The following is a 57,671-nucleotide window of genomic DNA, read 5'->3' as shown; positions in this document are numbered from 1 at the left end:
CAAATCCTGAAGACTTAGGTAATATCATTAATAAAATAGACGCGCAAATTAACGGATTATTTTAGATTTTTTTTGGCGTTACCCTAAAGGGTCAGGCTTTACGTTACAAATCCTCGCTCATGCTTCGCTGTGGGTTTTTCACTTCAATCCTTAACGCGGGTTTACTTAATAATACCTAAACCTTTAGCATGCGCAATAGCTTCTTTGCTGTTGTCAACTAACATAACAGGAATACTGTAATCTGCCAATAGCTTTTTAACACGCTGCATTTTCTGTTTATGTAATACACTACGTAAATAAACAACTTTAATACGGTTAGGAAAACTATTGACTAACTCTAAATAAATATCTGGATCATGCTCACTACTATCTCCAATTAATACAAAAGGTAGATTAGGATAGGTATTTAAAATATTAGTAATTTCTAGTTGTTTTTGAGGCTTGCAAGTAGATGTTTTCTTTTTAAAAATAGTTCTAAAACTACGAAGCAATATTGGTCCTTTAGGAAAGTTGTTAGTTTTTAAAAAAAACTCTAAATACCTGTATAAATTCCATGGACTATGACTTACATAAAATATAGGATTAGCCTTTTTACCAGTTGTACCACGATGTAAAAGATGATAAAACTCTGCTGCGCCTTCTAAAGGCATCCTACTTTGTACATGTTTTAAAAAGGTATTAAAAATAACACGCCATTTTAAAAATGAAGCTACTCCGGTATGAATAATCGTATCATCAATGTCGCTTATTACACCAAAATCTGCATCTTTAGCAGGTATTAGCATTTCACCTTTAAAACGGTTTTCTTTTTGAATGGTACGCTTTATGTTAGGTTCATCGTAAGAAAGCTCAAAATTTAACCAACCTTCTTCATTAACTAGATGTTTTAAATCTTCATTACTAACATCTATTTTATAGTATCCATCTTTATCGGTTTTTGTATAATAAACCCTGTTGTCTGGTAAGGTTATCTTTAGTTTGGTATTTTTAATTTCGTCGGTTTCAAAACGCTTCCAAGTATTAAGGATAAGATTCCACAAGCTTTTTTCTTCTAAATTAATAGTTTCGTCTTCTAAAGCGCGACCACGTATATAGAAATGGTTTTGTGTACCATAACTTAAAAATGAAATTATTTGTAACGGATCTTTTTTAAACCAGCTCATATTAGATTCAAATATAACACAAAAAAAACCTGCTAAAAACAATAGCAGGTCTTTAATTTTATAATACTTAAAGTATTAAGCTTGAGGTAAGTTTTTAATCTCTTCTTTTGTAACTTCTATTTGCTTATTCACTTTTTTGTTATTGCTGTCTTTAGCATTTTCTAAAGCATTAATTTTTGCATTAACTTCTTCTTCTGTTCCTGTAAAAACGTGCTTTTTCACAAAAGATTCTCCGTTACTAACTGTTGTTGATGTTACGTTTGCAGTTACAGTTCCGTCATTATTTTTTTCCATAATAACTTTTACTTTAACTTCTTTTTTATTACTATTATTTACTGTAACCTCAACATCTTTATTCATTGCCATACCTTCTTCCGCATCGTGATTCCCTAGGATTGGAGCTATTACTAATCCTACTAGACAGGTTAACTTAATTAAAATATTCATAGATGGTCCTGATGTATCTTTAAATGGGTCTCCGACAGTATCTCCGGTAACTGCTGCTTTATACGCTTCACTACCTTTATACTCCATTTTTCCATCTATTTCAACACCAGCTTCAAAAGATTTTTTAGCATTATCCCATGCGCCACCAGCATTGTTTTGAAAAATTGCCCACATAACACCAGACACACATACACCAGCCATATAACCTCCTAAAGGTTCTGCTCCAAAAATTAACCCTATAATTATCGGAGTGATAATTGTGATTAATCCTGGTAAAATCATTTCTTTTAATGCTGCTTTAGTAGAAATATCTACACATTTTGCATATTCTGGCGTACCAGTTCCTTCCATAATTCCAGGAATTTCTTTAAACTGACGACGTACTTCTTGCACCATTTCCATTGCTGCTTTACCTACAGATTGCATAGCTAATGCAGAGAAAATGACAGGAATCATACCTCCAACAAATAACATTGCTAACACATCTGCCTTAAAAATGTTAATACCATCAATACCTGTAAAAGTTACATAAGCAGCAAATAATGCTAACGCTGTTAAGGCTGCAGATGCTATTGCAAACCCTTTACCTACTGCTGCAGTTGTATTACCAACTGAATCTAAAATATCTGTACGTTCTCTTACGTGTGGCTCTAGTTCGCTCATTTCTGCTACTCCACCAGCGTTATCTGCAATTGGTCCAAACGCATCTATTGCTAATTGCATTGCTGTTGTTGCCATCATTGCAGAAGCTGCTAATGCAACACCATAAAATCCTGCTAATGCATACGACCCATAAATTGCTGCTGCAAATAAAATTACAGATAAGAAAGTAGATTTCATTCCTACCGCTAAACCTGCAATAATATTTGTTGCCGCTCCTGTAGAACTATTTTTTACGATATCTAAAACTGGTTTTTTACCTAAACTTGTGTAATGTGCTGTTACCATAGAGATTAATGCGCCTACTGCTAATCCAATCATAGCTGCATAAAAGACATGTCTTGACGGAATAGCTTTTACACCTTCCCCAAAGAAGCTCATTTGTATTGTTTCTGGTAACATCCAACGAATTAAGAACCAACTTGCAGCAAGTGTAATACCTATCGATACCCAGTTTCCTACATCTAGTGCTTTTTGAACTTGAGACTCTTTAGCTTCATTTGAAGAAATTCTAACTAAAAACGTCCCTATTATTGAAGCTAAAATACCAACACCAGCTATGACTATTGGTAGTAAGATTGGTCCCATACCATTAAAAGATTCTAATACTGTACCAGCATCTGCCATATCTTTTATGATATAGTTACCTAATACCATTGCAGCTAATACTGTTGCGACGTAGCTACCGAATAAATCTGCTCCCATACCGGCAACATCACCAACATTATCTCCTACGTTATCTGCAATTGTTGCTGGATTACGCGGATCGTCTTCTGGTATACCTGCTTCTACTTTTCCAACTAAATCGGCACCAACATCTGCAGCTTTAGTATAGATACCACCACCAACACGAGCAAAAAGTGCGATAGATTCTGCTCCTAAAGAAAAACCAGCTAAGGTTTCTAAAACGATAGTCATATTTTTATAAAAAGAACCTTCATTACCCATAAATTGTCCTAAGAACAATAAGAATAACAAACTAAGCCCTAAAACTGCTAAACTAGCAACTCCTAATCCCATTACTGTTCCACCACCAAAAGACACTTTTAACGCTTGTGGTAAACTTGTTTTTGCAGCTTCGGCAGTACGTGCGTTAGCGTCTGTAGCAATTCTCATTCCTATATTTCCTGCTAAAGCAGAAAAAACAGCTCCGATAATAAATGCAGGAATAATCATCCAACTAGTTGTTGATACAACTTGAGATATTCCAAATAATGCAATTGAAGCAATGACTACAAATATTGCTAATAATCTGTATTCTGCATTTAGAAATGCTAAAGCTCCTTCTTTTATAGCTTTAGAGATACCTTGCATTTTCTCGTTTCCAGCAGCTTGTTTTTTTACCCAAGCCATTTTAACGAACATAAAAACAAGTCCGAGAATTGCCAATGCTATTGGCAAATAAATCATGTTTGATTCCATATTTATTTTGATTTGTTAGTGTTAATTATCGTAAATGTAACAAAATGGAATCTAATACAAAAACCCTTACAATCAATATGTAAGGGTTTTGAATATTTAAAATGTTTATAAAATCTCCGTTTTAAGCGGGTATAATTTTCTTAGCTTAGATTAAGAAATCGCCGTTTGCTTTATGCTCGCTGTTTTCGTATCTATCTACGCATTTGCTTACAATTTCGTAAGCTTCTTTTGCATCTCCCCAACTTCCTACATCTACTTTCTTTTTTTCTAAATCTTTGTATACTTGGAAAAAGTGAGTAATTTCATCTAAGCGGTGAGGATTAATATCTGATATATCATTTTTAGAATTCCAAATTGGATCAGATACTGGTACACAAACTATTTTTTCGTCTGGACCTTTTTCATCTGCCATATGGAATACTCCGATTGGTTTTACCTCTACAACACACATTGGAAACGTAGGCTCATGACCTAAAATTAATACGTCTAATGGGTCACCATCTAAAGCTAATGTTTGTGGTATAAATCCGTAATCTCCTGGATACATCATCGAAGAGAATAGCATACGGTCAAAACGTATTTTTTTTAAATCAAAGTCATATTCATACTTGTTTCTGCTTCCTTTAGGAATTTCTACTAAAGCATCAAATGTTGTTTCTCCTTTTGGGCTCATCTTAATTATTTTATACGCTAATAGCGTTATTTATTTATTAACTATCTAAAAATAAGGGATGCAAAAGTAAGTGATTATTTAGGTTTAGGCAAGAGAAAATAGTTTGACTTTGGAAAATTGATATAGTAACTTACCTATAGCGCATTCTTTTTTAAAAATAAAAACCAAAACTACCGGTTACGCCAAACTTTCTAGCATCTGGGTATAAAACAGGATCTGTATAATTACCTCTAAAATTAAAATCTATTCTAAAGACTTTAAAAATGTTTCCTACACCAAAACTATACTCATAGTAAGGTTCTTTGTTTGGAGCTTCATAAATTAATCCTGAAGCGTTAATATTTCTGTTGTCTTGAGATATATTACCTATAACACCTCTTGCTCCTAAAATAGCTCTTAAATTGTATTTTTTTAAGAATGGGATACGCGAAAATAATCTTCCGTTAAAGTTATGTTCTATATGAAGTGTTGCATATTCATCGGTAACAAACTCATAAAAATCAAGGTTTGAAAAAGTATTATATATTGAAAAATAACTTTGGTTACCTGGCACAACACTTAACAAACCTAAAGGAACTTCTCCAAAAGTCTTACCTGCTTCTACGGTTGTGTACAGTCTACCAAAACCACCAATAGCCCAAGGTTGTGTATATGAAAATTGAACTTTAGTATAATCAAAATCACTATTTAAAATACTTTGATCGCCTATAGAAATCTGCGCAAAAAGCCTTGCAAAATCATCGTTTTTTGTTCTTCGTTCTACACCAAAACCTGTCATTTCTCTTTTTGGAAAATAAGATAAAGAGATTGCGGTTTCATATTGTTTTACTTCAGATTTTGTCGTTGTTTGAGTTGCGTCTGTATAATAATCTAAACTAAAGGTTTTTGAAGCAGACTCTAAGGTTCGGTAACTTCCGCTTAAACGAGTTACAAAGTTTCTTAATGGCTCTGCTTCTATTGCTAAAGTACTTAGGTTAATATTGGTTAATTTATCGTTTATTCCTGTTCCTACTACTGATGAGCTTGCTAAACTTCGTCCTAAGACATCTGTGCTATTAGTTAGACTTGCACCTATTTGTTCTACATCACGACGGTTTCCTCCAGAAATTATCAATCTGCTTTTTTTATCTAATAGCCATTTTCCTGAAATACCATATTTAAACTTATTATCTCTAAAACCGTACGCCGTAAATCCTTCTATACGCCATAAATCATTTTGCCCAAAATAAGTACGTCCGCCAGCTCTTAATCTAACACCTTCAACTTCATTATAACCAAAGGTTGAAAATATAGGTCCGTAGTCTAAATTTAAATCATCAAACTCTATATAACCAGATGCCAAAATGCTTCCTAAGTTGTAAAGTCTTTTAAATTTTTTAGTCTTTTTTAAAGAATCTAACATGACGTAAACACCTTTTTCATCTTTACTTAAAGACTCCATTCGGTTTTTATCCCAAAAACTATCATCTTGATTATAGATATCTTCATCAAAGCTGTAAACTTTTTGCTTGTAAAACTTAGGATCTTTTTCTTTATCAAACTTGTAATTATCGTAAAGTGTGGTACGTTTTCCGTAAATCCCTCTAGATTTTTCCTTCTTATTAAAGGCAAAATCTGACATAAAATAATCTCGTTTTATTAAAAAGACTGAATCGTTTAACACTTCAAAATCTTGCTCTATATAAATTTCTTTTACCCAATTTATATTAGCGCTTTTAGAGGCTTGCATATTGATGTTTTTTAATGCAAATGTGGTATCTGCTACCCAAAAATCACCTTTAAAGGTTAATTCATTTTTACGTCTTGGGTAATAAATAATATTGTAACACCATTTATTATCTATATAAGTACTATCTGAAAGTACGTAATTATACGTTTGTATTCCGGTACGAGAGATTGGACTAACAAAGCTTTTATCAAAAAACTTTAAATAGTTATCGTACACATCATAGTCTGAATACAAATCGTCTACAAAGTCAATAATTACCTGGTTATTACTAAATCCTGAGTTTTTATTTCCTTTTAAAATTTCTCGTTTTTCATTAATTACATTATCACCGTAAACCTCACTAGCAGCTTCGTTAATAAACATTGGTAAATACGTTTTACCTGTAACTTTAGAAGTATCTACTTGATCAAATACAAACTCCATACCTTTAAACAACTTACTATCTATTAGCGAACTATCTATGGTGTTAAGGTCAAATTCTACCTTTTCGTATTTATCATATTGGTATTGTTTGTACTGTTTAAGTCCATTACTACGTTTATTTGCCCAAATTTTTCTTAGAATATCAATCGCAGGATTATTTTTTTTAGGTTGTTTTCCTGAGACAATAACAACTTCATCTAATGCAGCTGCTTCTTCTTTAAGCGTCACCTTTAACTTATAAGTTACTCTTTTTTCAAGTTGAATTTCTTGAGTTTCAAAACCAATAAAAGATATTTTTAATACGTCCCAATTGTTTTCATCTTCAATATAAAATGTTCCTTCTTCATTAGTTATTACTCCTATTGAAGAACCTTTAAAAATTACATTTGCAAAAGGTACCGGATTATTTGATGCGTCAAAAACTTGACCACTAACTTTGGTTTGTGCTAACGCAGAAATGATGCTAAAAAGAAAAAAAAGGGCAGAAAAAAGTTTATTCATTAATTTTGATTTATAAACAAAAAAACTTCATCAACAATCGTGCTAATGAAGTTTAGATATAACGAAAATAATAATTTTTTATTTGTACATCACTTTTTTAACAGCCTTTATCACATCGTTATGGTTTGGTAACCACTCTTCTAACAATACTGGACTATATGGTGCAGGCGTATCTGCTGTGTTTATTTTTACAATTGGAGCATCTAAGTAATCAAATGCTTCACTTTGTACAAGGTAAGTAATTTCAGTCGCTACGTTACCAAATGGCCAAGCTTCTTCTAAAACTACCAAACGATTAGTCTTCTTTACAGACTCTAAAATAGCTTTTCTATCCATTGGTCTAACTGTACGAAGATCTATAATTTCAACAGAGATTCCTTCTTTTTCAAGTTCGTCTGCAGCTTTATAAGCTTCTTTTATAATTTTTCCAAAAGAAACGATGGTTACATCTGTTCCTTCACGCTTAATATCTGCAACACCTAATGGTATAGTGTATTCTCCTTCTGGCACTTCACCTTTATCACCATACATTTGCTCAGACTCCATAAAAATAACTGGATCGTCATCACGTATTGCAGATTTTAATAAACCTTTTGCATCATATGGGTTAGAAGGCACTACCACTTTTAAACCTGGTGTATTAGCAAACCAGCTTTCAAAAGCTTGACTATGTGTAGCTGCTAATTGTCCTGCAGAAGCTGTTGGACCTCTAAAAACAATTGGACATTTAAATTGTCCACCGGACATTTGTCTAATTTTTGCAGCGTTATTTATAATTTGGTCAATACCAACTAAAGAGAAGTTAAAGGTCATATATTCTACTATCGGTCTATTACCAGTCATGGTAGATCCAATAGCCACACCTGCAAAACCAAGCTCTGCAATTGGTGTATCAATAACACGTTTTGGACCAAACTCATCCAACATACCTTTAGATGCTTTATAAGCACCATTATATTCTGCTACTTCTTCACCCATAAGGTAGATGCTTTCGTCACGACGCATTTCTTCGCTCATGGCTTCAGCAATAGCTTCTCTAAACTGTATTGTTTTCATTAAAATATCTATTTGAATTGCAAAAATAAGAATTAATAAAAAACTTACAGTAAAAGAATTCTTTAAAATTTATTATGCACGCATAGTAAATTTTAAAAATAATTCCATATCTTCGTAACCACAACATTTTAGAGCGTTTTTTGCTTTAAAATTTTATAAAAAATTGCTGATTAACCCATGTTACTATAACGATTTAGTAGGTCTAAAGGCATAAATTTAAAAACTAAATAAATTAAAAAATATGAAAATTTTAGTGTGTATTAGTCACGTACCAGACACTACTTCAAAAATTAATTTTACAGATGGTGATACAAAATTTGACACAAATGGTGTACAATTTGTAATTAATCCAAATGACGAATTTGGTTTAACAAGAGCAATGTGGTTTAAAGAAAAACAAGGTGCTTCTGTAGACGTTGTTAACGTTGGTGGTCCAGAAACAGAACCTACACTAAGAAAAGCATTAGCTATAGGTGCAGATACTGCTATTAGAGTAAATGCAGAAGCTAAAGACGGCTATCAAGTTGCTAAAGAGTTAGCAAAAGTTGTAAAAGATGGCGGTTATGATTTAGTAATTGCAGGTAGAGAGTCTATTGATTATAACGGTGCAATGGTACCTGGTATGTTAGCAGAAATGGTTGACGCTAACTTTGTTACTAACTGCATTAGTCTTGAGGTAGATGGCACAAACGCTAAAGCTGTTAGAGAGATTGATGGTGGTAAAGAAAGTGTTTCTACTACATTGCCTTTAGTAATCGGAGGACAAAAAGGTTTGGTTGAAGAGAGCGACTTACGTATACCAAATATGAGAGGTATTATGATGGCTAGAAAAAAACCTTTAAATGTAGTTGAGCCTAACGGCGCAAATACAGAAACTGGAACTGTAAAATTTGAAAAACCAGCTCCAAAAGGTGATGTGACTTTAGTTGCTCCTGATAACTTAGACGAATTAGTTAACCTTTTACACAACGAAGCTAAAGTAATCTAATCGTTAGATTACGAAAATTAGTTTCAGAATTTAAAAAATTATAAACATGTCAATTTTAGTATATACAGAATCAGAAAACGGAACTTTTAAAAAAGCTGCTTTTGAGGTTGCATCTTACGCTAAAGCGGTTGCAGACCAAATGGGCACAAGCGTTACTGCGGTTGCAGTTAATGTAAATGACACTTCAGAATTAGGTAAATACGGTGTAGACAAAGTACTTAATGTATCTAACGATGGTTTAGCAAAGTTTAACGCAAAATCTTATGCTTCAGTTTTATCTCAAGCAGCAAAGCAAGAAGGATCTAAAGTAGTTGTACTTAGTCAAAGCGCAGACAGCAAATATTTAGCTCCATTATTATCTGTAGGATTAGACGCAGGATATGCATCTAATGTAGTAGCTATTCCTACATCTACTTCTCCTTTTACAGTAAAACGTACAGCTTTTACTAACAAAGCATTTAACTTTACAACTATAGATACAGATGTAAAGATTGTTGGTGTATCAAACAACTCTTTTGGCTTAGTTGAAAACAGTGCAAGTGCTTCTTCTGAAGATTTTTCTCCTGAAATTGCTTCGTCAGGAGTTACTGTAGAGTCTGTAGATAAAGTAACAGACAAAGTAACTATTGCAGATGCAGAAATTGTAGTATCTGCTGGTCGTGGCTTAAAAGGTCCAGAAAACTGGGGAATGGTTGAAGAATTAGCAGACGTTTTAGGCGCAGCAACAGCATGCTCTAAACCAGTTTCTGACTTAGGCTGGAGACCACATAGCGAACACGTTGGACAAACAGGAAAACCTGTAGCTTCTAACCTTTACATTGCTATTGGTATTAGTGGTGCCATCCAACACTTAGCTGGTATTAACGCCTCTAAAGTAAAAGTAGTAATCAACACAGATCCAGAAGCACCTTTCTTTAAAGCTGCAGATTATGGAGTTGTTGGTGACGCTTTTGAAGTCGTACCTCAACTTATAGAAAAATTAAAAGCTTTTAAATCAGCAAACGCTTAATTTTTTTTTTAACTTTAAGTCTGATATAATAAGGACTGTTTAAATTTTGCACAAAAATCTAACCCTTACGGTTTGGTAAAGTCCTAATTTAAACAGTTCTTTGTGTTTTTGATTGCATGAGTTTAGTAAGACTAAATATTAAAGGAATTTCGTACAGCCAAACCCAAAATGGCGCCTATGCGCTTATCTTAAATGAGGTTGACGGAGACCGTAAATTACCTATCGTTATTGGTGCTTTTGAAGCACAATCTATAGCTATTGCTTTAGAAAAAGAAATTAAACCACCAAGACCACTTACCCACGATTTATTTAAAAATTTTGCAGACCGTTTTGATATTGTGGTCAAACAAGTCATTATACATAAGTTAGTAGATGGTGTTTTCTACTCTTCATTAATCTGCGAGCGTGATAAAATTGAAGAAATTATTGACGCAAGAACCAGTGATGCTATTGCACTAGCACTCCGTTTTCAAGCACCTATTTTTACTTACAAAAATATTCTAGACAAAGCTGGTATCTACTTAAAAGTAGACCCAAAAGATGAAGACAACGAAGACGAAGATGACGTATTAGTTAATGAAATAATTAACGAAGAATTAGAATTAGAAACCTCTTCTTCTAAAGACGAATTACAGTCTAAAAGCATAGAAGAACTTCATAAACTTTTAGATGAAGCTGTTAACAACGAAGACTACGAAAAAGCAGCTAAAATTAGAGACGAAATATCTAAAAGATAACTTACACTTTTTACAAATGAAAAATTTTTTAATTGTTACAGTAACCTTCTTACTTGCATTTACCTCTACTTTAGCGCAAGATATTAGTAAAGATTGGTTGTTAGACACTAGTAACATTAATATCAATTCTACAGACACCAAACCGCTAATTATTCAAAAAAACACAGAGCTTAAATTAAATCAAGGTTCTTTTAAGCTAAAAGATGCTAGCGGAGATTATATTTTTCAAAATAAAGTTTTAGTTTTTTATTATGATACACCTTTTGAAATGACAAAAAGGTTTAAAATTAAAAACTTAACAGATTCAACTTTAGTATTATCCCAAAAAGAAAACATCTATAAGTTTGTTGTAAAACCACAATCCAAAAAAGAAACAACCGTTGCAGAAGCAAATCAAATAATCCCAAATCAAGGGTTTTCATTTAATAGTTTATGGCGTGGTGCGCTAGGTATGGTTTCTTTAATAGTAATAGCTTTTCTATTTAGTAGTAATCGTAGAGCTATTGATTGGAAAATTGTTGGAATAGGTCTAGCTTTTCAATTATTAATTGCAATAGGCGTTTTAAAAGTAGACTTTATAAAAAATGGTTTTGAATTTGTTGGTGGACTTTTTGTAAGTGTCTTAGATTTTACAAGAGCAGGAAGCAAATTTTTATTTGAAGGTTTAGTAGTAGATATGGATACTTTCGGTTTTATCTTTGCCTTTCAAGTGTTACCAACTATTATTTTCTTTTCAGCATTAACATCTGTTCTTTTTTACCTAGGAATTATTCAAAAGGTAGTTAAAGGAATGGCTTGGTTATTATCAAAAGCCTTAAAAATTTCTGGAGCAGAAAGTCTATCTGTTGCTGGTAACATCTTTTTAGGACAAACCGAAGCACCTCTATTAATTAAGGCATACTTAGAAAAAATGAATAAGTCTGAGATGCTTCTTGTTATGATTGGTGGTATGGCTACTGTTGCTGGCGCTGTACTTGCCGCTTATATTGGTTTTTTAGGAGGTGAAGATGAAGCTTTACGCCTTTTCTATGCTAAACACTTATTAGCAGCATCCGTTATGGCTGCACCAGGTGCTATTGTTATTTCAAAAATACTATATCCTCAAACCGAAAAAGTAAATACAGACGTTGAAGTGTCGCAAGAAAAAATTGGATCTAATATTTTAGATGCTATTGCCAACGGTACTACAGAAGGTTTAAGACTTGCTGTTAATGTTGGTGCTATGCTTTTAGTTTTTGTTGCTTTTATTGCAATGATTAATGGTATTTTAGGCTGGGTTGGAGATGTTACTACTTTTAACTCTTGGATTGCAGATAATACACCGTATCAAAATTTATCATTAGAACTTATTCTCGGTTATATCTTCTCTCCTCTTATGTGGTTAATTGGTGTTGCTAAAGAAGATATGGCTTTAATGGGACAACTTTTAGGAATTAAATTAGCTGCATCAGAATTTATTGGATACATTCAATTAGCAGACTTAAAAAACATAGCAAATCCAACACATTTAAAGTATGAAAAGTCAATTATTATGGCTACATATATGCTTTGTGGTTTTGCAAATTTTGCTTCTATCGGAATTCAAATTGGTGGTATTGGTTCTTTAGCACCTGGACAACGTAAAACATTATCGCAATTTGGTATAAAAGCTTTAATTGGAGGTACAATTGCTTCTCTAATATCAGCTACAATTGCAGGAATGATTATTGGTTAAAACAATTTCTGCGAAAGCAGAAATTTTTAAATCCAAGACGTAACTTTTTCATTTAAAATAGTAGTTAATAACTTTTAATATCTTAAAATCAATTAACTAATTAACTACATTGAATTTTGTTTATTTTCGTTTTTAGCTATTCCTTTTTTCAAAATAACTAGCTATTTTTATAACTAAAAATGAGATTTCTGCTTTCGCAGAAATAATATTATGAAGCAATATCACGACCTTGTAAAACACGTTTTAGAACACGGAAACGCTAAAGAAGACCGAACAGGAACAGGCACCAAAAGTGTTTTTGGTTACCAAATGAGATTTGATTTAAGTGAAGGTTTTCCTATGGTAACCACAAAAAAACTACACTTAAAATCTATTATACATGAGTTACTTTGGTTTTTAAAAGGCGACACCAACATTAACTATTTACAAGAAAACGGTGTAAGAATATGGAACGAATGGGCTGACGAAAACGGAGATCTTGGTCCTGTGTATGGTCACCAATGGAGAAACTGGAATAGTGACGAGATTGACCAAATTAAAGAAGTGATAAACACACTAAAAAACAATCCAGATAGTAGACGTATGCTAGTATCTGCTTGGAATCCTTCTGTAATGCCAGACACTTCTAAAAGCTTTAGTGAAAATGTTGCTAATGGTAAAGCGGCTTTACCACCGTGCCATGCGTTTTTTCAGTTTTATGTGGCTAATGGTAAATTATCTTGTCAACTATACCAACGTAGTGCAGATATCTTTTTAGGTGTACCGTTTAACATTGCATCTTATGCTTTATTCACAATGATGATGGCGCAAGTTTGCGGTTACGAAGCTGGAGAATTCATTCATACTTTCGGAGATGCACATATTTACAATAACCATTTAGAGCAATTAGAATTGCAATTATCTAGAGACTGCAGACCATTACCAACAATGAAGTTAAATCCTGAAGTAAAAGATATTTTCGATTTTAAATTTGAAGACTTTACATTAGAAAATTATAATCCGCATCCACACATTAAAGGTGCAGTTGCTGTTTAATAACAATTATATGTTCGGCAAAAAAAAGGAAAAACCGCAGATAGATAAAGAGCAATTAGAATTAATAAAAAATGCTCAACAACGTGTTAAACAAAAAAAACGCCTATACTATCATTTTGTTATATTTTTAATTGGCGCTTTATTTTTAATCTTAGCAAATACCGTTTTAGGTATTGGTCAAGATCTAAAAATTTTTGGTCAAGATTGGTTTGTAATTGCTATTATTGTTTGGTTATTCTTATTTGTTTTTCATTTATTTAATGTATTTGTTACTCATAAATTTATGGGTAAAGAATGGGAAGAAAAACAATTGACTAAGCTAGTAAACAAACAAAAAGTACGCATAGAAAAATTAAAAGCACAACTGGAAAAAGAAGATTTAACTATTGCAGAAAGTCAAGTATTTAATCAAAAAAACAACAAAATAGTTGACAACTTAACTATGATTGTTGCTGCTGGGGAAAATAACGAAATAGGAAAAGATAACGATCTTATTTGGCATCTTCGTGATGACCTTAAACGCTTTAAATCACTAACTTCTGGACATCATATAATTATGGGTCGAAAGACTTTTGAAAGTTTTCCAAAACCATTACCAAATCGCACACACATTGTAATTACAAGACAATCAAATTATAAAGCGCCAGATGGTGTTATAATTGTTAATAGCATAGAAGACGCAATAAACATAGCTAAAAAAGACTCGCAACCTTTTATTATTGGTGGCGGAGAAATTTACAAACAGGCTATGCCATACGCTAGCAAAATAGAAATTACGCGTGTACATGCAACATTTCCGGAAGCTGATACTTTTTTCCCGAAAATAGATACTTCAATATTTGAAGAAACCTCAAATGTTTTTCATAAAAAAGATGATAATCATCAATATGAGTTTTCGTTTTTAACTTTTGAGAGAATTTAATTTATTACTAAGTTTCATTCAAAATTTACCTAATTTCGCATTATGGTAAAAGACATTCAACTTCGTGTTTCTCTTAAAGAAGAAGAAATCCCAGATATATTATTAATTAAATCTGCGGAATGGTTGTCTATACCGCGTGAAGATATTTCGGGCATTAAAATCCTACGTAAATCTATCGATGCACGTAAGCCAAAAATTATCTTCAACTATAAAGTATCGGTCTTTATAAAAGAACCTGTTCCAGAAACTTCCGACTATCATTTTGAATACAAAGACGTATCTAACGCTAAACCTATTCATATTATTGGTTTTGGTCCTGCTGGTATGTATGCAGCATTGCGCTGTGTAGAACTTGGTTACAAACCCATCGTTTTAGAACGTGGTGCTAATGTGCAAGACAGACGTCGTGATCTTAAAGCCATAAATCAAGATCATTTTGTAAACGAAGATTCTAATTACTGTTTTGGCGAAGGTGGTGCAGGTACATATTCTGACGGAAAACTATACACACGTAGTTTAAAACGTGGTGATGTACGTCGTATTTTTGAAAATCTTGTCTTTCATGGCGCAACAGATCAAATTCTGGTCGATGCGCATCCGCATATTGGTACTAACAAACTACCTAAGGTCGTTCAAAATATTAGACAAACTATTTTAGATTTTGGTGGCGAAATTCATTTTAATACACGCGTTACCGATTTCATTATAAAAAATGAAAAAATAGTTGCGCTTCAACTTAATAATGGTGAGGAATTAACTACCGAAAAAGTAATTCTTGCAACAGGTCATTCTGCAAGAGATATTTTCTATTTATTAAATAAAAAACAAATAGCAATTGAGGCTAAAAGTTTTGCAATGGGCGTACGTGCAGAGCATCCACAACAGATTATTGACAACATTCAATATCATTGTTCTGGCGAAAGACATCCGTTATTACCAGCTGCTTCATACAGTTTAGTACAGCAAGTAAACGGACGTGGCGTATACAGCTTTTGTATGTGTCCTGGCGGATTTATTGTTCCTGCAGCAACTGCAAATGGCGAAGTTGTAGTTAATGGTATGTCGCCTTCTAGACGAAACAATAAATTTGCTAATTCTGGTATTGTTGTTGAAATTAATGCGGACAAAGATTTACATAAATACGAACAATTTGGCGCTTTAAAAGCATTAGAATTTCAAAAAGATTTTGAAAAATTAGCCTTTACCTCTGGTAATCGTGATCAAACTGCGCCAGCACAACGTATGACCGATTTTGTAGAAGGTAAATTATCTTCAACTTTAAACGAAACGTCCTACCAGCCAGGTATAAAAAGTGCGCCTTTACACAGCTTATTTCCTAAAATTATTGGTAGTGCTTTACGTAAAGGTTTTAAAGCTTTTGGTGATAAAATGAATGGCTATTACACCGAAGAAGCCAATATTATTGGTGTAGAATCTCGTACCTCATCACCAGTTAGTATACCAAGAACAGACCAATTACATCATCCAGAAATCACCAATTTATATCCTTGTGGTGAAGGCGCAGGTTATGCTGGCGGAATTATTAGCGCAGCTATGGATGGCGAACGCTGTGCAGAAGCTGCTACTGGGAATTTGTAATTTATAGATCCAAGAATATAGAGACAAGAACCTAGATTTTTTCTACTATTTTTAATCAATTTAACATAGTTCTCGATACAACGCTTCTATCGTCGCGTCACTCGAACCGACGTCATGTAATTATTAATTTTAGTCACTTCGAGTGATTTGTGAAGTATAAACAAATTGTATCGAGAAGCTTTAAAATCAATAGTTTTCTTTAATATTTTATTCCTATTTTTGCTCAATAATTAAGAAACTAAATTTAATGAAAGCATATATTTTTCCTGGTCAAGGTGCTCAGTTTACTGGTATGGGACTTGATTTATACGAAAACTCTCCAGAAGCTCAACATTTATTTGAAGATGCCAACTCAATTTTAGGGTTTAACATTACAGATATTATGTTTGAAGGTACTGCAGACCAATTAAAAGAAACTAAAGTAACGCAACCAGCTATCTTTTTACATTCGGTAATTTTAGCAAAAACTTTAGGTGATAGCTTTAAACCAGATATGGTTGCAGGTCACTCTTTAGGTGAATTTTCTGCATTAGTAGCAAACGGAGCATTAAGCTTTGAAGATGGTTTAAAATTAGTATCGCAACGTGCTATGGCTATGCAAAAAGCTTGCGAAATCCAACCAAGTACTATGGCGGCTGTTTTAGGTTTAGAAGACAAATTAGTTGAAGATATTTGTGCAAAAACCGAAGGTGTTGTTGTTGCTGCAAACTACAACTGTCCAGGTCAATTAGTAATCTCTGGAGAAGTAGAAGCAATCAATCGAGCTTGTGAAGCTATGAAAGAAGCTGGCGCAAGACGTGCTTTAGTACTTCCTGTTGGTGGCGCATTTCACTCGCCAATGATGGAACCAGCTAGAGAAGAATTAGCTACAGCTATAGAAAACACAATGTTTAGCAAACCTAATTGCCCAATATACCAAAACGTAACAGCTAGCGCTATTATAGATGAAACTGAAATCAAAGCTAATTTAATTTCGCAATTAACAGCGCCTGTACGTTGGACACAATCTGTACAACAAATGATTACTGATGGTGCTACACTTTTTACTGAAGTTGGTCCTGGAAAAGTTTTACAAGGCTTAGTAAAAAAGATTGATAGATCTGCTGAAACCGAATCTGCAACTTTAAGCACTAATAATTAATGAGTTCTAGAAACATATTAATTACCGGATTAATTATCCTTAACATAGCTTTAGATCAAATTTCTAAATTTATTGTAAGAGCAGAAGTTGCTAAAGGAAGCGTTAGTGAAATTATAGGAGATGTTTTTACGCTTCATAATGTAGAAAACGAAGGCGCATTTTTAGGAATGGGAAGCGATTTTAGTCCTGGATTAAGAATCGCATTGCTACTAATTTTACCAATATTAGTTTTAGCTTTTGTGTTAAGACATATTATAAAAGAAAAAACAATGGACAATATGACCTTAGTTGGGTTTTGTTGTATCATTGGTGGCGGAATAGCAAATGTTTACGATCGTATTGTTTATGGATCTGTTACCGACTTTTTGCATTTAGATTTTGGTGGTTTTTTAAGAACCGGAATTTTTAACATCGCAGATGTTTCTGTAATGGTTGGAATGGGTTGTTTAATTGTAGGTAGCTTTAAAAAGAAAAAAGACGCCAAATAAACTTACTAATATCATATAAAAAAAGCCTCGAAAATTTCGAAGCTTTTTTTATGTTATCTAGCTAAGTTGCAATCTATACAATCTTTAACTTCGCCGTAATACGTTTCGCGATATTTGTGTAATGTTTTAAAAGGAATACCTAATAAGTGCTTCTTTATGTAGGTGACTTTTGCAGTTAATTTACCCATTTTTGGTGTAAACCTGTCTTCGTGTTTTGTTTGTCTTTTGACGGTAATCAATTTCATTGTTTTATCATTTGCATTAGTTACAAAATAAACAAGAATATTAACCAATCACGAATTTAAAACATTAAAATATTGTTAATCAGAATATTAATAACATATACTTAACGATTTATCAGATTACTTACGTATTTGACAATTTAAAACCGAATAATTTATAATATACTAATTAGAATTTAAGCGTTTTTGCCACTTCCAAGCAGATGTCATAGCCTCGTCTAGTGAAGATTCTGCTTTCCAACCCAAAACTTGATTAGCTTTTGTCGTGTCTGCATATGCAGAAATGACATCGCCTTCTCTTCTATTGGCAATCTTGTAATTAAGCTTTTCACCTGAAACACGCTCAAAAGAATTTATGACTTCTAACACGCTACTACCTGTTCCTGTTCCTAAATTAAAATACTCGTAATTACTTGTATTATTAGATTCTAACAAGCGTTGTAAAGCGACAACGTGTGCTTTTGCTACATCTACTACATGAATGTAATCTCTTATACACGTCCCATCTGGTGTTGGATAGTCGTCACCAAAAACAGATAGTTGCTCGCGTATTCCAACACCTGTTTGTGTGATAAATGGCACTAAGTTTTGTGGTACTCCAATTGGTAATTCGCCAATTTTTGCTGTTGGATGTGCTCCAATTGGATTAAAATATCGCAAAGCAATTGCATTTAATTTTGGTGTGACTTTACAGGTGTCTTTAATAATTTCCTCACCTATTTGTTTGGTATTACCATAAGGTGATTCGGCTGGTTTTATTGGTGCGTTTTCTGAAATTGGTAATTCATCTGCTTGCCCATAGACAGTACAAGATGAACTAAAGATGAAATTAGATTGCTTTAATTTTGTTAATTCTTGCAACACATAAACTAAAGTGTTTATATTATTTTCATAATACATTAACGGTTGTTCTACACTTTCTCCAACTGCTTTACTTGCTGCAAAATGTATAACACCAACTATATCTTGATGGTTTAAAAAGAATTCTTGGACTTTAGATTTTTCTTTTAAATCTAGATTTTCAAATTGTGGCGCTTTACCTGTAATACTTACAATACCGTCTAATACTTTTATTGATGAATTTGATAAATTATCAATTATAACGACTTCAAAACCTTTGTTTTGAAGCTCGACTACAGTATGAGATCCGATAAATCCTAATCCTCCTGTTACTAGTACCTTCATTGGCTGGAATGTGCGTTAGGGATTGAGCAATTGTTGGAGCACATCTTTGATTGCGACTTGCGAAAGCCCGACCCTTTATGGGTAACGCCCTAATTATTTGCTATAAATTCTTTAATCTTTGTTGTAATAAATTCAATTTGATCGTCTTCTAATTCGGTATGCATTGGTAAAGAAATAACTTGTTTTACCAACTGGTTAGTGACTGTAAAATCTGCTTCGTTGTACCTGCTATCTTGATACGCTTTTTGTTTGTGTAAAGGTATTGGATAGTAGACACCGCAAGGGATATCGTGACTATTTAGATATTTTACCAACGCATCTCTATCTACATTTTCTAATTTTAATGTGTATTGATGAAACACGTGACAATCGCAAGTATCACAAATACCTTCGCAATTATTTACGGTTTTAGGCAATGTAATTTGTGGTACGTCTTTTAAGGCTGCATTGTACTTTCTTGCTGCGTCACGACGTGCTTGATTATAATTATCTAAATGTGGTAATTTGGCATCTAAAACTGCTGCTTGGATAGAGTCTAAACGTGAATTTACACCGACTACATCATGGCGATAACGCTCGTACATTCCGTGATTTACAATACCTCTAATGGTATGTGCTAAATCGTCATCGTTTGTAAAAATAGCGCCACCATCACCATAACATCCTAAGTTTTTTGAAGGAAAAAATGATGTTGAAGCTACATGACCTATTGTTCCTGCTTTTGCTTTTGTACCATCTTGGTATGTGTAGTTAGCTCCTATAGCTTGCGCATTATCTTCTATAACATAAAGGTTATGCTCTTTAGCTATTTGCATTATCGCTTCCATGTTAGCACATTGACCAAACAAATGTACTGGCACAATTGCTTTTGTTTTAGGCGTAATTGCCTTTTTTATAGCATCTATATCGATATTAAAATTATCTGGATCTACATCTACTAAAACTGGTGTTAATTTTAGAAGCGCAATAACTTCTACAGTTGCAGCAAAAGTGAAATCGGCTGTAATGACCTCATCACCTTGCTCTAAACCTAATCCCATCATTGCTATTTGTAAAGCATCTGTACCATTTGCACATGGTATAACATGCTTTACACCTAAATAATTTTCTAAGTTTTTTTGAAATTGATGCACTTTAGGACCATTAATAAAAGCTGTATTATCAATAATCTCTTGTATTGAAGTATCTACTTCTTGTTTTATATCAGCGTATTGACCTTTAAGGTCAACCATTTGTATTTTTTTCACTCGATTTTAATTTATAATCGTTTATGTAACGAATTTACAAAATTAGCCAACGCTAACCAATGAATTACGTATTTTAGCACAAACAAATTAATTTGAATATTATCTATAACATCCTTATTTATTTGACTTCCTTTGTTTTAAAAGGTATTGCGCTTTTTAACCATAAAATTAAATTAGGTGTAAAAGGACGCGCAAATACGTTTGATATTCTTAAAAATGAAATTAAAAAAGGAGATAAAACACTTTGGTTTCATTGTGCGTCTTTGGGTGAATACGAACAGGGTTTGCCTATTTTTGACATACTAAGAAAGGATTACCCTAAGCACAAAATTATTTTAACTTTTTTCTCTCCTTCTGGTTTTGAGATTAGAAAAAATGCCCCTTTTGCAGATGTTGTTGTGTATTTACCATTAGACACAAAATCTAATGCTAAACAATTTATTAAACTTATAAATCCTGAGTTAACGGTTTTTGTGAAGTACGAAATTTGGCCAAATTATTTAAATGAAATTAAAAAGAAGGGTTTGCGCGCCGTATTAATTTCGGCTGTATTTAGAAAAGATCAATCCTTTTTTAAATGGTATGGTACACAAACTAAAGAAGCACTTTTTGCTTTTGAACATATTTTTACGCAAAACGAAGACTCTAAAAATCTACTTGAAAATATAGGCTATAAAAATGCTACTGTTTCTGGCGACACAAGGTTTGATCGTGTTTTAAATCAGTTGCAAATTGATAATACTCTTGATTTTATTGAAACTTTTAAACAAGATAAATTATGCATTGTTATTGGTAGTTCTTGGCCAGAAGATGAAGCTATTTTAGTACCATACATTAATCAATGCAAACATGATGTAAAGTTTATCATTGCGCCTCATAATATAAAAGCTAAGCAAATTGAAGGCTTAAAAAATTCAATAAAAAAGGACACTGTTTTATTCTCAAATAAAGATAATACAGATCTTAGTAATTCAAGCGTCTTCATTATTGACACTATCGGCATTTTAAGTAAAATATATAGCTATGCAGATATAGCTTATGTTGGTGGCGCAATGGGAAAAACAGGTTTGCATAATATACTAGAACCAGCTGTTTTTGGAGTACCAATTATAATTGGTGCTAACTACAAAAAATTTCCTGAAGCGCAAGAAATGATTGATAATGGCAATGTCTTTTCTGTTAATGATTATTCTTCACTTAAAAACAAATTAGACTTACTTATTGAAAATAAGATATTTAGAAAAGAAACTAGTAAAAAAAGTTTCAACTTTGTAAAAGAAAAAGAAGGTACTATCATCCAAATAATAGGTTTTCTTCGTAAATAGTATATGTAACAAGGTTATAAATTAAAAAAGTAAGAGAAATATTCATTTCTTTTAAAATTCATTCATAACTTTAAAGAATTACTAATCAAAAACAATTAAAAATGAAAAAACTATTATTAAGTGCTGTTTTAGTATCTGCAATAGCCTTTACATCTTGTAGAGACGAAAAAAAAGCAGAAGAAGTTGAAGATACCATTGAAAATGCTGCAGAAGCAACAGGTGATGCTGTAGAGAATGCTGCAGAAGAAACTGAAGAGGCTGCAAAAGATGGTTTTGAAGCTACAGGAAAAGCAATTGATGAAGCTGTTGAAGAGACTAAAGAAGCAGGAGAATCTGTTAAGGATGCAGTAAAAGAAGCTACTGATGACGATAATTAAGAGAATTACTCTTTAAATTGAAAAGCTCACTTAAATTTAAGTGAGCTTTTTTATGTCTATAACTTATTGTAAATAAAAAAAGCCTTATCATTTGATAAGGCTTTTGTACTGAAGGCGGGACTTGAACCCGCACGACCAAAACGGTCATTGGATTTTAAGTCCAACGTGTCTACCAATTCCACCACTTCAGCATCTTGGTATATTTTTAAGAAAGTATCAGAGCGAAAGACGGGATTTGAACCCGCGACCCTCACCTTGGCAAGGTGATGCTCTACCCCTGAGCTACTTTCGCAGTCTTTTTTAATGAACGAGCAATATTGCTATTGCGGATGCAAATTTAAAATATATTTACGATTTACAAAGCCTTTTTTTAAAAAAAATAAAAATAATTTTTACTTACTTCTTTTTCAACAACATACGTTTAATCTCATTTAGCTTCATTAAGGCTTCCACTGGTGTTAAGGTATCAATATCTGTTTCTAAAATTTCTTCTTTAATATTTTCTAGCAGTGGATCGTCTAGGTTAAAAAAGCTTAATTGCATTTCATCTTGCATAGATTTAACCTTGTCTGTTAGCTCTTCGCTAGAATGACTTTTCTCTAATTTCTTTAATATTTTATTAGCTCTGTGTAATACTTGTTGTGGCATTCCTGCCATCTTTGCAACATGTATCCCAAAACTATGTTCGCTACCTCCTTCTACTAATTTACGTAAGAATAATACATTATCTTTAAGCTCTTTAACCGAAACATTAAAGTTTTTAATACGGCTAAATGTTTCTGACATTTCATTTAACTCGTGATAATGCGTTGCAAAAAGAGTTTTAGGTTTTGCTGGATGTTCATGTAAATATTCGCTAATTGCCCAAGCTATTGAAATACCATCATAAGTACTTGTACCGCGACCAATTTCGTCTAACAAGACTAAACTTCTATTTGAAATATTGTTAAGAATAGACGCTGTTTCATTCATTTCTACCATAAACGTAGATTCTCCCATAGAAATGTTATCACTGGCTCCAACACGTGTAAAAATCTTGTCTACGACACCAATTCTAGCTTCTTTTGCTGGCACAAAACTTCCTATTTGCGCTAGTAAAACAATTAAGGCAGTTTGACGTAATATTGCCGATTTACCAGACATATTTGGTCCAGTAATCATAATAATTTGTTGTGTTTCTCTATCTAAAAATACTGAATTTGCAATATACGGTTCATCAATTGGTAGTTGTTTTTCTATTACTGGATGACGACCATCTTTAATCTCTAAGTCAAAAGAATCATCTAATTGTGGATACACATAATTATTTTGTGTCGCCAATTGTGAAAAACCGCACAAACAGTCTAACTGCCCAATTAAATAAGCATTTTGTTGTACTGGTTTTATGTATTGGTTCATCCATTGTACCAAATCTGCAAATAACTTCTGTTCGATTGTAAGAATACGCTCTTCTGCTCCTAAAATTTTAGCTTCGTATTCTTTTAATTCTTCAGTAATATAACGCTCTGCACTTACTAAGGTTTGCTTACGTATCCATTCTTCTGGCACTTTATCCTTATGTGTGTTTCTTACTTCAATATAGTAACCAAATACGTTGTTAGATGCTATTTTTAGAGAAGTAATACCTGTACGTTCACTCTCTCGCTCTAACATCTTGTCTAAATAATCTTTCCCGGATGTAGATAGTGCTCTAAGTTCATCTAATTCAGAAGAAAATCCGTTTGCAATTGTATTTCCTTTTAAAACATTAACCGGCGCGTCTTCGTTTAAAGTTTCTTTTATCTTTTCGCGAAGCACATTACAGCTTTGTAAATTATCACCGATAATCTTTAAAGATTCGTTATCACAATTGGTTGCCAATGATTTTATTGGAACAATTGCTTCTAATGAGTTTTTTAGTTGAATAACTTCACGAGGACTTACCTTTTGCGTAGCAATTTTAGAAATTAAACGTTCTAAATCGCCTATGTTTTTTATATAATTTTGAATTTTATGTAAAACCGTATCATTGTCTTTTAAATAAGAAACTACCTCATGACGTTGCTTAATTTTATCTGCATGTTTTAACGGTAATGCTAACCAACGTTTAAGCATACGTCCGCCCATAGCAGATATGGTTTTATCGATAACATTTAAAAGTGTAACTGCATTATTGTTTGTAGAGTTATACAGCTCTAAGTTTCTAATGGTAAACTTATCCATCCAGACATAATCGTCTTCGGCAATTCTTGCTATTGAAGTAATATGTTCTAGCTTATGATGTTGCGTTTCGGCTAAATAATGTAAGATAGAACCTGCTGCAATAATACCTTCTTTTAAATCTTCTACACCAAAACCTTTTAATGATTTTGTATCAAAATGTTTAAGTAAAGTTTCATTAGCAAAATCGGTTTGATATACCCAATCTTCAAGATTAAAGGTATGAAAATCACCTCCAAATACTTCTGTAAATTTGTTGCGTTTTGGTTTAGAAACTAGGACTTCACTTGGGCTAAAATTTTGAAGTAACTTATCTATGTATTCTGCATTACCTTGCGCGGTTAAAAACTCACCCGTAGAGATGTCTAAAAATGAAATTCCTATGGATAATTTTCCAAAATAAACCGAACATAAAAAGTTGTTTGTTTTAGATTGAAGCACCTCATCATTTAAAGCTACACCAGGAGTTACCAACTCGGTCACACCACGTTTAACAATGGTTTTTGTTTGTTTAGGATCTTCTAACTGGTCGCAAATTGCAACACGCTCGCCAGCCTTTACCAGCTTAGGTAAATAGGTGTTTAATGAGTGATGCGGAAAACCTGCTAATTCTGTTTCGCTATCACTTCCTGCGCCTCTTTTGGTTAAAATGATACCTAAAATTTCGGCAGTTTTTACAGCATCTTCTCCAAAAGTTTCATAAAAATCTCCAACTCTAAACAGTAATAAAGCATCAGGGTATTTCGCTTTTATAGCGTTGTACTGCTTCATTAATGGTGTTACTTTTTTGGTTTTAGATTTTGCTGCCAAAGGGAATATATTTTGATTTTGGTTTGATTGCGAATTTAATCAATTTACCAGATGCTATAAAACGATGTTTAAATTATTATTTAATTAACCAAAGAAGTATATCTATTTTTCTAAATTTGTCCAATAATCCTATAAATATTTACCATGAAAAAATTAATATTGTTAAGCTTTGCTTTAATCGGAATGATTACATTTAGCGTTGCTCAAACAGCAGAAAAAACTGAAACTGCTAAAGAAATAACTAATACTAAAGGCGCAAAAATTGAATTTGAATCTAAAACAATAGACTATGGTACAATTGAAAATGGTGCAGATGGAAATAGAGAATTTAAATTTACAAATACAGGTGACGCTCCATTAGTAATCACAAACGCCAAAGGATCTTGTGGTTGTACAGTACCAACTTGGCCAAGAACACCAATTGCGCCAGGAGCATCTGATGTTATTAAAGTACGTTACGCAACAAACAGAACTGGTGGTTTTTCTAAAACAATTACATTAACTACAAATGCTATTAACTCGGCTACTGTTAGATTAAGAATTAAAGGAACTGTTAAGCCAAAAGTTGAAGAAGCAAAAGAAACAGAAACTAAAGAAGAGGTACATTAAACCTTATTTAAATACTTTTTATTAAAACTTCCTTTGAAAAAAGGAAGTTTTTTTTTGAATATTTGCAATATGAGAAAACTAAAAAACAGCGAACTAGACCGACTAAGTGTTGAAGATTTTAAACACTCTAAAAAAACACCTATTATTATTGTGTTAGACAACATTAGAAGTTTAAATAATATTGGTAGTGTATTTAGAACAAGTGATGCGTTTTTAGTTGAAAAAATTTATCTCTGCGGAATTACAGCTACGCCACCACATAAAGACATACATAAAACTGCATTGGGAAGTACAGAAACTGTTGATTGGGAATATGTAGAAAACACTATTGAATTAGTTGAAAAACTTAAAGCTGAAAATTGCAAAGTTTTAAGTATAGAACAAGCCGAAAATGCGGTTATGTTAGACCAATTTACACCAGAAGCAAACACTAAATACGCATTAGTTTTTGGCAACGAAGTAAAAGGTGTCTCTCAAAAAGTAGTTAATGCTAGCGATAATGTTATTGAAATACCGCAATATGGCACTAAACACTCTTTAAATATTAGCGTAAGTTGTGGCGTTGTAGTTTGGGATGTATTTAGTAAGATTAAGGCGCTAAACAGTTAAAGTTACTTTATAGGAATCCAGATTTCTTCCTTATTTACAGCTTGATTTGGGTTATAGTCTAGACCTAGTCTTTCAAAATGTGGTCTATTATCTATTTCAAATTCTGAATTTGGTAGCCAATTAAAATGAAGGTCTTGCCAAAAGCTTACAAATGCTGCTATAGTTCCTTCAAAATTTACTACTAAATATCTGCCAGGATCTATAGTTAAAGTTTCCATATGTTCTGGTACAGATTGCAAGTTATCTACCTCTACACCTATCCATTTTTGAAACGTTTGATTAGGATTAAATTCTGAAATATTAAAACTTGAGTATTTATGAAGTGACAATTTAAAGTTGTCTTTTCTATGTGTTACTTCTTCAACTCTTGGCATAAATTGTCTTGCTAACTGACCAGTTATTTGATTAGTATTTAAAAAATTAGCAGTTGCACTTAAACCTACAATTAAAATTTTATCGGTCTTGACTATCTTGTACTCCATTATTTATTTCGTTTAAAAGCCATAAATAGTCTGCTCTATTTTTCACAAAATCTTTATCAGAAATATCAATAATTTTCACATTAAAATCTGACTGACTTTTTAAGAAATCTAAATAACCTGCATTAATTTTTTCTAAATAATCGTCTGCTATTTCGCTTTCGTATTTTCTACCTCTTTTCTTAATGTTAGCTTGTAAACGCTCAGTATTTTGATATAAATACACATACAAATCAGGCTTTGCAATATCTTTATACATCAAATAAAATAACTTTCGGTATAATTTAAACTCGTCTGGTTGTAGCGTAATTTTTGAGAAAATTAAAGATTTAAACACGTCGTAATCGCTAACAATAAAATCTTTAAACAAATCTAGTTGACTTAAATCATCACTAATTTGCTGGTAGCGATCTGCCAAAAAAGACATCTCTAAAGTAAACGCGTAGCGATTTGGCTCTTTATAAAACTTTGGTAAAAACGGATTGTCTGCAAAACGCTCTAAAATTAATTTTGCATTAAAATCTGACGCAATTTGTGTTGATAAACTTGTCTTACCAGCTCCAATATTACCTTCAATAGCTATATAGTTATTTTTAGATAATTTATACTGCTTAATTGGGTTTTTTAGCCAGATATTATAAGGTTCTAAAGCCGTTTGATCTTCGCAAGCTTCATAAAGTTGCTCAACTGTTTTTTCTAAAACTGGATGTTCTGTTTTAGCTGCAATTAGTTTTAAGGGTTCTAAAACAAATTTACGTTTATGAGCTTCTGGATGAGGAATTACTAAGTTACTTTCATCTAAAATTTCATCTTCAAAAAAAATGATATCTAGATCAATTTCTCTAGACTCGTAACCTTCACTTTTTTTAGGTTTTCTACCTAATTTCACTTCAATGTCTTGAAGTGTTTTAAGTACTTTTTTAGGTGTTAGTTTTGTCTTTACAGCTATACATGTATTTAAAAAATCATCGCCTTCAAAGCCCATTGCTTGACTTTGATAGACTTTTGAAATACTAATTATTGTGCCAATTTTTTCAAAAATAGCATCTACAGCAAGTTGTAAGTTTTTAAACTTATCGCCTTTATTACTACCTAATGCTATGTATACGGTTTTAGAATCCTTCATAAATCTTTGACAAAATAACTAAAAGAAATTCACTTAGTCCTTATCTTTACACAAACTGTTAATAAGTTTTTATGACCTTAAAAGACAAACTAGCTGCTCAAAAAATCTACCTTTTTTTAGGTGCCTTATTTATAACCTCTTTGGTGGTTTCTAACCTAATTTTTCAGAAGTTTTTTTATTGGCATCCTTTTGATATTGAAATTTTTGGCGCTAAGTTATTTGAGATTTCTGTTGGTATTCTTCCTTACCCGATTACCTTTTTAATCACCGATTTAATAAGTGAGATTTATGGTAAAAAACGTGCAAACCAAATTGTAATTGCAGGTATTTTTGCTTCTATTTTTTCTTTATTAATAGTTTACACCGCCAATCTTGTTCCTGCTACAAGTTGGTCGCCTGTTAACAATTCTCTTTTTACCACAGTATTTGGCAACACTATTATTGCTGTATTTGCCAGTATGATGGCCTATTTATTAGCGCAACTTGTAGATATTCAGATTTATCACTTTTGGAAACGATTAACCAATGGAAAAATGCTTTGGCTGCGTAATAATTGCTCTACTTTTTTATCTCAGTTTGTAGACACCTTTTCAGTTTTATTTTTACTGTGTTCTTTTGGTGAAATTGGTTGGGATAAATTTGCTGGATTATTGATTAGCGGTTTTTTATTTAAGGTTTTTATAGCCATCATCGACACACCATTTTTGTACTTAGGTGTATATCTTTTTAGAAAGCGTTTTAAGCTTAAAGTTAACGAAGAGATAAATCTACTTTAAAAATGCTAAACTTATATTAAATCTAAGCTTATCAAGATCTTTTTACCTATTTTAATACGTAAATTCGTATGAAAATTCAACTTAAAAAGTTCTCATGAAGAAAAAGCTTAAAATTATCGGAATTTCATTTTTAATTCTACTTCTACTTTTAATAGCTAGTCCGTTTATTTTTCAAAGTCAAATAAAGGATATGGTTAAAAATTTCATTAACAACAATGTAAATGCAAAAGTTGAATTTAATGATGTAGACTTAAGTTTTATTAGAAGCTTCCCACAAGCTAATGTTACCTTAGACAATTTGGTAATTACCAATTTTGAGCCTTTTAAAAATGATACTTTAGCCAGCGTAAAACAGTTATCTTTAGATATGTCTGTAAAAGAACTTTTTAAGACCGCTAGTGAAGATCCAATTATTGTAAACAGCATAAATGTTGATGACGCCTTAATTAATTTAAAAACAAACAAAGACGGACAAATAAATTGGGACATTGCAAAAGAAAACACCAACAATACATCATCTGACACTTCAAATAATGATGGTTTTGCTTTTGATATTGAAAATTACAGCATAAATAATAGTGCTTTTAATTATATAGATGAAAGCGCTAATACACTAATAAAAGTTACCAACATTAATCATACAGGTAACGGAATTTTTTCTGGAGGCACTTCCCAATTAGACACAAAAACAGAAGCTAACGTAACTTTCAGCCTTGATAGCACAGAATATTTAAGTAATAATCTAATCAAACTTGACGCTTTAATAGATTTAGACATACCTAATCAAACTTACACATTTAAAGACAATAAAGGTTTTGTAAATGATTTACCGTTGCAATTTAAAGGTTACGTAAAACAACTTGAAGACGGACAAGAGATTGACATTTCTTTTGAAAATCCTGGTTCTTCATTTAAAGAGTTTTTAGCAGTTATCCCAAAGACCTATGCTAAAAACTTAGACAACGTAAATACGACTGGAAACTTTAAAGTAAACGGAATTATTAAAGGAAAAGTAACTGAAGAAACCATACCTACTCTAGATATTAATATTCTATCTGATAATGCGTCTTTTAAATTTGCAGATCTACCAAAACGTGTAGAAAACATCAATATTAACGCACAAATAAAAAACGAAACTGGTTTAGTAGACGATACTTACGTTAACTTAAATGCGCTTAATTTTAAAATAGACCAAGATGTTTTTAAGAGTTCGGCTACTATAAAAAATCTAACGACTAACATGTTAGTAAACGCTAATATTGATGGTGTTTTAAATTTAGCTAATATTACAAAAGCGTACCCAATTGAACTTGAGAATGAATTAAAAGGTATTTTAAAGGCTAAATTAAATACTAGTTTTGATATGAATGCTATCGAAACTAATGCATACGAACGCATTAAAAACAACGGTATGGTTAGCGTTAGTGGATTTGAGTTTTCTTCAGCAGATATAGTAAACCCAATTAATATAAGTAATGCAGAAGTTAACTTTAATCCAGGCACTATAAAACTTGATAAGTTTAATGCAACAACAGGACAGTCTGATTTAAACGCAACTGGTACAATAAATAATTTACTTGGTTTTTTATTAAGCAATAAAAAGCTAAAAGGAAATTTTAATGTCAACTCAAACAAATTTGTGGTTAGTGACTTTATGATAGAAGGCGGTAGTGAAGCACCAGTAAACCAAAGTACAGAACCAGATACGGCTTTAAAAATACCAGAATTTTTAGATTGTAATGTAACAGCAAATGCAACTACCGTAGTTTACGACAATCTTACTTTAAAAGATGTAAAAGGTAGCTTAAATATAACTGATGGTAAAGCGCAGTTAAACAATATGACTTCAAGTATTTTTGATGGTAATTTAAGCTTAAACGGTTTAGTGGACACCACGAAAGAGCAGTCTACATTTAAGATGCAACTTGGTGCTTCTAACTTTAATATTTCAGAATCATTTAATGGCTTGGATATGTTACAAGCGTTAGCGCCTATCGCTAAAGCTTTAGAAGGAAAACTTAACAGCTCTATTGATATTTCTGGTACATTAGGTCAAGATTTTACACCTATTTTAAATACAATTTCGGGTGACGCTTTCGCGGAATTATTAACTGGAGAATTTAAGCCTAAAAACGAACAGCTATTTACAGCTTTAGAAAACAAATTAAGCTTTTTAGACTTTAGTAAGCTTAATCTAAAAGACCTTACCGCAAAATTATCTTTTAATAATGGTCAAGTCAATGTACAACCGTTTGATATAAAATATAAGGACATAAAAATGACAATTGGCGGATCGCATTCTTTTAGCAACACAATGAACTATCAAGTAGTTATTGATGTACCTGCAAAGTATTTAGGAAGCGATGTAAACGCACTAATAAATAAAATTAACGATCCTGCAGTAAACAATATTACAATACCTGTAACCGCATCTGTTTCTGGTAACACAACAAAACCGCAAGTGTCTACAGACTTAACTAGCGGTGTAAAAACATTAACACAGCAGTTAGTCGAAATTCAAAAACAAAAATTAATAAACCAAGGTAAAGGCAAGCTTAATGATGCTATAGGTAACATTTTAAACAACAACAATCAAAGCAGTGACAGTACATCAACCACTACTAATAATCCAGTAAAAGATGTTATTGGCGGACTTCTAGGCGGAAACAAACCAAAAGACTCTACAAAAACAGATTCTACAAAAACTAAAAATAATGTAAAAGACGTGTTAGGAGGACTTTTTGGAAAAAAGAAGAAATCTGATTAATTCTTTTAAAAACTTCACAACAAAACACCTAAAAAACTGTTAAATATTAGGAATTGTCGAATATTCTGTTAGATTGAAAATGTTAAACATTAAACTACATTGAATGCGACAATTAAAAATTACGAAACAAGTTACCAATCGCGAATCTAAATCACTTGACAAATACCTACAAGACATAAGTAAACTTCCTATGGTTACTGCTGAAGAAGAAGTAGAATTAGCCAAGAAAATTAGAGAAGGATGTCAAAAATCTTTAGATAAATTAACCACTGCTAACTTACGTTTTGTTGTTTCTGTTGCCAAACAATACCAAAATCAAGGCTTAAAACTTCCAGATCTAATTAACGAAGGAAATGCAGGTTTAGTAAAAGCAGCTAAACGTTTTGACGAAACTAGAGGTTTTAAATTTATTTCTTATGCTGTTTGGTGGATTAGACAAGCTATTCTTTCTGCTTTAGCAGAACAATCAAGAATTGTTAGATTACCACTTAACAAAATTGGAAGCATTAATAAAATAAGAAAAGTTACATCTCATTTAGAGCAAGCTAATCAAAGACCGCCAAGCGCAGCAGAAATTGCTAAAGAGTTAGACCTAACCATAAGTGATGTAAAACAATCTATGCGTATCTCTAGCAGACACGTATCTATGGATGCACCGCTAAAAGAAGGCGAAGATTATAGCCTTTATGATCTAGTAAAATCTGGAGAATCTCCAAACCCTGATAATCAACTAATGCATGAGTCTTTAAATATTGAAATTGAACGTGCATTAGAAACTTTAACACCAAGAGAAAGTGATGTAATTAGATTAAATTTTGGTTTAGGTAATCAACCAGCAATGACATTAGATGAGATTGGAAGAACCTTTGATCTTACAAGAGAACGCGTTAGGCAAATTAGAGAAAAAGGTATAAGACGGTTACGTCAAACATCAAAAAGTAAGATTTTAAAGACCTATTTAGGTTAAAAAAATAAAATAAAACATTAATAATTTGAATAATCCTAATATTTGAGGGATATTCGCAAAAGATTTAAAATACTGATATGTTAAGAATAGAAATTAAAGAAGGCGAAAACATAGAACGCGCCTTAAAACGTTACAAGCGTAAACACAGAAATATTAAAGTAATGCAAAACTTAAGAGACAAGCAATACTTTACAAAACCTTCTGTAACAAGAAGAAAACAAGTTCAAAAAGCAGCTTACATTCAAAGCTTAAGAGATGCTGAAGAAGTATAGAACTGAACATATATAATAAAAAAGCCAAGTGTAACACTTGGCTTTTTTTTATGACTAAAAATCTTTTTGATTTACCTCAAAGTTATTATTTAAAAGTTGAGACATCACTTTTGGATTAGAATTGATATAAAATTTTAAATCTGGTTTAACATCCGCTATATTAAGCAAGTTTAACTGTTTTAAAATAGCTTTTGTCTGTCTAGCAACAGCTTCACCAGAGTCTATTATTTTTATATGCTTAGGAAGCATTTTTAAAAGTTGTGGTATTAAATACGGATAATGTGTACAACCTAACACCAAATAATCGATATTAGCATTTAGCATTGGCTTTAAATAAATTTCTAAAAGCGCTCTCATCTCTTCCGAATTAATATTACCACTTTCGATTAATTGTACAATACCTTCTCCTTCTTGTTCTATTATTTCTATTCCATTAGAGTATAATTGTGAGGTGTTAAAAAAAAGCTCACTACTTAAAGTGCCTTTTGTTGCTAAAATACCAATAGCTTTTGTTTGCGTTTGTAATGCTGCAGGTTTTATTGCTGGCTCTATACCTATAAAAGGCACATCATATTTTTTTCTTAAATGTTTAATGGCATTTGTTGTTGCTGTATTACATGCTACAACAATTATTTTGGAATTTTGATTTAATAAATACTCGGTGTTTTTTTCTGATAATGCTATAATAGCATCTTTTCCTTTAGGCCCATAAGGTGCATTTGCACTATCTGCAAGGTAAATAGTGTTTTCGTAGGGTAATAAAGCGTGTATTTCTTTCCAAATAGAAGTACCTCCAACTCCAGAATCAAAAATACCAATAGGCTGTTTATTCATAAAAAATTATAGTATAAAAAAAGCTGTCTAAATTTAGACAGCTTTATTGTATTTTAAAAGAGATTTTAATTAAAATCCTAATTCTTTTTGAACGTCTTGTAATAAGTTTTTACCTTCTGCCATGATTACTCCAGAACCTTGAGAAGAATCTAATACATAATCAAAACCTTGTGCTTTTGCTACTTTTAAAATAGCTGCTTTAGCCTTTTTTGTAATTGGCTCTAAAAGATCTAATTCTTTTTGTTGTAATTGTTGTTGTGCATTAGCTTGAAATTGTCTAATGTTTTGTTGCATACCTGCTAACTCTTCACCTCTTTTTTGGTTATCTTCATTAGTTTTTGTTGCAGCTTCTGCTTCGTATTGTTGAGCTTTTGTTTTATACTCATTCATCATTTCTTGAATGTCAGTTTCAAACGTTTTACCCATTTGTTCCATTTCTGCTTGTGCAGTTTTCATCTCTGGCATTGAAGTTACAAGCTCTCCAACATTAATATGCGCTACTTTTGATTGAGCATTAGTAAAACTTGTTGCTCCTATAAATAATGCTGCAGCGAATAAAAGTGATTTAATTTGTTTCATTTTAAATAGTATTTGTGTTATAAATTATTAGTGTTTATCTAAGAACTTTTTAAGGTTTAGCTCTTATTATTTTTAATATGTTTTATCTTCTTTATTATTTTCGTCTCCATCAAAAGATGGGTTTTCTTCGTCTTTAGTTTCTTGTCTAGCTTTTAATTTTTCTTCTCTTGCTTTTGCACGTTCTTCTATAAGTTTTTGTCTCTTCTCTTGTGCTGCTTTTTTCTTTGCTTCTCTTGCTTCTAATATTTCTTGTCTACGTTTTTCTGCAGCAGCTTCTCTTGCTGCTCTTTTTTCGTCTAACGCTTTTTGTCTAGCTTCTTGAGAGTCATTAATCTCTTCTACAACTTCTTCTTCTTTTGCTTCTTTACGCTCTTTTCTGTTTGTTGCTTGTTTACGTTTTGATGCTCTAGTTATTGTTCTTATTACTAAGTCGCTAATATCAAATCGTTCTGCTGAATATAGCATAACAACATCTGCAGATTTATCAAAAACAAAATCGTATTTTTTGTTTGCTGCTATGTCTTGTACTGCTTGAAAAATTTGGTCTTGTACTGGTTGCATTAACTGCTTTTTTTGAATCATCAAATCACCATTAGGACCAAAGCGTTTTTGTTGGTAATCTAATATTTCTTTTTCTTCAAATAAAATATCTTCTTCACGCTCTTCTATTAACTCTTTTGTTAACAATGCTTTTTCGTTATTAAGTGCCTCGCGTTTTTGCTTTACAGTATTTAATCGACCTTCAATTTCAGTTTTCCATTTTTGTACTTTAGACTCTAATTGCTTAGTAGCTTCGGTATATTCTGGAACATTTTCTAAAATATATTCAGTATCTATATAACCTATTCTTACGCCACGTTGTGCATTTGCTTGATAGGACACACTTAATATGAACAATACTAAAAGAACTTTAAATTTCATGTTGGATTTATTTAGTTTTTAATTTAAACTTAGCCGCCAAATTATTTGTGTTTAAGCTGCTATTTTCAAAATAACGAATTTTAATTATAAAAATTTTAATTCTTTTATTAAATCCTCAACTTGTTATTAGAAAATATCGTGCCAAAAATAAAAAAATTAGTAAACTATCAAGCTTATTAACCTATTTTATTGGGTTTTAGCATTGTTTTTTTTAAAACTGTTGTCCTATGATAAAGTGAGTTTCCCAACCATGTTTTGAAGTTTCGCCTGGTTGTGGATCAAATCCATGTCCAAAGTCTATACCTAATAATCCAAATGCTGGCATAAAAATTCTTACACCAAATCCTGCAGATCTTTTTAACTCAAAAGGATCATAGCTCCTAAAATCATTATAAGAATTACCTGCTTCTAAGAATGTTAACGCATAGATTTTTGCAGATTGTTTTAAGGTTATTGGATAACGTAATTCTAAAGAAAACTTATTATAAATTGTTCCTCCATCTTGAGTTGATAAGGATTGGTTTTGGTAACCTCTTAAGGCTATCGCTTCCCTTCCGTCTAAGCTATAATTTCCTAAACCATCACCACCAACAAAGAAACGTTCAAAAGGTATAATTCCTCTATCTTGATTATAAGCTCCTAAGAAACCAAATTCTACACTTGGACGTAATACTAACTTATCTACTAATCTAGTGTACCAATCTCCTTTAAACTTAACCTTGTAAAACTCTAACCACTTAAAACGTTCTTGGTCAATTTCGCTAACTCTACTTGATGCTGCGTTAGACTCGCTTACTGTGCTGTTAGAGTCGTTAATTATAGCTATATTATCTTCTCTTTCTTGCTTTAATGCTTCATAATCTACATTATTAAACACAGAGTACGGTAATGACATTTTTGCTGTAATAGAGAAGTTAGATCCTCCCATTGGGAAAATAGGATCATTAAAAGTGTTGTTTCTTGTTAAACCTATCGTATAAGATAAGTTGTTTGAGTAACCATCACCAAATGTAAATAATCCTGTGTTATAATTTTTTAAGTTATAATGCTGAAAACTTACTGCTTGAGATAAGGTAAAATAGTCATCTGGGACTGATAAACGTTTAGCTAAACCGAAAGTAATACCTGTTATGTTAAAACGTCTATCCTTATCTGCGTTTTGTGTTAACGGATTATATAAAAACTGTTTTGTTTGTGATATAGAGGTAGAGAATTGTACTGGCTTTTTACCTCCTAACCAAGGTTCTGAAAATTGGAAACTATAGGTTTGAAAAAATCTACTAGCTTGTAATCTTAAAGCTAATCTTTGTCCATCACCCATTGGAATTGGCGTATAAGCATCTTTTTTGAATATATCTTTTAAAGAAAAGTTATTGAAAGATAAACCTAAGGTCCCAATAAATCCTCCTCCACCGTAACCACCTTGCAATTCTATTTGGCTAGATCCAGATTCTACTACAGAGTATTCCATATCTACAGTTCCTTCATCTGGATTTACATTTTTAAAATTTGGTGTTAATTGTTCTGCGTCAAAGAAACCTAGTTGACTTAACTCTCTTATTGTTCTTACTACATTTTCTTTACTGTATAATTCTCCTGGACGTGTTCTTATTTCTCTATAAATAACATGGTCATTTGTTTTGTTGTTACCAACAACTGTTACTTTGTTAAAATAAGCAGGTTTACCTTCGCTTATTCTAATTTCCATATCGATAACGTTACCATCTGCATTAACCTCTACTGGGTTTATTGTTGAGAATAAGTATCCATTATTTTGATATAAGTTTGTAAGGTCATCTGCATCTGGACTAGATGCATCTGCTATTCTTTTTTGTAGTTCTATACCATTATATGTGTCTCCTTTTTCAATTCTTAGCTTTCTTTTTAAGAACTCATCAGAATATACTGTATTACCTATAAATGTAATGTCTCCAAAAGTATACTTTTCTCCTTCTTCTACTTTTATGTCTAAAGACACGGTTTCTTCTCCATTGTATGTTAAAGTGTCTGAAATAATACGTGCATCTCTATAACCTATCTCTTTATATTTGTCTACAATCGAAGATAAATCTTCTTTGTAGTCTGCTTCAATAAACTTTGATCGTTTAAAAATACGAATTGGATTTTTCTGCTTCGTATTTTTCATTGCTTTTCTTAGCTTTTTGTCCGATAAGACTTCGTTACCTTCAAAGTTGATCTTTTTAACTTTAACTTTTTCTCCTTTATCTACAGCAACAAACATATTTACTTGTGGCTTAAATGTAGAGTCACTAACAACTTCTGTAGTATTTACTTTTACATCTGCATTTAAAAAACCATCTTTTCTATACTTATTTTCAAGGTAGTTTCTTGTCGTTGTTACTAGGTTTTCTGTAACCTTTGTCCCTTTAAGTAACTTATTTTCTTTGATTATAGTTTCTTTCTTATTCTTTTTAACACCTGTGATGTTAATTTCATTTAATTCTGGAAGATCTGATAATCTTATTTCTAAAAAGGCATCTTTACCTTCTGTTTTGACTAAGTAAACTTCTATATCACTAAATAAATTAGAACTCCAAAGCTTTTTTATAGCATTACTTATTTGTTCTCCTGGTATTTGTATTTCGGTATCTTTTCTTAATCCCGAGTAGGTTATTATGGTTTGTTCACTAAAGGTTGTGTTTCCTTTTACTGATATACCGGCAAGTTTATATTTTTCTCCGCCTTCGTAGTCTAATTCTTGCGCGTTACCTAATGCTGAAATGGCAAATATGAAGGTAATTAAAACGTATTGTAATGCTGTTTTCAATGGTAATTGTTTAGCTAATTTGTTCACTTGTTTTCCCAAATCGTCGTTCTCTTTTTTGATATTCTATAATAGCTTCACTTAAGTGTTGCTCTGTAAAGTCTGGCCAAAGTACTGGAGTAAAATACAACTCTGCATAGGCTATTTGCCATAACAAAAAGTTACTTATACGTTGTTCTCCACTTGTTCGTATAAGCAAGTCTACATCTGGTAAATTGTTCGTGTAAAGATGCTTATTTATAACTGACTGGTCAATACTTTCTTCAGAAATTATATTATTTTTAACTTTATTACTGATTTCTTTAACAGCTGTAACTAACTCTTCTCTAGACCCATAACTAAGTGCTAAAGTAAGATTCATATGCGTGTTTTTGCTAGTTAAATTAATAACTTCTTGTAATTCTTTGGACACTTTTTTTGGTAATAATGATAAGTTACCAATAGCGTTTAGCTTAATATTATTATCTAAAAGTGTGTTAATTTCTTTTTTTAGTGAAGACACTAAAAGCTTCATTAGTGTATCTACTTCTAATTTTGGTCTGTTCCAGTTTTCTGTAGAAAACGCATAAAGTGTTAAGTTTTCTACACCTAATTTTGCACAAGACTCAACCGTTGTTCTAACTGCTTTTGTTCCGTTTTCATGACCAATAGCACGTAACATGCCTTTTTGTTTTGCCCAACGCCCATTTCCATCCATTATAATAGCTAGATGTTTGGGTAAATAGTCTTTATTTATTTTATCAATACTCACTTAAAATGCGCAATAACAAGGGTTTTTACCAAATGTATAGGTTAGTGTTACACCTGTAAAGGTATACCAATCATTATTATTTAAATTACCAAAGCTTCTACTTTGAAGTTCTTCTGCATCTGGCACACTTCCATCAATTTCATCTGAAAATGTATAACGTGCACCGATTTCAAAAGCAAGCACAAAATGTTGTGCAATTGCTGCTTTATAACCAACTACCATTGGTATACCGTAAGCAAAACTCTCGGTTCCTTCTGGTTCTAATTGTCCTGAATTTGCTAAGAAGAAGTTATCGTGTTTTGTTACTGTAACACCTGTATATAAATATGGTGCTGAAACAAAACCTCCTTTGTGAAGATTAAAATCTAAAAAGGTAAACTCCATTCCAGCAGATAATTCTATTATTTGACTATTAAATTCTAATCCTCTGATTTGACGACTTGGGTCATCAGAGTTTTTATCAATTCCTTCTAGCTCGCTAAACAGTAATGAAATTCTGTACGAATGTCTTGGACTTCTATTCCATTTATAAATTCCACCTATAGTTAGGTTTTTTGGCGCAATATAATCTGTTGCTCCAACATCTCCTATAAAATTAGAACCGCCTAAATACAAGCCAAATTCATGTATTTGAGCAGCGCTAAACTGTATACTAAATAGTGTTATTATGATTACTGTTAATTGCCTCATAAACCTTCAAAGTTTGCAAATATAATAAATAAGATTAGCCTATAACAATTCTATTGAAATAGTTACTCATTTAAACAGATTTAGGCAAATTTTATTGTTTAATTACGCTTATCTTCTCCCCAAAGTAATTTTTTACGTAAGGTATCTAGGAAGGTTTCGTTATGAAGCGCTATCATTTTAATTGAAAATGGAGCTTTTTTTATGGTAATTTCTGTTTTATTCGAAAGTGTTGCTATACGAGAGTCTAAAGATACTAGATGTTGCTTCTCTCTACCATCTACTTTAAGTTTAATCGTAATAGAGTCTTCTATTACTAAAGGTCTTGCACTTAAATTATGTGGTGCAATTGGTGTTAACACAAAGCTCGCAGCTTTTGGCGTAATTACTGGTCCGCCGCAACTTAAAGAATATCCTGTTGATCCTGTTGGTGTAGATATAATTAACCCATCACTCCAATAAGAAGTTAAATATTCACCATCTAATTCGGTTTCAACCGTAATCATAGATGTGGTGTTTTTACGACTAACAGCTATTTCGTTTAATGCGAAATTACAAGATTCAATTTCTTCATTAGGTTCAGACACTGAAATACTTAATAATGTACGTTCTGAGATTTTATAGTCATTTTCTATGATAGATTTAATAGCGTCTTCAATTTCGTCATGTTGAATAGTTGCTAAAAACCCTAATCTACCAGTATTAATTCCAACCATTGGTATATCTAAATCTCTTACCAAAGTAACAGCTCGTAAAATTGTACCGTCACCACCAATGCTTATTAAAAAATCGTAAGAACTATCTAAACTAGAAAAAGTGTTTAATGTCTTTTTTATTTTGGATGAAATATTTTTAAAAAAGGTTTCTTCAATAAAAACATCAAAATTCTCTTTCTCTAAAACCTCTAGTAATACTTCTAAAGATGCTAAAGGTTTTTTCTTTTGAAATTGACTGTAAATAGCAACCTTCATCTTAAATATCTAGATATTTTTTTAAATAATCAGATCGTTCTTTCAAGCCTTCTAAATAGGTATCTTCTTCATGACCTGAAACTATATTATAGCTATATCTCCTAAAGCTTTGCATAATATCATTTAAGCCTGTATTACCTATTTTTAAAGTAATTTGCGCTAAATCATTTTCATGTTTAGAGACAAAAGCACCTAATAACCTTCCGTTATTACTCTCTACAATTTGACTAATTTCACTAAAAGAATAATCCTGAATACCTTTTTCTACAATTAAAACTCCTCCGTTTGCCGAGAAAAATGGAGTTTCATTAAACAATCCAATGACATCATTAAGCTCATAATACCCTAAGTATTTATTATTTTTATTTAAAACAGGCATTATGTTAGTGTGGTTTTGAGCAAAAGCCTCTAAAACATCTAACCAGTTAGTTTCTTCTCTTACAAAAAAACCTTCTACAGAATACGCTATATCGCTTATCACTTCAGAGCCTTTAAAACAATGTGCATCATTTTCAGAAACACAACCTATATAAACATCATTTTGATCCTTAATTGGTATATGCGAGAAGGTTAACTGATTAAACAGCAATTGTAAATCGCTTATTTTATCAGTACTTGATAAAGGTTTTATATCGTTTAAAATGTATTCTGAAAGATTCATTTAGTTTAACTTTTTGTTTATGCAAATTAATTAAATTTTAGCACAAAAAGCCTTTAAGAGTTCGTATTTTTGTGTTAAAATAAACTTTAAGTTAATGACAAAATTAAGCGTTAATATTAATAAAATTGCCACTTTACGTAATTCTCGTGGTGGCGATGTACCAAATGTTGTTCAATTTGCAAAAGATGTACAGCGTTTTGGCGCAGAAGGTGTAACCATACATCCTAGACCTGACGAAAGACATATTAGATATCAAGATGCTCACGATTTAAAACCTGTTGTTTATACAGAGTATAATATAGAAGGTAATCCCATACCTAAATTTATAGATTTAGTATTAGCAACAAAACCAACACAAGTTACTTTAGTACCTGATAGCATAGACGCAATTACTAGTAATGCAGGTTGGGACACTATTAAAAACAAAGATTTTTTAGTTGAAGTTATTAAGGAATTTAAAAATAACGGAATTAGAACATCTATTTTTGTTGATCCTGTTTTAAAACAAATTGAAGGCGCTAAAGAAACCGGAACGGATAGAATTGAATTATACACCGAAGCTTTTGCACACCAATACAGCTTAGGCAACAAAGATGCTGTAATACCTTATGTAGATTGCGCAAAACTTGCAGATAGTTTAGATTTAGGTGTTAATGCTGGTCATGATTTATCATTAGATAATATAGAATTTTTCAAACAAAGCATCCCTAATTTATTAGAAGTATCTATTGGTCATGCTTTAATTACAGAAAGCCTATACTTAGGTGTAGAAAATGTAATAAACATGTATAAAAACAAGTTAAAATAAATGGTTTTACACTCTCAAATACTTGGTCAAGGCAAACCATTTGTGATCCTTCATGGCTTTTTGGGTATGAGTGACAACTGGAAAACTTTAGGGAATCAATTTGCAGAAAACTTTGAAGTCCATTTAATAGACCAACGTAATCACGGTAGAAGTTTTCATGATTCAGACCATCATTACGAAGCATTATCTGAAGATTTAAAGCAGTATTTTGATCATCACAATATTAAAGAAGCTATTGTTTTAGGACATTCTATGGGCGGAAAAACCGCTATGTTTTTTGCTAGCAAATATCCAGAACTAGTTAGCCACTTGATAGTCGCAGATATTTCGCCTAGGTTTTATCCAATTCATCATGATACTATCCTAGCAGGATTAAATAGTTTTGATTTTAAAGAAATTAAAAGTCGTGGCGCTGCAGATAAGCAATTAGCAAATTATATCCCACAAGTTGGCGTTAGACAATTTTTACTTAAAAATTTATATTGGAAAGAAAAAGGAACGCTTGCCTTTAGGATGAATCTTGAAGCACTTACTGAAAATGTTAGTGAAGTTGGCGAGGCGCTTCCACTTCATTTTAAATTTGACAAAAACACCTTATTCTTAAAAGGAGATAAAAGCGAATATATTGGCGCACAAGATGAAGCTATTATAAAAAGACAATTCCCTAAAGCCAATATAATAACAATTACAAACGCTGGGCATTGGCTACATGCAGAAAACCCAGAACAATTCTACGAAGCTGTAATTAATTTTGTAAATTAGAACAACTCTTAATACTTAATTTATGAATCAAATTCTTAGACTTTTACTTAACGCTGTTGCTGTTTTTGTCCTAGCACACATCTTAAATGGCGTAAGTGTAGACAGTTATATTACAGCTATTATTGTAGCATTGGTATTAGCTGTTTTAAATCTATTAGTAAAACCCATCTTAGTTTTATTAACATTACCTGCTACTATTTTAACGTTAGGATTATTCCTTTTTGTAATAAATGGGCTTATAATTTTATTGGCAGATAAATTTATAGATGGTTTTGCTGTATCAAGCATTTGGACAGCCATCTTATTTAGTGTTTTACTATCAATTTTACAGTGGTTTTTACAATCTTTATTAAAAACAGACAAGAAATCTGAGTAAACACAAAAAACTCTGAAATACAACAGCTTAAAAAATTGGTTGGAGTGTAAAAAAGTAGTACTTTTGCACTCCTTTTTAAATTAAAACAAGTGTTAAATGCCTTTAAAAAGGCTTTATACCATTTATAATGAATATTACAAGAGAAAACATTGATGCATTAAATGCTGTAGTAAAAGTAAATATCGCTAAAGAAGACTATAGTGATAAAGTAGAAAAAATCTTATCAGATTACCGTAAAACAGCTAACATTCCTGGATTTAGAAAAGGTCATGTACCAATGGGAATGGTAAAAAAACAATATGGTAAAGCTGTATTAGTAGACGAAGTAAATAAATTACTTCAAGATGCATTAAATAAATATTTAACAGAAGAAAAACTTGATGTTTTAGGACAACCTTTACCAAAACAACAAGATGATATTGATTGGGATGGAGATAATTTTTCTTTTGAATTTGAATTAGGTTTAGCTCCAGAATTTTCCGTAGATATTAAAAGCAAAAAAGCAATTACGCACTACAATATCGTTGCAGATGATAAAATGATAGAAGAGCAAATTGAGCGTATCCAAAAACAATACGGTAAAATAGTATCTCAAGACACTGTAGAAAAAGACAGCGAAATTACCGGTACTTTCAAAAACGAAGACAAAGACATTGACAACACAGTAACTTTAACTTTAGACAAGTTTAAAGGAAAAACTACCGAGAAGAAATTTATCGGCGCTAAAGTTGGTGATGTAATCACTTTAAAGACTAAAGGTCTTTACGAAGATGATCACGAGTTAATGCATGCTTTAAAAGTATCTCATGATGATGCTCATGGTTTAGACATTGAAGTAACATTTACAATTACTGAAATTAACAAACGTGAATTAGCAGATTTAGATCAAGAGTTATTTGATAAATTATTTGGAAAAGACACCGTAAAATCTGTAACCGAATTAAAAGAAAAGATTAAAGAAGATGCAGAAAAGCAATTCGTACAACAATCTGATCAAAAATTATTAAACGACGTTACTGAGTATTTAGTAGACAATACAAAATTTGATTTACCAGCAGAATTCTTAACAAAATGGATGCAAGTTTCTGGTGAAAAAGAAATGGATGAAGCTACTGCTAAAGAAGAGTACGAAAAGTCAGAAAAAAGCCTACGTTACCAATTAATCGAAGCAAAAATCATGGAAAAACATGGTTTAAAAGTAGATTTTGAAGACGTAAAAAGCAACGCCAAAAACATGATTAAAATGCAAATGGCACAGTTTGGACAATTAAACCCTTCAGAAAAAGAATTAGATGATATTGCAGCACGCGTATTATCTAATCAAGATGAAGTAAGACGAATTTCTGAACAAGTTGTTAGCCAAAAACTTTTAGAGTTATATAAAGAAGAAGCCAACATCAAAACTAAAGAATTATCTTACGATAAGTTTGTAAAAGAAGTTTACGGAGATAAGTAAACCTCTTTTTAAACCTTAAAAAGCAATAGTTTCTTTAGTATAGGTTTAACAAAATAATCATTATCTTTAGGCGTTGTTTAATCACTATAAACAACGCCTAATTTTATTTAAAAAATATTATTTACAACTATGGATTTCGGAAAAGAATTTGAAAAGTTTGCAATAAAAGACCAAGGGATAAACAGTAATTACTACAACAAAATTGTTAGTAGTATGTATCCAACTAATTTAACACCTAATATTATTGAAGAGCGCCAGATGAACATTGCTATCTTCGATGTGTTTTCTCGTTTAATGATGGATCGTATTATCTTTTTAGGAACAGGCATAAATGACCAAGTTGCAAACATTATACAAGCACAATTATTATTCTTAGAAAGCACAGACGCTAATAAAGATATTCAAATATATATTAACTCTCCAGGTGGTAGTGTTTATGCTGGATTAGGTATTTATGATACTATGCAATTTATAAAACCAGACGTAGCTACTATTTGTACAGGTATGGCAGCATCTATGGGAGCAGTATTATTATGTGCAGGAGAAAAAGGAAAACGTAGTGGTTTACCACATTCACGTGTTATGATTCACCAACCATTAGGAGGTGCACAAGGACAGGCTAGTGATATTGAGATTACTGCAAGAGAAATTCTTACTTTAAAAGAAGAATTATATAAAATAATAAGTAAACATTCTGGACAAGATTACGATAAAGTTTACAATGATAGTGACCGTGATTATTGGATGAAAGCTGATAAAGCTAAAGAGTACGGAATGATTGACGAAATCTTAACAAGAGGCGAGTAAAAATTAAAATTAATAATGGCAAAAGAAGAATTAGAGTGTTCATTTTGTGGTAGGAAAAAGCCAGAAACAAATTTATTAATTGCTGGTTTAGATGCTCATATATGCGATAGATGTATAGAACAAGCACATGGCATTGTTATAGAAGAATCTAAACAAAACGAAGACAATGGTTTATCTGCAGAGTTAATGCTAAAAAAACCATTACAGATTAAAACGTTTCTTGATCAATACATTATTGGTCAAGAATACACAAAAAAAGTAATGTCTGTAGCTGTATACAACCATTACAAACGTTTGTTGCAACCAGCAAGCAATGACGATATTGATATACAAAAATCAAATATTGTTATGGTAGGACAAACCGGTACAGGAAAAACATTAATGGCAAAAACAGTTGCCAGAATGTTAAATGTACCATTAGCTATAGTAGACGCTACTGTTCTTACAGAAGCTGGTTACGTTGGTGAAGATGTAGAAAGTATTTTAACTAGACTATTACAAGCAGCAGATTACAATCTTGACAAAGCAGAAAAAGGTATTGTTTTTATAGACGAAATTGATAAAATAGCACGTAAAAGTGATAACCCTTCTATAACCCGAGATGTATCGGGTGAAGGCGTACAACAAGCATTATTAAAGCTTTTAGAAGGAACGGTAGTTAACGTACCACCAAAAGGCGGACGTAAGCATCCTGATCAAAAGTTTATAGAAGTTAACACAGAAAACATCTTATTTATAGCTGGTGGAGCTTTTGATGGTATAGAACGTGTTATTTCTAAACGTTTAAACATGCAAGCTGTAGGTTATAGCGCTTCTATTAAAGAAGAAGTTGTAGACCAAAACAACTTGTTGCAATACATCATTCCTAAAGATTTAAAAGACTTTGGTTTAATACCAGAAATTATTGGTAGATTACCTGTGTTAACTTACATGGATCCTTTAGACGAAAAGACTTTAAGAGCTATTTTAACAGAGCCAAAAAATGCTATTATCAAACAATACAAAAAACTGTTTGAAATGGACGAGATAGAGCTTAACATTACAGATGGCGCTTTAGACTTTATAGTAGAAAAAGCTATCGAATATAAGTTAGGCGCTAGAGGATTACGTAGTTTATGTGAAGAGATTTTAACAGACGCAATGTTTGAGTTACCAGGAAGTGAGACTAAAAAGTTTAGTGTAACCAAATCTTACGCAGAAGAAAAGCTAAGTAAAACAAAACTTAAAAAACTAAAAGCTGTATCTTAAAATAAGAACACACTTTTTAAATAAATTTAAACCACTCACGTTTTGAGTGGTTTTTTTATACATAATAAAAAAACCACTTTATACATTTACAAATATAAAGTGGTTTTCAAATTAAATATTAATTTGACGTTTCCCCTAAGTCAGATTAATAGCTTTCTAAATGTAGTTAATTTTTTGTTAATATCCAAATTAGATAACACCAATTAACTGATTTAAAACATGTTTAATTATTGATAGATAATAATTCGTCTATATACTGGCGTGTATTAGACAGTCTTGGTACTTTATGCTGTCCTCCTAGTTTATTATTTTTCTTAAGCCAATCGTAAAATAAATTTTCTCTAGCTACATTAATTTTAGGTTTGTTCAACGTCATATTATTATAACGCTTAGCTTCGTAGTCTGAATTTAAGCTTTTTAATGCATTATCAAATAACTCACTAAAATAATTAATATCTTTTGGAGGAGTTTTAAACTCTATTAACCATTCGTGCGCACCTTTTTCCTTACCTTCCATAAATATTGGTGCAGCTGTATAATCTTTAATTTCTGACTGAGTTTTTTTACATACCTTTTTTAATGCATCTTCTGCATTTTCTATAATTAACTCTTCTCCAAACACATTAATATGATGTTTTGTACGTCCAGACACTTTTATTCTATAAGGATTAATAGATACAAACCTTACGGTATCACCTATCTTATAACGCCATAAACCTGCATTTGTAGTAATTATAACTGCATAGTTTTTATTTAGCTCTACCTCGCTTAACGGTATTACTTTTTCATCTTTTGTACCATAAGTATCCATTGGGATAAACTCGTAAAAAATCCCATAATCTAGCATCAATAATAAATCGCCAGAATAATTTTGATCTTGAATAGCAAAAAACCCTTCAGAAGCATTATAAATCTCGTAATACTTAAATTCTTTCTTCGGAAGAATAGCTCGATACTGTTCTATATAAGGATTAAAACTTACACCTCCATGAAAGTAAACTTCTAGGTTTGGCCAAACATCAAAAATGCTATTTTTTCCTGTTTTATCTAAAATATTATTAAGCAAAACCAACATCCAACTTGGCACACCAGCAAGACTTGTTACATTATCCTCTATCGTTTCATCAACTATTGCTGCCATTTTAGTTTCCCACTCGCTTAACAAACTTACTTTATTGCTTGGTGTACTACTAAATTCTGCCCAAAATGGCATATTATCTATTAAAATAGCACTTAAATCTCCAAACGCTGTACCATTTTCTTTGTATAATTCTTTACTTCCTCCTAACCTTAAACTTTTACCTGTAAAAAGCTGAGACTCTTCATTATTATTAAGATACATGCATAGCAAATCTTTACTAGCTGCATAATGACAGTCTTCTAAGCTATCCATACTAACAGGTATAAATTTACTTTTAGAATTAGTAGTACCACTAGATTTTGCAAACCATTTAATAGGTTTTGCCCAAAAAATATTAGACTCGCCTTTACGTGCGCGCTCTATATCATCTTGTATATCTTCATAGGAAGAAATCGGAACACGATCAGCAAAAGTTTTATAACTTTTTATAGAAGAAAAGTCATACTTCTTACCTACTTCTGTGTCTTTTGAAATATCTATAAGGCTAGATAACAACTCTTGTTGTACTTCGTTTGGATACTTTAAAAACAACTCTATTTGATGAAAACGTTTCTTTAAAAACCAAGATGCAATAGAATTAACAAGAGGAATTGGCATAGTAATTTGTATCTTTAAAGTTTTAAAAATAATACTTTTTTTTATGACCTACCAAGGTGTTTTAACAAAAATGCAAACCGAGTTTTTAGACCCAATTGCTTACTATTTGGTTTTTAAAAACGACTTTATAAACTTTAATCAACTATTAGACAAAACCATATCGTTTGAATTTGTTGGTTATGAGTGTTTAAATTGCCACTTAAACAAACCCATTTACCGCCAAGGGTTTTGCAAAAGTTGTTTTTTTGATATACCTCAAGCTGCAGATTGGATCATGAAACCCGAATTAAGTCAAGCTCATCTAGATATTGAAGACCGAGATTTAGAATATGAAAAAAAAGTACAATTACAACCACATATTGTTTACTTAGCTAATTCTAGTAACGTTAAAGTTGGTGTTACCAGAAAAACACAAGTCCCAACAAGATGGATTGATCAAGGTGCACATGAAGCTATTGAAATTGTAGAAGTCCCAAACCGCTATCTTGCTGGTATTACAGAAATAGCATTAAAAGACCATATTAGCGATAAAACTAATTGGCGCACAATGCTTAAAAATGATATTAAAGATGAAAATTTAGTAGAATGGAGAGATCGTTTGAAAGCTTATATACCAGATGAAGCTAAAGACTATTTTATTGAAAATAATAGCGAAACCGAAATACACTTCCCAGTTTTGCAATACCCTAAAAAACCAAAATCGTTGAATTTTGAAAAAGCCAAAACATATACTGGTGTATTAAAAGGTATTAAAGGTCAATATTTAATTTTTGAAGATGATACGGTTTGTAACATTAGAAGTAACGAAGGTTACGTTGTAAACATTTCTATTTTATAATTACATCAACGCATTAAAACACTGGTTTTTAGTAATTTGTAAATAAAATTACAATTATGAAAATTCCAGTATTATTTTGGGTAGCAATTACTACCATGCTTTTAGTTACCGTAACTATAATGGTATCTATGAATATGCCTTTTAATTGGATATTTTATTTAACCTGTATTGGCCAAGTTATAGTTGGCGTTATGGTTTATAAGGTGTTAACCGATAACTATACAACCGATAAAACGTTTAAACATTTTTATGAAGACCGACCTATAAATTATCGTTAGTAATTTTACGTTAAATAAATGACCATTAGTTATACCCATGTTAGGGATTATTCATTACTAATTATTTTCAAATTTATGTATTCATGATTACTTCGTAGTTGAGACATTGTTGGAGCACATCTTTGATTACGACTGCCGAAAGCCCGACCCGATAAGGTAACGCCCAAAAAATTATAATTACACTATTCTTTAAACCAACTTGAATATTTAACGTAGTTATTTGCTATTCGGTTGATTTCGCCATTAATTAATTCTTCACTAATGTCTTTTACTTTTTTGGCTGGTACGCCTGCGTAAATGCTACCAGACTCGACTATTGTATTTTGTGTAATAACTGCACCTGCTGCAATAATACTATTGCTTTCTACCACGCAATTATCCATTACAATACTTCCCATACCTATTAAAACATTGTCTTTTATGGTGCATCCGTGCACTATAGCATTGTGACCAATAGACACATTATTACCGATGCTGGTTGGATGTTTTTGATACGTACAATGGATAACTGCGCCATCTTGCACGTTAACTTTATTTCCCATTTTTATGTAATGTACATCGCCACGTATTACGGCGTTAAACCAAATACTACATTGGTTACCGGCTTGTACGTCTCCTACTATGGTTGCGTTTTCGGCAATGTAGCAGTCTTCTGGAAGTTGTGGTGATTTACCGTTTATTGGTTTTATGATTGGCATTTTTGATTTACGGTTTTTGATTTACGGTTTTTGATTTATGAGTTATTATTTGTTCTCGATACATTTTGCTTATACTTCGCAAAACATTAATGTTGTTTTTAATAATTTAGTTTTGGACTGCGCTCAACCTGACAACATTTATTATTAATTGCTTCTATTTCTCTAGAGATTCCTGCTTGCGCAGGAATTTTATTTAAAATACGATAATAATCCTGATTTTTTGGAAGCTGAAACCATAATTTCTTTTCCGTTGCTTAAAATAACGCTTCCGCCTTTTCCTTTAACGTATTTGACTACTTCTGCTACATTTATTAAGTAACTTTTATGTACACGTGCAAAACCAGATTCTGATAAAATATCTTCAAAATATTTAAGTGTTTTACTTACTAATTTTTTTTTGTTATTATTTAAAAATATTTGCGTGTAATTATCATCTGCTTTGCAATACAAAATGTCTTTGGTGTTTAATACTTCAAAACCATCTTGTTGCGGAATGGTTATTTTACCTTCTACACTATTGGTTTTTGGGATTAGTACTTGGTCTTGTAAAGCTTCTTCTTTGGTTTTTATCTCGGCAACGTAATCTACTGCTTTTATCAGCTCGTCTATATCTATCGGCTTCATCAAATAATAAGACGCGTGCGCATTTAATGCATCCATCGCATAGTGATTATATGCGGTTACAAAAATGGTCTCAAAATTACGATCGCCAACCTTATCTAATAAATCAAATGCGTTTCCGTAAGGCATTTCTACATCTAAAAACACGAGATCTAAATCTAGTTTCCTTATGAGTTCTAAACCTTCGTTTATGTTTGAAGCCTCTCCTAAAATATTAACTTTTGGACAGTATTTAGTCAAGTAGTTTTTTAAAATTGTTCTACTTTGTTCTTCGTCTTCTACTAATATGGCGTTTAGTTTCATTGTTTATTTTTTTAAGCTTGAAAACCGAAGTCTGAAGCTTTTTTTTTATTAATCCTTCTTTAAAGTCACTATTACTTTTGTACCAACATCTTGTGCATTAAGCTGATTATCTTCTATGTTGATGTCTACTTTATCTTTGTACATTTCGTTTAAAATAGTAACACGTTTTTTAATGTTTCCTAATCCTTTAGAGTTATGTTTTTTCTGATTCTCGGTCTTTAATGCTTTAGATTTTTTGCGACCAATACCATTATCTGCAATAGTGATTTCTATTTGGTCTTTTTGTTTTTTACAGATTTTAATATCTAAAATTCCTTTGTCTTCTTTATAACGTAATCCGTGCCAAACCGCATTTTCTATATAGGGTTGCAATAGCATTGGTGGTATTTTATAGGCTTCTATATCTATTGTCTCTTCCACAGAAATTTTATAATTAAATTTATCTTTAAACCTAAAATGTTCTAGCTTGGTGTATAATTCTATAAGTTGAATTTCTTTTTGTAATGGAATAAAATCTTCTTCTGAATTTTCTAAAACTGCTCGCATTAATTTTGAAAAATCTGACAAGTATTTATTAGCTGTACGCTCGTCGTTAGTAGCAATAAAACTGTTAACCGAGTTTAATGCGTTGAAGATAAAGTGCGGATTCATCTGACTTCTTAAAGATTTTAAAGCCAGTAAATTGTTAGCCAATTTTTGTTGTTTGATGTATTTATACATTAAATACGCCAATACAACTAATAAAAATAAGCCGCCAATTAATGAGTAAATGATAAGTTGTTGGCGTTTGTTTTTCTCGTCAGATAATTGCATTTGGCTTAAAGTAAGCTGTCTGTCGTTTTCTAGTGAAAGAATACGATTTTGCTTTTCGGCAATGCTTTTGGATATTCTTGCTGCTTGAGATATTTCTTGTTCTTTCTTAATATAAAGCTGGTCTACAGCTTCAGTATAAGCGTTAAAGGCTTCTTTAGCTTTTTCAAAATTACCCGAAGCCACAAATACATCGGCTAACTTTTTGGTAGCGTCTTTTTTAACTATTAAATCTTCTTTTTTATCGGCTTCTTCAATACTTTCTTCTAGATACGGAATGGCTTCATCTAAATTATTTTTTAAAAAATAGGCATTACCAATTTTATAGTTTTGTTTTTGTTTGGTTAACGGACTTTCGTTAGTGATGACAGAGTCTTTTTCTATAGCATCTATATCTTTGATAATTTCTTTTCTTAATTGAATTTCTTTATCAAATGCTCGGTTTGTGTTTTGAAAATCGGCTATTTTAATTTTTTGTTCTAACGCTTTGGCTTTATTTTCTTTAGATGCTAAATTTATTGAATTTGTGAAATAGCTTTCTGCTTCAGTTTTATTTCCACTTTCGCTGTAAGAATCACCTAATTTTGAGTTTAAATCAGTGATTTTTGGTTTTATATTATTGGTCTCGGCTATTTTTAATCCTTGCTTAAAAGATTGTGTTGCTAGTTTTATTTTATTTTGTTCTAAAAAGACATCTCCTAAACCTTCTTGTTTTTCAATTTGCTGCCAGTTATTAAGTGTTTTATCTTCTAAGTCATTATAAATCTCTAGGCTTTTTTGATAATTTTTATTTAAAAAGTAGGCTTTTGCTAATTTTAATTTTACATCTATATTACTTTCATTTTTAAGACTTATACGGTAATTAGTGGTTGCTAAATCATATTGTTTCCAATACATATTTACATCGCCCAAAACTTCAAATGCTTGTGCATTTTCTTTTACTGATGTACTTTTAGATATACTTTCGGTGATAAATTGAATACTTTTTTCTGCTGAAATTTTCTTGTAAAATATAGCTGAGTCTATTGAGCTTCTAAAAGTGTTTTCGTTAGTTTTTATTTTTTGCACGTAACCGTTTACGCCTACTGATTGGACTTCAACAGTTATATCATCATTATCTTTAATTGTGTAATAAACGGTTTCAAAATCGTCGTGACTAATAACAATTTGATCTCCTTTTTTTACTTGAATTCTAAACGTACCGTCTAAAGACGATTTGGTGTAGCTACCACCATTTACCTGTATATCTGCGTTTTCTATTGGATTACGCGTATCGCTTTCTCTAATATTCCCTCTTACTGTAAAAATTTCAGCATCATTAAGTGAGCTAATATTTTGCCCACTTACAATTTGAAAACTAAACAATAGGAATAGCGTTAATAAAAGGTATTTTAAAAATTTCATTTTAAATTAAATATCGAGTATAAATCTACACGTTTTAGCCCATTAAATAAAATGCCATTTTTAATATTTTACATTAAAAACTAGGCAAATAGCATGTTTTACTCAATCATCTTTTCTATTAACTCAATTAAGTATACCGTTAACTCATTCCTTGTTTTTATTGAAAAAAGTTGCTTTTAAGTTTATGCCGAATTTAAAAAAACAAATTATGAAAAACCTTCGCTTACTTTTATTTATCCTAATTGTTGCAACTGTTAAAGCACAACATAAGGGTAATTTTAATCAAGAAATATCAAGAGCTAATATTGCTGGTAATTCTATTGTTTATGGTCACTCTCCTAAACGTATGCAACAAAATCTAAATCCTAACAGCACTTTAATTATTGATGTTAGAGCTTTACAAAATGTAAAAGCATCTAGTTACACAGCAGTTTTTAATATCTCTCAAATTGCAGAAACAGCAGAAGCAACTAAAAATTTAATGAGTCTTAAAGTTGAAAATATTAAAAATGAACTAACAAAGATCGGCTTAAAAGAAAGTGATATTGCTATTGATGTTATTTCATTTATTCCTGTTTACGAAGTTGAAGTTACTAAAAAACTGTTTAGCAAAACTTATACCGAAGTCCCTAAAGGTTTTGAGTTACAACAGAACATACATATACAGTTTAAGAAGACCAATCAATTTGAAAAGATACTTTCTGCTTGTGCTAATAACGAAGTCTATAATCTTGTTAAGGTGGATTATTTTATCGAAAACATTGCCGAAGTATACAAAAATCTACAAACACAACTTTTACAATTAATAAAAGACAAAAAAGAATATTACTCCGTTTTAGGTTTTGATTTAAAAGAATATAATGTACAAATGGCAGATCAAAAGTATTGTTACTTTCCAAAAGATTTTTACAATAATTATCAGGCATTTAATAGTATTTCTTTTGAAGCCTTAAAACAAAACAAAGGTGTTACTACTGCAAACAAGCAAACCTCTTATTACTACCAACCGCTAACCTATGAAAATTATGATATTGTTATTAACCCTTCTATTATAGAGCCTGTTGTACAAGTTGGCATGGAAATAAAACTACACTACAACCCTAAACCTAAAAACGACAAGCCAGAACCAATAGTAAATAAAGAAACAGAACGTAAGTATTATGTAATCTCTCCAAATGGTGATATTGATATTAAAGAACTAGACACTAAATAATACAAAAAAAGCCTTGAGAGAGATCTCAAGGCTTTTTTTAATATGTATTTTATATCTTAATTAACCGCTGGACAGTTACAGCTATAAGCAGCTCTACCACAATTAAAGTTAAACCCTAAAGTAATTTGATGAAAACCACCACTATTATACACAATATCATTTGTTTGATAATTGTAAGAATAGGCAAACATAAAGTCTTTTACATTAACCCCTAAAAGCGGTGTTAAATATTGTAATTTTTGACTACTTACAGATTGTCCATCTAAATACTCTGCTCCATCTAAAGAACGTCTGTAAGATAAACCTCCCCAAACTTTACCAAAGTCCATTTCTTTATAAACTTTAAGATTTACATCAAAAAGAGCTTCTTCAGTAGATTCTCTATATAAGAATAACGCAGATGGTTCAAAACTCCACTCGCTTCCGTAGCTACCAAAAGTATTACCTACAGTAAAGATGTATGTTCTTAAATTATTAAAGTTTAAATTACCAGGGTTATTATTATAATTTACACCATCGTTGTTTAATAAATTCTTCACGGTTGCATGAGCATAAAAATCGTAAAGGTTATAAGAGAACCCAAAATCTACATTAAACTCTGTAGCAGACTGCTCTATACCAGCTATTAAAGGATCAAATCCATCAGCTAAAAAAGTAGTCTCGTCTAATTTATATTGTATTGCACCAACACTTAAACCAAAAGATAATTGATTTAAATCTGCTGTACTACGAGAAAACATTAAATGATGAGCATAAGTTAAATAAGCTCCTGTTTGAGAATGATAACCATTTCTATCAGAATAAACTATTGCACCTATACCTGAAGGAGAATCTCCAATTCTACCATTTACACTTGCAGTAATTAATCTTGGTGCATCATCATCTCCAAACCATTGTTGTCTACCAGTAATCCTAACCTTTGCACAGTTAGCAGCACCAGCCATAGATGGATGAATTAAATAATAGTTATCAGTTAAATAATCTGAATAAATTGGAAGTCCTTCTTGAGCGTTAGCTAATTGCGATCCAAATAAAGTTGCAATTGCTATAAATAGAATATTTTTTAATCTCATAATCTCTTTTTTCCGAGGTCGTATGGTCTGTTATTTCAAATCAACTTATAATTTATAACTTAATTTTAAGCAAAAAATTATAACGTTTGTAAATATATAAATTTAGAACGTATAATTAAGTTGAAAATAGTTAAAGGTTTCAATTTAAAATTCTTTTAGTAAAATTACTAAAGTTATATTAAAAATTTCAACGTATATAAACATCAAATATATAGATATCTCTGCTATTGTTTTAGTATTTTTGCAAAAAAATTACAGCATGAGCACATATAAAATCTCTATACAAAACACAAGTAACCCTACTATTTTAAAATTTGATGTTAATCAATTTATTACCAAGCATCAAAACTATGAGTACAATAATATTGATGAAGCAAAAGACTCGCCTTTAGCACAGCAATTATTCTATTTACCATTTGTTAAAAAAGTATACATATCTAGTAATTTTATAGCAATAGAACGTTATAACATTGTTGAATGGGATGATGTAAAAGATGAAGTTGCAAAACAAATTGAAAACTATTTAAATAATGATGGTGTCATTGTGACCGAAACTGCTACTACACAAAAAGTACCTGTAACAGTTTACACAGAAAGTACTCCTAATCCAGCCGCGTTAAAGTTTGTAGCTAATAAAAAATTAGTGACTGCGACTTATGATTATGATTCTATAGAAAAAGCAAAAACATCTCCTTTAGCAACCGCGTTATTTCATTTTCCGTTTGTAAAAAGCGTATTTTTTGATGAAAATTATATATCTATAACAAAATATGATATTGCCGAATGGAACGATATTACTGTAGAACTTAGAGATTTTATCAAAAAATATATAGAAGAAGGTAAAAATATAATAGACCCTAACGCGCCTGAAGTTATTGAAAAATCTACCGAAAAAGTAGAACAGCATTTTGAAAATTTAGATACTACTTCTCAAGAAATTATAAATATCTTAGAAGAATATGTTAAACCAGCAGTAGCAAGTGATGGAGGTAACATTCAATTTGAATCTTATGATGAACCTTCTAAAAGTGTAAAAGTTATATTACAAGGTGCTTGTAGTGGTTGTCCATCTTCTACTTTTACTTTAAAAAATGGTATTGAAAATATGCTAAAAGAAATGTTGCCTGGTAGAGTTAATACTGTTGTAGCTATTAACGGTTAATTAATCCTAAAAATTAAACCTTTCATCTATTTTCAGTTCATTTAACTATAAATCAAACTTTTAAACATCAAATATTTGTTAATTTGATAGTATTAACATTTAAAAAACAAATATTATGGCAGTATTAAAAGTTATTGAAGTTTTATCTAACTCTGAAAAAAGTTGGGAAGATGCAACAAAAAAAGCAGTAAAACACGCATCAAAAAGTGTAAAAAATATACGTTCTGTATATGTACAAGACCAAAGCGCTATTGTTAAAAGTGGTGAAGTAACTGAGTTTAGAGTTAACCTTAAAATCACTTTTGAAGTTGAGTAATCACTTTTAGTTTTTATTTATAAAACACCTTATACTAAAAAGCCTGAACATAGTGTTCAGGCTTTTTTGTTTCTATTTGTATTGGTTTGTTTTTATTAGGAGTTGTTTCCTAGCGTTTCAGAGTAAAGTGTGCTCTAAACTGCTTCTTGGTATCACTTGTGTCTCCTGGTTCTCTATATTCTACTGTAAACCAATAGTCACTTGTTGGTAATGGGTTACCGTTATAGGTCCCATCCCATCCTGGTCCTGTTGGGTTTAATTGCTTTAACAGCTTACCATATCTATCAAAAATGTATATTACTGCATCTGGCTGATCACTTATTCCGTATATCTGCCATGTTTCGTTATATGTATCTCCGTTTGGTGTAAAGAAATGTGGATAATCCATAACCATCACAGTTGTGCTTGACTCGCCACATCCATTAATATCTCTTACTGTTATTGTATGCTCGCCACCACTTACATCATTAAATATGTATGTATTGTCATTTGGCTCGTTATTATACCATGGTCCACCATCTAACTGGAACTCATACTCTGAGATACCTGTCCCAATTGCGGTAACTTGTATACTATGCACGTCTGCAAATGCTGGTGTAATTACATCTGCTTCTATACTTGGTGGTGCGCTCTCTTCTACTAGAGTTGTATCTGTACTTACACAGCCTGTTAGGTTATCTTCTATAGTTACTGTATAGCTTCCGCCTTGTGTTGGCATGATACTACTACCTGTTCCTACTACAGTACCGTTTAAGGTCCACTCAAACGTGTAGTCTGAGGTACTTAATCCTGTCTCAATCTCTAATGGATTGATAACTTCGGTTCCGTTTGTATTTACACATAATAAGTAGTTATCTTCTAAATCTACTACTGG

At 31.7% G+C, this 57,671-nt stretch carries 54 protein-coding genes and 2 tRNA genes (1 of these 56 running past the window's edge); 29 read left to right on the top strand and 27 right to left on the bottom strand.

Annotated elements, in window-relative coordinates:
• Positions 1–65, top strand: the 3' portion of a protein-coding gene (locus tag FHS04_RS09965; RefSeq protein ID WP_027880514.1) for a deoxynucleoside kinase. It extends 550 nt beyond the left edge of the window; the window shows 65 of its 615 coding nt (coding positions 551–615); the start codon falls outside the window, past its left edge; its stop codon occupies positions 63–65.
• Positions 66–161: 96 nt separating this feature from the next.
• Here FHS04_RS09965 and FHS04_RS09960 read toward each other — a convergent pair whose 3' ends face one another.
• The 5 genes from FHS04_RS09960 to FHS04_RS09940 form a co-directional block, all read right to left on the bottom strand.
• Positions 162–1,163 carry an App1 family protein gene (locus FHS04_RS09960; RefSeq protein ID WP_027880513.1) on the bottom strand — a complete coding sequence of 334 codons (1,002 nt, stop codon included), beginning with the start codon at positions 1,161–1,163 and terminating at the stop codon, positions 162–164.
• 75 nt (positions 1,164–1,238) lie between these two features.
• A complete protein-coding gene (locus FHS04_RS09955) occupies positions 1,239–3,692 on the bottom strand; it encodes a sodium-translocating pyrophosphatase (RefSeq protein WP_106676502.1) in 2,454 nt (817 codons plus the stop codon).
• 145 nt (positions 3,693–3,837) lie between these two features.
• A complete protein-coding gene (locus tag FHS04_RS09950; RefSeq protein ID WP_027880511.1) occupies positions 3,838–4,365 on the bottom strand; it encodes an inorganic diphosphatase in 528 nt (175 codons plus the stop codon).
• Between the two features lie 151 nt (positions 4,366–4,516).
• Positions 4,517–7,018, bottom strand: coding sequence for a DUF5686 and carboxypeptidase-like regulatory domain-containing protein (locus tag FHS04_RS09945; protein WP_106676500.1), 2,502 nt, complete (start codon positions 7,016–7,018; stop codon positions 4,517–4,519).
• A gap of 78 nt (positions 7,019–7,096) precedes the next feature.
• Positions 7,097–8,074: a pyruvate dehydrogenase complex E1 component subunit beta gene (locus FHS04_RS09940; protein WP_027880509.1), complete on the bottom strand. Its 978-nt coding sequence runs from the start codon at positions 8,072–8,074 to the stop codon at positions 7,097–7,099.
• 241 nt (positions 8,075–8,315) lie between these two features.
• On the opposite strand from FHS04_RS09940, the gene FHS04_RS09935 reads away from it, so the two are divergent.
• From FHS04_RS09935 to lspA, 9 genes are all read left to right on the top strand, one after another.
• Positions 8,316–9,062 carry an electron transfer flavoprotein subunit beta/FixA family protein gene (locus FHS04_RS09935; RefSeq protein WP_106676498.1) on the top strand — a complete coding sequence of 249 codons (747 nt, stop codon included), beginning with the start codon at positions 8,316–8,318 and terminating at the stop codon, positions 9,060–9,062.
• 46 nt (positions 9,063–9,108) lie between these two features.
• Positions 9,109–10,071, top strand: coding sequence for an electron transfer flavoprotein subunit alpha/FixB family protein (locus tag FHS04_RS09930; RefSeq protein WP_106676496.1), 963 nt, complete (start codon positions 9,109–9,111; stop codon positions 10,069–10,071).
• Between the two features lie 116 nt (positions 10,072–10,187).
• A complete protein-coding gene (locus FHS04_RS09925; RefSeq protein ID WP_106676494.1) occupies positions 10,188–10,808 on the top strand; it encodes a bifunctional nuclease family protein in 621 nt (206 codons plus the stop codon).
• Between the two features lie 16 nt (positions 10,809–10,824).
• Positions 10,825–12,522 carry a NupC/NupG family nucleoside CNT transporter gene (locus tag FHS04_RS09920; protein WP_106676492.1) on the top strand — a complete coding sequence of 566 codons (1,698 nt, stop codon included), beginning with the start codon at positions 10,825–10,827 and terminating at the stop codon, positions 12,520–12,522.
• A gap of 210 nt (positions 12,523–12,732) precedes the next feature.
• Entirely contained in the window at positions 12,733–13,557 is an 825-nt protein-coding gene (locus tag FHS04_RS09915; RefSeq protein ID WP_106676490.1) for a thymidylate synthase, read from the top strand.
• A 10-nt stretch (positions 13,558–13,567) separates the two neighbouring features.
• Positions 13,568–14,479, top strand: a complete 912-nt coding sequence (locus tag FHS04_RS09910; RefSeq protein WP_106676488.1) for a dihydrofolate reductase — start codon at positions 13,568–13,570, stop codon at positions 14,477–14,479.
• A gap of 42 nt (positions 14,480–14,521) precedes the next feature.
• Positions 14,522–16,078 (top strand): NAD(P)/FAD-dependent oxidoreductase, encoded by a 1,557-nt coding sequence (locus FHS04_RS09905; RefSeq protein ID WP_106676486.1) that lies wholly within the window; start codon positions 14,522–14,524, stop codon positions 16,076–16,078.
• A 247-nt stretch (positions 16,079–16,325) separates the two neighbouring features.
• Positions 16,326–17,219, top strand: coding sequence for an ACP S-malonyltransferase (gene fabD, locus FHS04_RS09900; protein ID WP_106676484.1), 894 nt, complete (start codon positions 16,326–16,328; stop codon positions 17,217–17,219).
• Positions 17,219–17,707, top strand: coding sequence for a signal peptidase II (gene lspA / locus FHS04_RS09895; protein ID WP_106676482.1), 489 nt, complete (start codon positions 17,219–17,221; stop codon positions 17,705–17,707). The genes fabD and lspA overlap by 1 nt, the downstream gene beginning before the upstream one ends.
• A 53-nt stretch (positions 17,708–17,760) precedes the next feature.
• Here lspA and FHS04_RS09890 read toward each other — a convergent pair whose 3' ends face one another.
• The 3 genes from FHS04_RS09890 to FHS04_RS09880 form a co-directional block, all read right to left on the bottom strand.
• Positions 17,761–17,952, bottom strand: coding sequence for a hypothetical protein (locus tag FHS04_RS09890; protein ID WP_027880499.1), 192 nt, complete (start codon positions 17,950–17,952; stop codon positions 17,761–17,763).
• Between the two features lie 162 nt (positions 17,953–18,114).
• Positions 18,115–19,134: a UDP-glucose 4-epimerase GalE gene (gene galE / locus FHS04_RS09885; protein WP_106676480.1), complete on the bottom strand. Its 1,020-nt coding sequence runs from the start codon at positions 19,132–19,134 to the stop codon at positions 18,115–18,117.
• Positions 19,135–19,223: 89 nt separating this feature from the next.
• Positions 19,224–20,366 (bottom strand): DegT/DnrJ/EryC1/StrS family aminotransferase, encoded by a 1,143-nt coding sequence (locus tag FHS04_RS09880; RefSeq protein ID WP_181256101.1) that lies wholly within the window; start codon positions 20,364–20,366, stop codon positions 19,224–19,226.
• Between the two features lie 137 nt (positions 20,367–20,503).
• On the opposite strand from FHS04_RS09880, the gene FHS04_RS09875 reads away from it, so the two are divergent.
• Positions 20,504–21,706, top strand: coding sequence for a 3-deoxy-D-manno-octulosonic acid transferase (locus tag FHS04_RS09875; RefSeq protein ID WP_260155969.1), 1,203 nt, complete (start codon positions 20,504–20,506; stop codon positions 21,704–21,706).
• A gap of 101 nt (positions 21,707–21,807) precedes the next feature.
• The gene (locus FHS04_RS09870; protein WP_027880495.1) at positions 21,808–22,083 is read left to right on the top strand and encodes a hypothetical protein; all 276 of its coding nucleotides are present in this window, start codon (positions 21,808–21,810) and stop codon (positions 22,081–22,083) included.
• 106 nt (positions 22,084–22,189) lie between these two features.
• Here the strand turns inward: FHS04_RS09870 and FHS04_RS09865 are convergent.
• The 3 genes from FHS04_RS09865 to mutS all read right to left on the bottom strand — a co-directional run bounded on the left by FHS04_RS09865 (position 22,190) and on the right by mutS (position 25,053).
• Positions 22,190–22,274 (bottom strand) — tRNA-Leu (locus FHS04_RS09865).
• A gap of 29 nt (positions 22,275–22,303) precedes the next feature.
• Positions 22,304–22,375, bottom strand: a tRNA-Gly gene (locus FHS04_RS09860).
• Between the two features lie 104 nt (positions 22,376–22,479).
• Complete coding sequence (gene mutS / locus FHS04_RS09855; RefSeq protein WP_106676812.1) at positions 22,480–25,053, bottom strand: DNA mismatch repair protein MutS; 2,574 nt, start codon at positions 25,051–25,053, stop codon at positions 22,480–22,482.
• Between the two features lie 183 nt (positions 25,054–25,236).
• Here mutS and FHS04_RS09850 point away from each other — a divergent pair, with 183 nt between their 5' ends.
• Positions 25,237–25,701 (top strand): DUF1573 domain-containing protein, encoded by a 465-nt coding sequence (locus FHS04_RS09850; protein ID WP_106676474.1) that lies wholly within the window; start codon positions 25,237–25,239, stop codon positions 25,699–25,701.
• Positions 25,702–25,770: 69 nt separating this feature from the next.
• The gene (locus FHS04_RS09845) at positions 25,771–26,310 is read left to right on the top strand and encodes an RNA methyltransferase (protein ID WP_106676472.1); all 540 of its coding nucleotides are present in this window, start codon (positions 25,771–25,773) and stop codon (positions 26,308–26,310) included.
• A 2-nt stretch (positions 26,311–26,312) separates the two neighbouring features.
• On the opposite strand, the gene FHS04_RS09840 is transcribed toward FHS04_RS09845, so the two are convergent.
• Both FHS04_RS09840 and folK read right to left on the bottom strand, forming a co-directional pair.
• Complete coding sequence (locus FHS04_RS09840) at positions 26,313–26,792, bottom strand: GyrI-like domain-containing protein (RefSeq protein ID WP_106676470.1); 480 nt, start codon at positions 26,790–26,792, stop codon at positions 26,313–26,315.
• Complete coding sequence (gene folK, locus FHS04_RS09835) at positions 26,764–27,915, bottom strand: 2-amino-4-hydroxy-6-hydroxymethyldihydropteridine diphosphokinase (protein ID WP_106676468.1); 1,152 nt, start codon at positions 27,913–27,915, stop codon at positions 26,764–26,766. Before folK ends, FHS04_RS09840 begins: the two co-directional genes overlap by 29 nt.
• Positions 27,916–27,986: 71 nt before the next feature.
• Here folK and FHS04_RS09830 point away from each other — a divergent pair, with 71 nt between their 5' ends.
• The 4 genes from FHS04_RS09830 (at position 27,987) to rpsU (ending at position 32,697) form a co-directional block, all read left to right on the top strand.
• Positions 27,987–28,691 carry a queuosine precursor transporter gene (locus FHS04_RS09830; protein ID WP_027880489.1) on the top strand — a complete coding sequence of 235 codons (705 nt, stop codon included), beginning with the start codon at positions 27,987–27,989 and terminating at the stop codon, positions 28,689–28,691.
• A 94-nt stretch (positions 28,692–28,785) separates the two neighbouring features.
• The gene (locus tag FHS04_RS09825) at positions 28,786–31,458 is read left to right on the top strand and encodes an AsmA family protein (RefSeq protein WP_106676466.1); all 2,673 of its coding nucleotides are present in this window, start codon (positions 28,786–28,788) and stop codon (positions 31,456–31,458) included.
• 103 nt (positions 31,459–31,561) lie between these two features.
• Positions 31,562–32,425 (top strand): sigma-70 family RNA polymerase sigma factor, encoded by an 864-nt coding sequence (locus tag FHS04_RS09820; RefSeq protein ID WP_027880487.1) that lies wholly within the window; start codon positions 31,562–31,564, stop codon positions 32,423–32,425.
• A gap of 77 nt (positions 32,426–32,502) precedes the next feature.
• Positions 32,503–32,697, top strand: a complete 195-nt coding sequence (rpsU, locus tag FHS04_RS09815) for a 30S ribosomal protein S21 (protein WP_027880486.1) — start codon at positions 32,503–32,505, stop codon at positions 32,695–32,697.
• Between the two features lie 54 nt (positions 32,698–32,751).
• Here rpsU and murI read toward each other — a convergent pair whose 3' ends face one another.
• From murI to FHS04_RS09775, 8 genes are all read right to left on the bottom strand, one after another.
• Positions 32,752–33,531, bottom strand: coding sequence for a glutamate racemase (gene murI / locus FHS04_RS09810; RefSeq protein WP_106676464.1), 780 nt, complete (start codon positions 33,529–33,531; stop codon positions 32,752–32,754).
• Between the two features lie 69 nt (positions 33,532–33,600).
• Entirely contained in the window at positions 33,601–34,110 is a 510-nt protein-coding gene (locus FHS04_RS09805) for an OmpH family outer membrane protein (protein WP_027880484.1), read from the bottom strand.
• Positions 34,111–34,182: 72 nt separating this feature from the next.
• Positions 34,183–35,031 carry an OmpH family outer membrane protein gene (locus FHS04_RS09800; protein WP_106676462.1) on the bottom strand — a complete coding sequence of 283 codons (849 nt, stop codon included), beginning with the start codon at positions 35,029–35,031 and terminating at the stop codon, positions 34,183–34,185.
• A gap of 211 nt (positions 35,032–35,242) precedes the next feature.
• Positions 35,243–37,858 carry a BamA/OMP85 family outer membrane protein gene (locus FHS04_RS09795; RefSeq protein ID WP_106676460.1) on the bottom strand — a complete coding sequence of 872 codons (2,616 nt, stop codon included), beginning with the start codon at positions 37,856–37,858 and terminating at the stop codon, positions 35,243–35,245.
• On the bottom strand, positions 37,830–38,513 hold the full coding sequence (locus tag FHS04_RS09790) for an isoprenyl transferase (RefSeq protein ID WP_221184980.1): 684 nt from the start codon (positions 38,511–38,513) through the stop codon (positions 37,830–37,832). The genes FHS04_RS09795 and FHS04_RS09790 overlap by 29 nt, the downstream gene beginning before the upstream one ends.
• Before the next feature lie 54 nt (positions 38,514–38,567).
• Entirely contained in the window at positions 38,568–39,257 is a 690-nt protein-coding gene (porG, locus tag FHS04_RS09785) for a type IX secretion system protein PorG (protein ID WP_106676456.1), read from the bottom strand.
• A gap of 98 nt (positions 39,258–39,355) precedes the next feature.
• The gene (locus FHS04_RS09780) at positions 39,356–40,225 is read right to left on the bottom strand and encodes an NAD kinase (RefSeq protein WP_106676454.1); all 870 of its coding nucleotides are present in this window, start codon (positions 40,223–40,225) and stop codon (positions 39,356–39,358) included.
• Between the two features lies 1 nt (position 40,226).
• Entirely contained in the window at positions 40,227–40,886 is a 660-nt protein-coding gene (locus tag FHS04_RS09775; RefSeq protein WP_106676452.1) for a CBS domain-containing protein, read from the bottom strand.
• 94 nt (positions 40,887–40,980) lie between these two features.
• Between FHS04_RS09775 and FHS04_RS09770 the strand changes: the two genes are divergently transcribed.
• The 6 genes from FHS04_RS09770 (at position 40,981) to clpX (ending at position 46,343) form a co-directional block, all read left to right on the top strand.
• On the top strand, positions 40,981–41,694 hold the full coding sequence (locus tag FHS04_RS09770) for a pyridoxine 5'-phosphate synthase (RefSeq protein WP_106676450.1): 714 nt from the start codon (positions 40,981–40,983) through the stop codon (positions 41,692–41,694).
• Positions 41,695–42,456, top strand: coding sequence for an alpha/beta fold hydrolase (locus tag FHS04_RS09765; RefSeq protein WP_106676448.1), 762 nt, complete (start codon positions 41,695–41,697; stop codon positions 42,454–42,456). It begins immediately after the preceding gene.
• 22 nt (positions 42,457–42,478) lie between these two features.
• Positions 42,479–42,832, top strand: a complete 354-nt coding sequence (locus tag FHS04_RS09760) for a phage holin family protein (protein ID WP_106676446.1) — start codon at positions 42,479–42,481, stop codon at positions 42,830–42,832.
• Positions 42,833–42,959: 127 nt separating this feature from the next.
• Complete coding sequence (gene tig, locus FHS04_RS09755) at positions 42,960–44,288, top strand: trigger factor (protein ID WP_106676444.1); 1,329 nt, start codon at positions 42,960–42,962, stop codon at positions 44,286–44,288.
• A 129-nt stretch (positions 44,289–44,417) separates the two neighbouring features.
• Positions 44,418–45,095, top strand: coding sequence for an ATP-dependent Clp endopeptidase proteolytic subunit ClpP (gene clpP / locus FHS04_RS09750; protein ID WP_027880474.1), 678 nt, complete (start codon positions 44,418–44,420; stop codon positions 45,093–45,095).
• 15 nt (positions 45,096–45,110) lie between these two features.
• On the top strand, positions 45,111–46,343 hold the full coding sequence (clpX, locus tag FHS04_RS09745) for an ATP-dependent Clp protease ATP-binding subunit ClpX (protein WP_106676443.1): 1,233 nt from the start codon (positions 45,111–45,113) through the stop codon (positions 46,341–46,343).
• Positions 46,344–46,566: 223 nt separating this feature from the next.
• On the opposite strand, the gene FHS04_RS09740 is transcribed toward clpX, so the two are convergent.
• Positions 46,567–48,081, bottom strand: a complete 1,515-nt coding sequence (locus FHS04_RS09740) for a GH3 auxin-responsive promoter family protein (RefSeq protein WP_106676441.1) — start codon at positions 48,079–48,081, stop codon at positions 46,567–46,569.
• A 43-nt stretch (positions 48,082–48,124) separates the two neighbouring features.
• On the opposite strand from FHS04_RS09740, the gene FHS04_RS09735 reads away from it, so the two are divergent.
• On the top strand, positions 48,125–48,919 hold the full coding sequence (locus FHS04_RS09735; RefSeq protein WP_106676439.1) for a DUF2797 domain-containing protein: 795 nt from the start codon (positions 48,125–48,127) through the stop codon (positions 48,917–48,919).
• Positions 48,920–48,975: 56 nt separating this feature from the next.
• Positions 48,976–49,197, top strand: a complete 222-nt coding sequence (locus FHS04_RS09730; RefSeq protein WP_106676437.1) for a hypothetical protein — start codon at positions 48,976–48,978, stop codon at positions 49,195–49,197.
• A gap of 182 nt (positions 49,198–49,379) precedes the next feature.
• On the opposite strand, the gene FHS04_RS09725 is transcribed toward FHS04_RS09730, so the two are convergent.
• The 3 genes from FHS04_RS09725 to FHS04_RS09715 form a co-directional block, all read right to left on the bottom strand.
• A complete protein-coding gene (locus tag FHS04_RS09725; RefSeq protein WP_106676435.1) occupies positions 49,380–49,895 on the bottom strand; it encodes a gamma carbonic anhydrase family protein in 516 nt (171 codons plus the stop codon).
• Between the two features lie 189 nt (positions 49,896–50,084).
• The gene (locus tag FHS04_RS09720) at positions 50,085–50,819 is read right to left on the bottom strand and encodes a LytR/AlgR family response regulator transcription factor (RefSeq protein WP_106676433.1); all 735 of its coding nucleotides are present in this window, start codon (positions 50,817–50,819) and stop codon (positions 50,085–50,087) included.
• A gap of 48 nt (positions 50,820–50,867) precedes the next feature.
• Positions 50,868–53,033: a tetratricopeptide repeat-containing sensor histidine kinase gene (locus tag FHS04_RS09715; protein ID WP_106676431.1), complete on the bottom strand. Its 2,166-nt coding sequence runs from the start codon at positions 53,031–53,033 to the stop codon at positions 50,868–50,870.
• Between the two features lie 208 nt (positions 53,034–53,241).
• Between FHS04_RS09715 and FHS04_RS09710 the strand changes: the two genes are divergently transcribed.
• Entirely contained in the window at positions 53,242–54,246 is a 1,005-nt protein-coding gene (locus tag FHS04_RS09710; RefSeq protein WP_106676429.1) for an SIMPL domain-containing protein, read from the top strand.
• Between the two features lie 56 nt (positions 54,247–54,302).
• Here the strand turns inward: FHS04_RS09710 and FHS04_RS09705 are convergent, their stop codons facing one another.
• Positions 54,303–55,319, bottom strand: a complete 1,017-nt coding sequence (locus FHS04_RS09705) for a PorP/SprF family type IX secretion system membrane protein (RefSeq protein WP_027880465.1) — start codon at positions 55,317–55,319, stop codon at positions 54,303–54,305.
• Positions 55,320–55,578: 259 nt separating this feature from the next.
• Between FHS04_RS09705 and FHS04_RS09700 the strand changes: the two genes are divergently transcribed.
• Together FHS04_RS09700 and FHS04_RS09695 are read left to right on the top strand one after the other, a co-directional pair.
• Positions 55,579–56,481: a NifU family protein gene (locus FHS04_RS09700; protein ID WP_027880464.1), complete on the top strand. Its 903-nt coding sequence runs from the start codon at positions 55,579–55,581 to the stop codon at positions 56,479–56,481.
• 115 nt (positions 56,482–56,596) lie between these two features.
• Positions 56,597–56,797, top strand: a complete 201-nt coding sequence (locus FHS04_RS09695; RefSeq protein WP_027880463.1) for a dodecin family protein — start codon at positions 56,597–56,599, stop codon at positions 56,795–56,797.
• A 109-nt stretch (positions 56,798–56,906) separates the two neighbouring features.
• Here FHS04_RS09695 and FHS04_RS09690 read toward each other — a convergent pair.
• The coding region (locus tag FHS04_RS09690) for a T9SS type B sorting domain-containing protein (RefSeq protein ID WP_260155961.1) at positions 56,907–57,671 on the bottom strand (765 nt) is incomplete at its 5' end.

This window comes from Mesoflavibacter zeaxanthinifaciens subsp. sabulilitoris, from assembly GCF_014191595.1.
GTDB lineage: Bacteria > Bacteroidota > Bacteroidia > Flavobacteriales > Flavobacteriaceae > Mesoflavibacter > Mesoflavibacter zeaxanthinifaciens.
This window is presented reverse-complemented; position numbering and strand designations above follow the sequence as displayed.

Bases quoted from the DNA above. Each gene is read 5' to 3' on its own strand.
- FHS04_RS09825 (WP_106676466.1), top strand. From the start codon at position 28,786: ATGAAGAAAAAGCTTAAAATTATCGGAATTTCATTTTTAATTCTACTT.
- FHS04_RS09695 (WP_027880463.1), top strand. From the start codon at position 56,597: ATGGCAGTATTAAAAGTTATTGAAGTTTTATCTAACTCTGAAAAAAGT.
- murI (WP_106676464.1), bottom strand. From the start codon at position 33,531: ATGAATAAACAGCCTATTGGTATTTTTGATTCTGGAGTTGGAGGTACT.
- FHS04_RS09935 (WP_106676498.1), top strand. From the start codon at position 8,316: ATGAAAATTTTAGTGTGTATTAGTCACGTACCAGACACTACTTCAAAA.
- FHS04_RS09770 (WP_106676450.1), top strand. From the start codon at position 40,981: ATGACAAAATTAAGCGTTAATATTAATAAAATTGCCACTTTACGTAAT.
- FHS04_RS09830 (WP_027880489.1), top strand. From the start codon at position 27,987: ATGACCTTAAAAGACAAACTAGCTGCTCAAAAAATCTACCTTTTTTTA.
- FHS04_RS09940 (WP_027880509.1), bottom strand. From the start codon at position 8,074: ATGAAAACAATACAGTTTAGAGAAGCTATTGCTGAAGCCATGAGCGAA.
- FHS04_RS09930 (WP_106676496.1), top strand. From the start codon at position 9,109: ATGTCAATTTTAGTATATACAGAATCAGAAAACGGAACTTTTAAAAAA.
- porG (WP_106676456.1), bottom strand. From the start codon at position 39,257: ATGAGGCAATTAACAGTAATCATAATAACACTATTTAGTATACAGTTT.
- FHS04_RS09730 (WP_106676437.1), top strand. From the start codon at position 48,976: ATGAAAATTCCAGTATTATTTTGGGTAGCAATTACTACCATGCTTTTA.
- FHS04_RS09845 (WP_106676472.1), top strand. From the start codon at position 25,771: ATGAGAAAACTAAAAAACAGCGAACTAGACCGACTAAGTGTTGAAGAT.
- FHS04_RS09705 (WP_027880465.1), bottom strand. From the start codon at position 55,319: ATGAGATTAAAAAATATTCTATTTATAGCAATTGCAACTTTATTTGGA.
- FHS04_RS09710 (WP_106676429.1), top strand. From the start codon at position 53,242: ATGAAAAACCTTCGCTTACTTTTATTTATCCTAATTGTTGCAACTGTT.
- mutS (WP_106676812.1), bottom strand. From the start codon at position 25,053: ATGAAGCAGTACAACGCTATAAAAGCGAAATACCCTGATGCTTTATTA.
- tig (WP_106676444.1), top strand. From the start codon at position 42,960: ATGAATATTACAAGAGAAAACATTGATGCATTAAATGCTGTAGTAAAA.
- FHS04_RS09915 (WP_106676490.1), top strand. From the start codon at position 12,733: ATGAAGCAATATCACGACCTTGTAAAACACGTTTTAGAACACGGAAAC.
- FHS04_RS09960 (WP_027880513.1), bottom strand. From the start codon at position 1,163: ATGAGCTGGTTTAAAAAAGATCCGTTACAAATAATTTCATTTTTAAGT.
- FHS04_RS09740 (WP_106676441.1), bottom strand. From the start codon at position 48,081: ATGCCAATTCCTCTTGTTAATTCTATTGCATCTTGGTTTTTAAAGAAA.
- FHS04_RS09700 (WP_027880464.1), top strand. From the start codon at position 55,579: ATGAGCACATATAAAATCTCTATACAAAACACAAGTAACCCTACTATT.
- lspA (WP_106676482.1), top strand. From the start codon at position 17,219: ATGAGTTCTAGAAACATATTAATTACCGGATTAATTATCCTTAACATA.
- FHS04_RS09720 (WP_106676433.1), bottom strand. From the start codon at position 50,819: ATGAAACTAAACGCCATATTAGTAGAAGACGAAGAACAAAGTAGAACA.
- FHS04_RS09880 (WP_181256101.1), bottom strand. From the start codon at position 20,366: ATGGTTGACCTTAAAGGTCAATACGCTGATATAAAACAAGAAGTAGAT.
- FHS04_RS09715 (WP_106676431.1), bottom strand. From the start codon at position 53,033: ATGAAATTTTTAAAATACCTTTTATTAACGCTATTCCTATTGTTTAGT.
- FHS04_RS09890 (WP_027880499.1), bottom strand. From the start codon at position 17,952: ATGAAATTGATTACCGTCAAAAGACAAACAAAACACGAAGACAGGTTT.
- FHS04_RS09820 (WP_027880487.1), top strand. From the start codon at position 31,562: ATGCGACAATTAAAAATTACGAAACAAGTTACCAATCGCGAATCTAAA.
- FHS04_RS09765 (WP_106676448.1), top strand. From the start codon at position 41,695: ATGGTTTTACACTCTCAAATACTTGGTCAAGGCAAACCATTTGTGATC.
- FHS04_RS09850 (WP_106676474.1), top strand. From the start codon at position 25,237: ATGAAAAAATTAATATTGTTAAGCTTTGCTTTAATCGGAATGATTACA.
- rpsU (WP_027880486.1), top strand. From the start codon at position 32,503: ATGTTAAGAATAGAAATTAAAGAAGGCGAAAACATAGAACGCGCCTTA.
- FHS04_RS09790 (WP_221184980.1), bottom strand. From the start codon at position 38,513: ATGGATGGAAATGGGCGTTGGGCAAAACAAAAAGGCATGTTACGTGCT.
- FHS04_RS09920 (WP_106676492.1), top strand. From the start codon at position 10,825: ATGAAAAATTTTTTAATTGTTACAGTAACCTTCTTACTTGCATTTACC.
- FHS04_RS09760 (WP_106676446.1), top strand. From the start codon at position 42,479: ATGAATCAAATTCTTAGACTTTTACTTAACGCTGTTGCTGTTTTTGTC.
- FHS04_RS09950 (WP_027880511.1), bottom strand. From the start codon at position 4,365: ATGAGCCCAAAAGGAGAAACAACATTTGATGCTTTAGTAGAAATTCCT.
- clpX (WP_106676443.1), top strand. From the start codon at position 45,111: ATGGCAAAAGAAGAATTAGAGTGTTCATTTTGTGGTAGGAAAAAGCCA.
- FHS04_RS09955 (WP_106676502.1), bottom strand. From the start codon at position 3,692: ATGGAATCAAACATGATTTATTTGCCAATAGCATTGGCAATTCTCGGA.
- FHS04_RS09910 (WP_106676488.1), top strand. From the start codon at position 13,568: ATGTTCGGCAAAAAAAAGGAAAAACCGCAGATAGATAAAGAGCAATTA.
- galE (WP_106676480.1), bottom strand. From the start codon at position 19,134: ATGAAGGTACTAGTAACAGGAGGATTAGGATTTATCGGATCTCATACT.
- FHS04_RS09925 (WP_106676494.1), top strand. From the start codon at position 10,188: ATGAGTTTAGTAAGACTAAATATTAAAGGAATTTCGTACAGCCAAACC.
- FHS04_RS09780 (WP_106676454.1), bottom strand. From the start codon at position 40,225: ATGAAGGTTGCTATTTACAGTCAATTTCAAAAGAAAAAACCTTTAGCA.
- fabD (WP_106676484.1), top strand. From the start codon at position 16,326: ATGAAAGCATATATTTTTCCTGGTCAAGGTGCTCAGTTTACTGGTATG.
- FHS04_RS09840 (WP_106676470.1), bottom strand. From the start codon at position 26,792: ATGGAGTACAAGATAGTCAAGACCGATAAAATTTTAATTGTAGGTTTA.
- clpP (WP_027880474.1), top strand. From the start codon at position 44,418: ATGGATTTCGGAAAAGAATTTGAAAAGTTTGCAATAAAAGACCAAGGG.
- FHS04_RS09945 (WP_106676500.1), bottom strand. From the start codon at position 7,018: ATGAATAAACTTTTTTCTGCCCTTTTTTTTCTTTTTAGCATCATTTCT.
- FHS04_RS09800 (WP_106676462.1), bottom strand. From the start codon at position 35,031: ATGAAATTTAAAGTTCTTTTAGTATTGTTCATATTAAGTGTGTCCTAT.
- FHS04_RS09725 (WP_106676435.1), bottom strand. From the start codon at position 49,895: ATGCCAATCATAAAACCAATAAACGGTAAATCACCACAACTTCCAGAA.
- FHS04_RS09805 (WP_027880484.1), bottom strand. From the start codon at position 34,110: ATGAAACAAATTAAATCACTTTTATTCGCTGCAGCATTATTTATAGGA.
- FHS04_RS09870 (WP_027880495.1), top strand. From the start codon at position 21,808: ATGAAAAAACTATTATTAAGTGCTGTTTTAGTATCTGCAATAGCCTTT.
- FHS04_RS09905 (WP_106676486.1), top strand. From the start codon at position 14,522: ATGGTAAAAGACATTCAACTTCGTGTTTCTCTTAAAGAAGAAGAAATC.
- FHS04_RS09735 (WP_106676439.1), top strand. From the start codon at position 48,125: ATGACCTACCAAGGTGTTTTAACAAAAATGCAAACCGAGTTTTTAGAC.
- folK (WP_106676468.1), bottom strand. From the start codon at position 27,915: ATGAAGGATTCTAAAACCGTATACATAGCATTAGGTAGTAATAAAGGC.
- FHS04_RS09775 (WP_106676452.1), bottom strand. From the start codon at position 40,886: ATGAATCTTTCAGAATACATTTTAAACGATATAAAACCTTTATCAAGT.